Source organism: Bacillus sp. GW823-FHT06B01, assembly GCF_058952315.1.
In genome coordinates, this window is record NZ_JBXAHR010000001.1 from 229,778 (window position 1) to 287,448 (window position 57,671).

54 protein-coding genes and 1 other annotated feature (2 of these 55 running past the window's edge) are annotated in these 57,671 nt (G+C 33.6%); of the genes, 40 read left to right on the forward strand and 14 right to left on the reverse strand.

Annotated elements, in window-relative coordinates; genetic code table 11:
* From AC1Q8N_RS01245 to AC1Q8N_RS01285, 9 genes are all read left to right on the forward strand, one after another.
* Positions 1 to 216, forward strand: the end of a protein-coding gene (locus AC1Q8N_RS01245) for a hypothetical protein (RefSeq protein WP_098049178.1). It extends 249 nt beyond the left edge of the window; only the last 216 of its 465 coding nucleotides appear in the window; its start codon lies beyond the left edge, outside the window; the stop codon is at positions 214 to 216.
* Positions 217 to 426: 210 nt separating this feature from the next.
* Complete coding sequence (locus AC1Q8N_RS01250) at positions 427 to 1,359, forward strand: AAA family ATPase (RefSeq protein WP_070168918.1); 933 nt, start codon at positions 427 to 429, stop codon at positions 1,357 to 1,359.
* Complete coding sequence (locus tag AC1Q8N_RS01255; protein WP_098049177.1) at positions 1,356 to 2,465, forward strand: DUF58 domain-containing protein; 1,110 nt, start codon at positions 1,356 to 1,358, stop codon at positions 2,463 to 2,465. The genes AC1Q8N_RS01250 and AC1Q8N_RS01255 overlap by 4 nt, the downstream gene beginning before the upstream one ends.
* A gap of 15 nt (positions 2,466 to 2,480) precedes the next feature.
* Entirely contained in the window at positions 2,481 to 3,209 is a 729-nt protein-coding gene (locus AC1Q8N_RS01260; RefSeq protein WP_001284440.1) for a hypothetical protein, read from the forward strand.
* Positions 3,210 to 3,467: 258 nt separating this feature from the next.
* A complete protein-coding gene (locus tag AC1Q8N_RS01265) occupies positions 3,468 to 3,974 on the forward strand; it encodes a DUF3902 family protein (RefSeq protein ID WP_000805747.1) in 507 nt (168 codons plus the stop codon).
* A gap of 230 nt (positions 3,975 to 4,204) precedes the next feature.
* A complete protein-coding gene (locus tag AC1Q8N_RS01270) occupies positions 4,205 to 5,371 on the forward strand; it encodes a serine hydrolase domain-containing protein (RefSeq protein ID WP_000750389.1) in 1,167 nt (388 codons plus the stop codon).
* A gap of 736 nt (positions 5,372 to 6,107) precedes the next feature.
* Positions 6,108 to 6,584, forward strand: a complete 477-nt coding sequence (locus tag AC1Q8N_RS01275; RefSeq protein ID WP_493521010.1) for a YbaK/EbsC family protein — start codon at positions 6,108 to 6,110, stop codon at positions 6,582 to 6,584.
* A 23-nt stretch (positions 6,585 to 6,607) separates the two neighbouring features.
* Positions 6,608 to 7,369 (forward strand): YqcI/YcgG family protein, encoded by a 762-nt coding sequence (locus tag AC1Q8N_RS01280; RefSeq protein ID WP_001143353.1) that lies wholly within the window; start codon positions 6,608 to 6,610, stop codon positions 7,367 to 7,369.
* Positions 7,362 to 8,000: a LysE family translocator gene (locus AC1Q8N_RS01285; RefSeq protein ID WP_000624898.1), complete on the forward strand. Its 639-nt coding sequence runs from the start codon at positions 7,362 to 7,364 to the stop codon at positions 7,998 to 8,000. The genes AC1Q8N_RS01280 and AC1Q8N_RS01285 overlap by 8 nt, the downstream gene beginning before the upstream one ends.
* 287 nt (positions 8,001 to 8,287) lie before the next feature.
* Here the strand turns inward: AC1Q8N_RS01285 and AC1Q8N_RS01290 are convergent, their stop codons facing one another.
* A complete protein-coding gene (locus AC1Q8N_RS01290) occupies positions 8,288 to 8,863 on the reverse strand; it encodes a sugar O-acetyltransferase (protein WP_001056074.1) in 576 nt (191 codons plus the stop codon).
* Positions 8,864 to 8,987: 124 nt separating this feature from the next.
* Here AC1Q8N_RS01290 and AC1Q8N_RS01295 point away from each other — a divergent pair, with 124 nt between their 5' ends.
* The 3 genes from AC1Q8N_RS01295 to AC1Q8N_RS01305 all read left to right on the forward strand — a co-directional run bounded on the left by AC1Q8N_RS01295 (position 8,988) and on the right by AC1Q8N_RS01305 (position 12,551).
* Entirely contained in the window at positions 8,988 to 9,866 is an 879-nt protein-coding gene (locus AC1Q8N_RS01295) for a LysR family transcriptional regulator (protein ID WP_404519881.1), read from the forward strand.
* Between the two features lie 290 nt (positions 9,867 to 10,156).
* Positions 10,157 to 11,911: an adenine deaminase C-terminal domain-containing protein gene (locus AC1Q8N_RS01300; protein ID WP_493521011.1), complete on the forward strand. Its 1,755-nt coding sequence runs from the start codon at positions 10,157 to 10,159 to the stop codon at positions 11,909 to 11,911.
* Between the two features lie 112 nt (positions 11,912 to 12,023).
* Positions 12,024 to 12,551, forward strand: a complete 528-nt coding sequence (locus AC1Q8N_RS01305) for a hypothetical protein (RefSeq protein ID WP_493521012.1) — start codon at positions 12,024 to 12,026, stop codon at positions 12,549 to 12,551.
* A gap of 77 nt (positions 12,552 to 12,628) precedes the next feature.
* Here the strand turns inward: AC1Q8N_RS01305 and AC1Q8N_RS01310 are convergent, their stop codons facing one another.
* The gene (locus AC1Q8N_RS01310; RefSeq protein ID WP_493521013.1) at positions 12,629 to 14,008 is read right to left on the reverse strand and encodes a catalase; all 1,380 of its coding nucleotides are present in this window, start codon (positions 14,006 to 14,008) and stop codon (positions 12,629 to 12,631) included.
* Positions 14,009 to 14,279: 271 nt separating this feature from the next.
* On the opposite strand from AC1Q8N_RS01310, the gene AC1Q8N_RS01315 reads away from it, so the two are divergent.
* From AC1Q8N_RS01315 to AC1Q8N_RS01335, 5 genes are all read left to right on the forward strand, one after another.
* Positions 14,280 to 15,497 carry an aspartate aminotransferase family protein gene (locus AC1Q8N_RS01315; RefSeq protein WP_048547692.1) on the forward strand — a complete coding sequence of 406 codons (1,218 nt, stop codon included), beginning with the start codon at positions 14,280 to 14,282 and terminating at the stop codon, positions 15,495 to 15,497.
* A gap of 296 nt (positions 15,498 to 15,793) precedes the next feature.
* A complete protein-coding gene (locus AC1Q8N_RS01320; protein ID WP_098080306.1) occupies positions 15,794 to 16,816 on the forward strand; it encodes a hypothetical protein in 1,023 nt (340 codons plus the stop codon).
* Positions 16,817 to 17,191: 375 nt separating this feature from the next.
* Positions 17,192 to 18,709, forward strand: coding sequence for a glycosyltransferase family 2 protein (locus tag AC1Q8N_RS01325; RefSeq protein WP_048547689.1), 1,518 nt, complete (start codon positions 17,192 to 17,194; stop codon positions 18,707 to 18,709).
* Between the two features lie 52 nt (positions 18,710 to 18,761).
* Positions 18,762 to 21,083: a bifunctional glycosyltransferase/dipeptidyl aminopeptidase/acylaminoacyl peptidase gene (locus tag AC1Q8N_RS01330; protein ID WP_141497591.1), complete on the forward strand. Its 2,322-nt coding sequence runs from the start codon at positions 18,762 to 18,764 to the stop codon at positions 21,081 to 21,083.
* Positions 21,084 to 21,638: 555 nt separating this feature from the next.
* Positions 21,639 to 21,881 (forward strand): hypothetical protein, encoded by a 243-nt coding sequence (locus AC1Q8N_RS01335; protein WP_000752473.1) that lies wholly within the window; start codon positions 21,639 to 21,641, stop codon positions 21,879 to 21,881.
* 143 nt (positions 21,882 to 22,024) lie between these two features.
* Here the strand turns inward: AC1Q8N_RS01335 and AC1Q8N_RS01340 are convergent, their stop codons facing one another.
* Entirely contained in the window at positions 22,025 to 23,512 is a 1,488-nt protein-coding gene (locus AC1Q8N_RS01340; RefSeq protein WP_493521014.1) for a glycosyltransferase, read from the reverse strand.
* An 87-nt stretch (positions 23,513 to 23,599) separates the two neighbouring features.
* A complete protein-coding gene (locus AC1Q8N_RS01345; protein ID WP_048547684.1) occupies positions 23,600 to 23,860 on the reverse strand; it encodes a hypothetical protein in 261 nt (86 codons plus the stop codon).
* Between the two features lie 403 nt (positions 23,861 to 24,263).
* Here AC1Q8N_RS01345 and AC1Q8N_RS01350 point away from each other — a divergent pair, with 403 nt between their 5' ends.
* The gene (locus AC1Q8N_RS01350) at positions 24,264 to 25,721 is read left to right on the forward strand and encodes an MFS transporter (RefSeq protein WP_048547682.1); all 1,458 of its coding nucleotides are present in this window, start codon (positions 24,264 to 24,266) and stop codon (positions 25,719 to 25,721) included.
* Between the two features lie 58 nt (positions 25,722 to 25,779).
* Here the strand turns inward: AC1Q8N_RS01350 and AC1Q8N_RS01355 are convergent, their stop codons facing one another.
* From AC1Q8N_RS01355 to AC1Q8N_RS01365, 3 genes are read right to left on the reverse strand one after another with little or no spacing between them, the layout of a single operon-like run.
* Entirely contained in the window at positions 25,780 to 26,889 is a 1,110-nt protein-coding gene (locus AC1Q8N_RS01355; protein WP_098080314.1) for a DUF4018 domain-containing protein, read from the reverse strand.
* Positions 26,864 to 28,027: a DUF58 domain-containing protein gene (locus tag AC1Q8N_RS01360; RefSeq protein WP_493521015.1), complete on the reverse strand. Its 1,164-nt coding sequence runs from the start codon at positions 28,025 to 28,027 to the stop codon at positions 26,864 to 26,866. The genes AC1Q8N_RS01355 and AC1Q8N_RS01360 overlap by 26 nt, the downstream gene beginning before the upstream one ends.
* The gene (locus AC1Q8N_RS01365) at positions 28,024 to 28,953 is read right to left on the reverse strand and encodes an AAA family ATPase (protein WP_048547675.1); all 930 of its coding nucleotides are present in this window, start codon (positions 28,951 to 28,953) and stop codon (positions 28,024 to 28,026) included. Before AC1Q8N_RS01365 ends, AC1Q8N_RS01360 begins: the two co-directional genes overlap by 4 nt.
* A 203-nt stretch (positions 28,954 to 29,156) precedes the next feature.
* Between AC1Q8N_RS01365 and AC1Q8N_RS01370 the strand changes: the two genes are divergently transcribed.
* Both AC1Q8N_RS01370 and AC1Q8N_RS01375 read left to right on the forward strand, forming a co-directional pair.
* The gene (locus tag AC1Q8N_RS01370) at positions 29,157 to 29,474 is read left to right on the forward strand and encodes a PadR family transcriptional regulator (RefSeq protein ID WP_048547673.1); all 318 of its coding nucleotides are present in this window, start codon (positions 29,157 to 29,159) and stop codon (positions 29,472 to 29,474) included.
* Positions 29,475 to 29,481: 7 nt separating this feature from the next.
* Complete coding sequence (locus tag AC1Q8N_RS01375) at positions 29,482 to 30,018, forward strand: DUF2812 domain-containing protein (protein WP_048547671.1); 537 nt, start codon at positions 29,482 to 29,484, stop codon at positions 30,016 to 30,018.
* Positions 30,019 to 30,345: 327 nt separating this feature from the next.
* Here AC1Q8N_RS01375 and AC1Q8N_RS01380 read toward each other — a convergent pair whose 3' ends face one another.
* A complete protein-coding gene (locus AC1Q8N_RS01380; protein WP_048547666.1) occupies positions 30,346 to 30,594 on the reverse strand; it encodes a hypothetical protein in 249 nt (82 codons plus the stop codon).
* 283 nt (positions 30,595 to 30,877) lie between these two features.
* On the opposite strand from AC1Q8N_RS01380, the gene AC1Q8N_RS01385 reads away from it, so the two are divergent.
* The 9 genes from AC1Q8N_RS01385 to AC1Q8N_RS01425 all read left to right on the forward strand — a co-directional run bounded on the left by AC1Q8N_RS01385 (position 30,878) and on the right by AC1Q8N_RS01425 (position 36,813).
* A complete protein-coding gene (locus AC1Q8N_RS01385; protein ID WP_493521016.1) occupies positions 30,878 to 31,261 on the forward strand; it encodes a VOC family protein in 384 nt (127 codons plus the stop codon).
* Positions 31,262 to 31,275: 14 nt separating this feature from the next.
* The gene (locus AC1Q8N_RS01390) at positions 31,276 to 31,818 is read left to right on the forward strand and encodes a GNAT family N-acetyltransferase (RefSeq protein ID WP_048547663.1); all 543 of its coding nucleotides are present in this window, start codon (positions 31,276 to 31,278) and stop codon (positions 31,816 to 31,818) included.
* A complete protein-coding gene (locus tag AC1Q8N_RS01395; protein WP_048547661.1) occupies positions 31,818 to 32,396 on the forward strand; it encodes a kinase in 579 nt (192 codons plus the stop codon). The genes AC1Q8N_RS01390 and AC1Q8N_RS01395 overlap by 1 nt, the downstream gene beginning before the upstream one ends.
* 27 nt (positions 32,397 to 32,423) lie before the next feature.
* Positions 32,424 to 33,002: an HAD-IA family hydrolase gene (locus tag AC1Q8N_RS01400; RefSeq protein ID WP_048547660.1), complete on the forward strand. Its 579-nt coding sequence runs from the start codon at positions 32,424 to 32,426 to the stop codon at positions 33,000 to 33,002.
* Between the two features lie 178 nt (positions 33,003 to 33,180).
* On the forward strand, positions 33,181 to 33,915 hold the full coding sequence (locus AC1Q8N_RS01405; protein WP_048547658.1) for a LytR/AlgR family response regulator transcription factor: 735 nt from the start codon (positions 33,181 to 33,183) through the stop codon (positions 33,913 to 33,915).
* Positions 33,915 to 35,231, forward strand: a complete 1,317-nt coding sequence (locus AC1Q8N_RS01410) for a GHKL domain-containing protein (protein WP_493521017.1) — start codon at positions 33,915 to 33,917, stop codon at positions 35,229 to 35,231. Before AC1Q8N_RS01405 ends, AC1Q8N_RS01410 begins: the two co-directional genes overlap by 1 nt.
* Before the next feature lie 89 nt (positions 35,232 to 35,320).
* Positions 35,321 to 35,998 carry a YhfC family glutamic-type intramembrane protease gene (locus tag AC1Q8N_RS01415; RefSeq protein ID WP_493521018.1) on the forward strand — a complete coding sequence of 226 codons (678 nt, stop codon included), beginning with the start codon at positions 35,321 to 35,323 and terminating at the stop codon, positions 35,996 to 35,998.
* Positions 35,999 to 36,000: 2 nt separating this feature from the next.
* A complete protein-coding gene (locus AC1Q8N_RS01420) occupies positions 36,001 to 36,387 on the forward strand; it encodes a DUF3887 domain-containing protein (RefSeq protein WP_048547653.1) in 387 nt (128 codons plus the stop codon).
* 114 nt (positions 36,388 to 36,501) lie between these two features.
* Positions 36,502 to 36,813 carry a hypothetical protein gene (locus AC1Q8N_RS01425; RefSeq protein ID WP_048547651.1) on the forward strand — a complete coding sequence of 104 codons (312 nt, stop codon included), beginning with the start codon at positions 36,502 to 36,504 and terminating at the stop codon, positions 36,811 to 36,813.
* A 40-nt stretch (positions 36,814 to 36,853) separates the two neighbouring features.
* Here the strand turns inward: AC1Q8N_RS01425 and AC1Q8N_RS01430 are convergent, their stop codons facing one another.
* On the reverse strand, positions 36,854 to 37,069 hold the full coding sequence (locus AC1Q8N_RS01430; protein WP_064475642.1) for a helix-turn-helix domain-containing protein: 216 nt from the start codon (positions 37,067 to 37,069) through the stop codon (positions 36,854 to 36,856).
* A 10-nt stretch (positions 37,070 to 37,079) separates the two neighbouring features.
* A complete protein-coding gene (locus tag AC1Q8N_RS01435) occupies positions 37,080 to 37,562 on the reverse strand; it encodes a DUF2975 domain-containing protein (RefSeq protein ID WP_493521019.1) in 483 nt (160 codons plus the stop codon).
* Positions 37,563 to 37,885: 323 nt separating this feature from the next.
* On the opposite strand from AC1Q8N_RS01435, the gene AC1Q8N_RS01440 reads away from it, so the two are divergent.
* The 5 genes from AC1Q8N_RS01440 (at position 37,886) to AC1Q8N_RS01460 (ending at position 45,064) form a co-directional block, all read left to right on the forward strand.
* Positions 37,886 to 39,547, forward strand: a complete 1,662-nt coding sequence (locus tag AC1Q8N_RS01440; RefSeq protein WP_493521020.1) for an alkaline phosphatase — start codon at positions 37,886 to 37,888, stop codon at positions 39,545 to 39,547.
* A gap of 257 nt (positions 39,548 to 39,804) precedes the next feature.
* Positions 39,805 to 42,189: an immune inhibitor A domain-containing protein gene (locus AC1Q8N_RS01445; RefSeq protein WP_098080519.1), complete on the forward strand. Its 2,385-nt coding sequence runs from the start codon at positions 39,805 to 39,807 to the stop codon at positions 42,187 to 42,189.
* 375 nt (positions 42,190 to 42,564) lie between these two features.
* Positions 42,565 to 43,596 carry a Delta(5) desaturase DesA gene (gene desA, locus AC1Q8N_RS01450; RefSeq protein ID WP_000171508.1) on the forward strand — a complete coding sequence of 344 codons (1,032 nt, stop codon included), beginning with the start codon at positions 42,565 to 42,567 and terminating at the stop codon, positions 43,594 to 43,596.
* Positions 43,597 to 43,875: 279 nt separating this feature from the next.
* Positions 43,876 to 44,124, forward strand: a complete 249-nt coding sequence (locus AC1Q8N_RS01455; protein WP_493521021.1) for a hypothetical protein — start codon at positions 43,876 to 43,878, stop codon at positions 44,122 to 44,124.
* On the forward strand, positions 44,105 to 45,064 hold the full coding sequence (locus AC1Q8N_RS01460) for an RtcB family protein (protein WP_493521022.1): 960 nt from the start codon (positions 44,105 to 44,107) through the stop codon (positions 45,062 to 45,064). Before AC1Q8N_RS01455 ends, AC1Q8N_RS01460 begins: the two co-directional genes overlap by 20 nt.
* A 198-nt stretch (positions 45,065 to 45,262) precedes the next feature.
* Here AC1Q8N_RS01460 and AC1Q8N_RS01465 read toward each other — a convergent pair whose 3' ends face one another.
* Complete coding sequence (locus tag AC1Q8N_RS01465; protein ID WP_048547641.1) at positions 45,263 to 45,610, reverse strand: VOC family protein; 348 nt, start codon at positions 45,608 to 45,610, stop codon at positions 45,263 to 45,265.
* Positions 45,611 to 45,913: 303 nt separating this feature from the next.
* Positions 45,914 to 47,338 (reverse strand): amino acid permease, encoded by a 1,425-nt coding sequence (locus AC1Q8N_RS01470; RefSeq protein ID WP_048547639.1) that lies wholly within the window; start codon positions 47,336 to 47,338, stop codon positions 45,914 to 45,916.
* Positions 47,339 to 47,608: 270 nt separating this feature from the next.
* On the opposite strand from AC1Q8N_RS01470, the gene AC1Q8N_RS01475 reads away from it, so the two are divergent.
* Both AC1Q8N_RS01475 and AC1Q8N_RS01480 read left to right on the forward strand, forming a co-directional pair.
* Positions 47,609 to 48,358 (forward strand): IclR family transcriptional regulator, encoded by a 750-nt coding sequence (locus AC1Q8N_RS01475; protein WP_098049140.1) that lies wholly within the window; start codon positions 47,609 to 47,611, stop codon positions 48,356 to 48,358.
* A 75-nt stretch (positions 48,359 to 48,433) separates the two neighbouring features.
* Positions 48,434 to 50,074 (forward strand): M20/M25/M40 family metallo-hydrolase, encoded by a 1,641-nt coding sequence (locus AC1Q8N_RS01480; RefSeq protein WP_493521023.1) that lies wholly within the window; start codon positions 48,434 to 48,436, stop codon positions 50,072 to 50,074.
* A 191-nt stretch (positions 50,075 to 50,265) separates the two neighbouring features.
* Here AC1Q8N_RS01480 and proC read toward each other — a convergent pair whose 3' ends face one another.
* Complete coding sequence (gene proC / locus AC1Q8N_RS01485) at positions 50,266 to 51,084, reverse strand: pyrroline-5-carboxylate reductase (protein WP_431097289.1); 819 nt, start codon at positions 51,082 to 51,084, stop codon at positions 50,266 to 50,268.
* A 339-nt stretch (positions 51,085 to 51,423) separates the two neighbouring features.
* Positions 51,424 to 51,634: a binding site (T-box leader), on the forward strand.
* Between the two features lie 144 nt (positions 51,635 to 51,778).
* Between proC and proB the strand changes: the two genes are divergently transcribed.
* Positions 51,779 to 52,882 carry a glutamate 5-kinase gene (gene proB / locus AC1Q8N_RS01490; RefSeq protein ID WP_048547630.1) on the forward strand — a complete coding sequence of 368 codons (1,104 nt, stop codon included), beginning with the start codon at positions 51,779 to 51,781 and terminating at the stop codon, positions 52,880 to 52,882.
* Positions 52,883 to 52,913: 31 nt separating this feature from the next.
* Positions 52,914 to 54,161: a glutamate-5-semialdehyde dehydrogenase gene (locus AC1Q8N_RS01495; protein ID WP_493521024.1), complete on the forward strand. Its 1,248-nt coding sequence runs from the start codon at positions 52,914 to 52,916 to the stop codon at positions 54,159 to 54,161.
* A gap of 51 nt (positions 54,162 to 54,212) precedes the next feature.
* On the opposite strand, the gene AC1Q8N_RS01500 is transcribed toward AC1Q8N_RS01495, so the two are convergent.
* Positions 54,213 to 55,406, reverse strand: coding sequence for a NupC/NupG family nucleoside CNT transporter (locus tag AC1Q8N_RS01500; RefSeq protein ID WP_000273601.1), 1,194 nt, complete (start codon positions 55,404 to 55,406; stop codon positions 54,213 to 54,215).
* 163 nt (positions 55,407 to 55,569) lie between these two features.
* Between AC1Q8N_RS01500 and AC1Q8N_RS01505 the strand changes: the two genes are divergently transcribed.
* Positions 55,570 to 56,613 carry an ArsR/SmtB family transcription factor gene (locus AC1Q8N_RS01505; RefSeq protein ID WP_431097293.1) on the forward strand — a complete coding sequence of 348 codons (1,044 nt, stop codon included), beginning with the start codon at positions 55,570 to 55,572 and terminating at the stop codon, positions 56,611 to 56,613.
* Positions 56,614 to 56,670: 57 nt separating this feature from the next.
* Positions 56,671 to 57,671 carry the 5' portion of an MFS transporter gene (locus AC1Q8N_RS01510; protein ID WP_141520080.1) on the forward strand. Its footprint extends 214 nt past the window's final position, so 1,001 of the gene's 1,215 nt are visible here — the first part of the coding sequence; the start codon lies at positions 56,671 to 56,673; its stop codon lies off the right edge, out of view.

The window sequence follows — 57,671 nt, forward strand, 5'->3', positions numbered from 1 at the left end:
AGAACAGCTATGTATTGGGAATATAATGATACGAATGAAAAAGAAAAAACTAGCATGATTTTCAATTTCCACGAAAATGGTTATACAGTAATGGAAAAGGTGGATGTGAATAGAGGGTTAGTTGAGGAACGAGAGAATTATGATGATCCTGAAAATAAATGGGATGTGTTTCCTGATTTTGGTCATTATATTCATTTGTGCAGAGAGGAAAGATAATGTATTTATATAAGGTGTCAAATGCCCAATATGAAAATCACGTGAGTTAAGCACTTCATTGTCAACAGAGGACAATAGGTGCTTTTTTTACGTGAAGTAAAGTAAAAATATAAGTTTGCTTGTTGCTCTGTTTCAACTTTGTGCTATATGTTATAATTTGGAAGTATATATTCTTAATTTTTAGAAAATTTAAAGGTGGTAGGTTAATATATGAGTACATTAAAGAAAATTACTAACAATATTTCGAAGGTTATTATAGGTAAGGATGAAGCGATTGAACTTGCAGCTATAGCTCTTATAGCAAGAGGGCACATTTTATTAGAGGATGTACCTGGGACGGGGAAAACAACATTAGCGAAAAGTTTGGCTAAAAGTGTAGACGCTAAATTTCAAAGAATTCAATTCACAGCGGATACTTTGCCGGGCGATGTTATTGGTCTTGAATATTTTGATGTGAAGGAATCGGAATTTAAAACGAGGTTAGGTCCTATTTTTGCAAATATAGTAGTAGTGGATGAAATTAATCGTGCTGTACCGAGAACGCAATCTTCGTTATTGGAAGTGATGGAAGAACGTACTGTTACGATTGCGAAACAGACACATTCATTACCAGAACCTTTTTTAGTAATTGCAACGCAAAATCCTCTTGAATCGGCCGGTACATTTCCTTTACCTGATGCTCAACTAGACCGTTTTTTACTAACTATACGTCAAGGCTATCCTACGAGGGAAGCAGAAAAGGAGATGATGAATCGTTTTCAAATGAATGATCCGTTAGAAACGTTACATTCAATTATTTCAACTGAAGAAATTATTACAGTGCAAAAACGAGCAAGAGAAGTGTTAGTAGGGAATGATGTGCAAGATTATCTACTTGAAATTATTGAGGCAACGCGTAAACATGAGTTAATTGAAATTGGTGTAAGTCCGCGGGGGACGTTGGCATTTATGAGAGCGATTCAAGCACGAGCAATATTAAATGAAAGAGACTATTGTACGCCAGATGATATAAAGACGCTCGCAGCATCTGTTTGCGCTCATCGTTTAACGTTAACGATTGAGGGGGAGATGAAAACAACGAGAGAACAAATCATGAAAGAAATTCTTCATACGATTAATGTGCCAGTGGAGAATGTACAATGAATCAACAACTTGTGTATACACCTTTAGCGGAGCCTTTCGTAATGGGAGTTATGTCAGTTGTAGCCGTTATTTTATGTGTATTTTCAAGTAATCTATTGTTTTTATCTCTCGTATTTTTGTATGTAATTTTAATAGGTGCGATGCATGTATACATACGTAAAGTATCTCGTGTTGAATGGGAATACAGTCAAGGGAATTCAAACGTTTTTATAGGTGAAGCGAATGTGTGCAAAATGAAAATTTCAAACAAGTCGTTATTCCCTATTTTCAATATCGTATTTCGATTTAAATGTGAAAATAAGTTAACTTGGAATCATGATGAAATAAACAAAAATACGAATACAGGTTCAAATTATTATATGAATTTACATTTAAAAGGAAGAGAGTCAGTTTCATTTGATTTACAAGCTGTAGCTGTAAAAAGAGGACTTGCGAAATGGGAAGAAGTAGAAATTGTCATTACTGATCCCTTTGGATTCATAACGAACCATATAACATATAAACAAGTTGAAACGCCATCCTATTTAGTTTTACCAGCTGTTCCGAAAATGCAAGTACCTGAATTACAAGAATGGTCACGAGGATTTCGAAAAGCGATGTCATCACCCTTATATGACGAAACGAAAGTAATGGGAGTGAAGTCGTATGAAAATGAAGATTTTCGTTCTATCCACTGGAGTGCGACAGCGAAAACAGGGACGATAACTGCGAAAAAGTACGAGCGAACACAATCAGATAAATATGCGATATATCTCAACTTGCAAAATAAAAGCGGTATTTCTTTGCGAAATGATACAGAGGAACTAATTGAATTAACAGCAGGCATATGTAAACAACTGCTTATGCAAAACTGTTCATTTGAAGTTTGGATCAATAGCGTAAAAGACAATGGATTGTTGCATATAAAGAACGGTCATAACCGGAAACATTTGCAAAATGTATTAAAAGTACTTGCCTCAATATCGGACCAAGATACTCCTGTATCTTCCACTTATTTTTACACAGCAGGTTTTCGTCGAAAAGAATTGGATGCAGTTCCTTTAATTCTGGGTACTTCTCCAAGGAAATACACCAGAACGAATAAATGGGTTGTAATTAAAGAATAAGAAGGGGTTTATGTCATGGCTAATAAAGAGCGACATATGAAGGTGAAGATTTGGAGTATTAGAGTTTTCATGATACTTTTCTTTACGGTTAGTGCGATAACGTTATCACAAGGTGTTGTGCATCTACAAGACATAGTAAAAGGGCTTTTTTCTAGTAAGACGGAGACAATATCGGAAAGAAATTATGATTTTACTAGTTTAGACGAACAGTTTGATGAACCTGAAAGAATTATAGATGAAGAAACAGGAGTTGTAGATACAAGAACAAAAATAGATAGGAAAATTCCACTTTTTGTACGAAAAAATTCATGGACTGATGTGTTTTCTGTTCTTTCAAATGCATGGATTAGTGTCGTTTTTTATGTAATTATTGCAGTGGTCATTCTATTTGCTTTTTATAAATTAATGAGGAGAAAGGTAACGAAATTAGAAATAGAACAGGATAAACAATCGATAACAAAAGAAAATATGGATAGAACCGAAAAGAACAAGAAAGTGAAGCATCAGTTAGAACAGCCGTTACTTAAAGATAAGATAAGGCAAACTTTAGTGGAATGGGAAAGAACATTACCGTTTCATGAACAGAGAAGGTCATATGAAACGATGCAACAATGGTTAAGCAGAATTTGTAGAACGCGAGATATTATTCCGATATATGAGTCTGTCCGATATGGAGAAAAGACGTATACGGAGTTAGATGTAGAGAAGACTGTTCGATGGATAGAGCGAGACGGGAAGGCGTGACATTAATATAAGTAAATGAAATTAACTGTAAATTAATTTCATTTACTTATATTTAATTACATGGTAATGTATACTTACTTTTTTATATCTCTACCAATGGAAAAAGGTAGCCTTTGTAGAGTATTGCTCGTTGAATTTTTTTTGAGGTTATCTTCACTTCATCAATATAGAATGAAAAAGTGATGAATCCATTACGGGTATCATGTAAATAAAAAAATATAATTTATATTTAAATTTTTGTAAGGGTGTGAAAATAGAATGAAACCGGTATTGAAAAACATACTCCTTTCCTTTGTTTTTTCTGCAGCAGGGATGTGTTGGTTTCTGTTTATGTTAGTTAGAGGAGGTGGAGACTGGTTATTGTCTTGGGTAGGTGTATTCATGGCCTTTTTATCTTTATACACGTTAATAGATTTATATTGTAAGTATACATACGATAAAAAATTAAGTAAATTGTTTATCAAAGCAACAATTACTACCTTTAGTTTTGCAGTATTGGGAATCACCTTTGGTATTGTACACGAGCTATTACAGCCATGGAGTCTCAGTTTAATGGTTTGGTATTGGTTGTTAGTGTTACTTTTGTTTGTAACGACCATAATATTGTTAGTTTTTGTAGTATTTGTTAATCGTAAAAATCACCATATTCCTGGGGGATATAGAATACTTATACTGCTAAATTTATTTCTTACGTTAGCACCAGTGCTGTGGCCAGTACTACTTACTATTATCGGAAATGGCATGAACGCTAGTGCAGGGTGGTAAAAGTGAATGAAATAAAAAGTTGGTATAGGGTTTAAGTATGTAAGAGAACGTGTTTTCATAAATTGAAAACACGTTCTTTTTTATTTTCATACATTACTTTTTCCCATCTGGTCGTCAAATTTTGAACGTAAGTATTTCGTAAGGAATGGATAAGAAAAAAGAGAGGTTTATCATATAGGATGAAAGTATAGCTTGAATCAATACGATATGAATAGAGGAGAGAAAGTCTTATGAAAAAAAGTTATTCCATTAAGTTAGCAAGTTTGGCAGTTTTATTAGCGGGTACTACTTTATTCACACCAGGTTTTACTGTAAAAGCAGAGTCTACTCAAAATATTTCTAATCCGTCAGAAGCACATGATCAAAAGAATCGGAATGGTTGGAAAAGAGTCATGCAGGAAACAATCCAAATTGGAGCGCCGGGGGTATTAGCTAAGACGTATAATAACGGGAAAATTAGTAGTTATAATGCTGGCGTCGCGGATTTAAGTACAAAGAAATCGATGAAATCAGATTATCGTTTTCGGATTGGAAGTGTGACGAAGACTTTTACTGCTACGACTGTTCTTCAATTAGTAGGAGAAAATCGCGTGCAACTTGACGATTCTATTGAAAAGTGGCTACCTGGCCTCATTCAAGGAAATGGATATGATGGCAATCAAATTACGATACGTCAACTTTTGAACCATACAAGTGGTATAGCTGAATATTTAAAGTCAAAAGAAGCTGACATTATGAATTCGAAAAAAACGTATACAGCAGAAGAAATAGTGAAAATAGGACTTGCTCTACCTCCAGATTTTTCGCCAGGTAAAGGTTGGTCGTATTCAAACACAGGATACGTAATACTAGGAATGCTTATTGAAAAAATAACTGGTAATAGTTATGCGGAAGAAATTGAAAAGCGAATTATTGAACCTTTGGACTTGTCAAATACGTTTTTACCAGGTAATTCACCAGTCATACCAGGAAAGAATCATGCTCGAGGGTATATGAAAATTGATGAAACAAGTGAATTGAAAGACATGACGTATTATAATCCGAGTTTAGCTAATTCAGCGGGAGATATGATTTCAGATGCGGACGATTTAAATAAGTTCTTTTCATCTTTGCTCGGTGGTAATTTATTGAAAGAACGCGAGCTAAAAGAAATGCTTACTACAGTTCCTATAGAAGGAAAAGGTCTTGGTGATGGATATGGCCTTGGGATCTATGAGACGAAACTTCCAAATGGTGTCTCAGTTTGGGGGCACGGAGGATCAATTCCTGGGTTTATGACTTTTGTTGGTGGAGTAATTGGAGGCAAGCATACATTTGCTGTCAATGTTAACTCTTTAGGTCCGGTTGATATTCTTACACAGTTTAATAAAATGATGCAAATTGAATTTAAGAAATAATAGATGAAAAGAGTTCTACTATAGAGGTATATAAGGACTTGTATGCGATTTAATTGTTATTAAAATATAGTCTTAAAAAACCCCGAATCATGAGCAATTTACTGCCCATGATTCGGGGTTTTTACGTGCTGTTACAAGAAAAGTAATGATGTATTTAAATTTTTTCATTTTACTATAAATCTATTATATTTATTTGATATTTCTTATTTATAGTGACTTTTACATTTTTAAAATATTGGAACATACAAAGGTAAGTAGTTCTAGATTTTAGAGTTAATAATAAGTAAATTCTGATTTTTGTTGAAAAATATTCGAATGTATTTCCTTAATTTACATAATAATGTACTTTTATCGTATGAATTAATATCTTAAAGCGTATAAATGTTGACGCATTTCCGAAGGATAAAACAAAACATTTTTGGAAGATGAAAAATAGAACACATATACAAGTCCTTTTTTAAAAGAAACAATATGTATGAATTAATAACAAATAGAATTAAGTATACAAAAATAGATAATTATGATTTGCGTCTAAATGATTGACTATTATGAAATTAATGATTAATATAGGTTTTATATTTTGATTCCATTTATATTACAAATATGTATTTTATTTCAATTTTAATTGTTTCGTAAACTATAATTGAATATATTGTGAAAAAGAATAGGGAGGGGGAACAGCAATAGAAAAGGCTATCTTTTCAAATTGTGTAATGAAATCAAAGGGAGGATAAATATGTATAAACAAGTAGTAGAACTGTTAGAAGAAGCGGCTATATCGTATAAACAATATACACATGAACCAATATTAGATTATGAAACAGATAGAAAAATTAGAGAAAGGTTTAAATTAGAAGGTGTACCCAGTAAAAGTTTATTTTTAAAAGATAAATCAAATAACTATTACATATTTGTAACTGTTGAAGGAGAAAAATTAGATTCAAAACTTATGAAAGAGTTGGTTGGAAAAAGGATTTCTATTTGTTCAGCCGAGGAGTTAATAGAAAAAACTTCTTGTGTTCCAGGATGTGTATCTCCATTTGGCTATTCAAATGAAATCACACTTATTATAGATCAAAAAATTTATAACTATAATAAATTTTTGTTATCTCCCGGTATACCTGAGATAACAATTGAAATACCTACAAAAAGTATAAATGAAATTTTAAATATTGTTGAGAATGATATTTTACTATATGAGAAAAAATCATAAATATATTAGGGGGGATTTTAATAATGCCAACTACAAAAATGTATTTATACAATCAAAAGAGAATAATTGAAGAACAAAATAAAGGGATTTTAGATGAGTGGAAAACTGTATCTTTCAATAATTTTCACGATAGCATTTTAGATCAATCTAAACCATTTCCGTGTTATTTTGCAGTGGATTCTGAGAAACATGGTTGGTCTAGATATATATTTTCCGAATCGGCTTATGATGAAAATGAATTGTTCAAACTAAGAGATGGGATTTATGAATATATTAAAACATATCAACAAATTGCAAAGAGAACTACTTTAGTAATATTTTTTAAACCCTCTAATAAACAATTACTGGCTGAAGAATACAAAAAACAATTTTGGAATGTATTACAATTTTTAATGAGAAATGATCCGGAGCCATGGAATGCAGAAATTCCAATAGATCCTTATAACGCTAAATGGGAATTTTGTTTTGGTGGTGAACCTATATTTGTCGTTTGTAGGGCTCCAATATATTCTGAAAGAAAAAGTAGATATACAGGAACCGGCCTTGAAATTACGTTACAACCTCGAGGTACTCTGGATGATATTACAGGTGATACAAAACAAGGGAAACAAGTGCGGAAAGTGATTAGAAAACGTTTGTTAGCATATGATGATATTCCAATGCATCCAGATATAGGGGATTACGGAATAAAAGAAACCTTTGAATGGAAACAATATATGTTACCAGAAACAAATGAAGAAAGTGTAATGAGATGTCCTATTACGGGGTTGAAGAAAAATGATTAGCATGATATTCAGTTATATATTATTAGGGATTTCATTGTCTGCACCAGTCGGTCCGATTAATGTTGCTCAAATAAATAAAGGAATAAAAAATGGTTTTTTGAGTGCATGGTTAGTAGGAGTCGGGGCAATGTCAGCAGATGTTGTAATGATGTTTTTAATTTACTTTGGTATTTCGACTTATTTAACAACTCCAGTTGCTCAACTTTGCATTTGGATTTTTGGTTTTGTAACGATGATTTATTTGGGTTATGAAAGTATGAAAGAAGCTACTAAACAAGTTCAATATATTTCATCAGGTGAAAAAGAACATCCTTTAAAATCTTTTCTATCGGGGTTTGCTATCGCAATTTCTAATCCATTAAATATTATTTTTTGGATAGGGATATATGGATCAGTTCTAACTAGTGCTATGAATACTATTGGAAAAGAACAAGCTTTATGGTATAGTGCAGCCATTTTTGCTGGGATTATGCTTTGGGATATATTTATGGCTACATCTATTCATTTTGGTAGAAGATTTATTAATCATACAGTAATGAAATGGATTTCTATAGTAGCAGGCATTGTTTTAATTCTGTTTGGAATATATTTTGGCTACGAGGCAGTAAAAGGAACTGCTCAACTATTGTGAACTTTTTGATGACTAGAGAGAATAGTGATTTATTAGAAATTTATTTATCGCGAATCTTTTGGTTTTTGAATTTGTTAATCGATGGGTATAGGTTAATTCCTTATAGTAAAAGACTTATAGAATCATTCTATAAGTCTTTTTATTGCGGTATAGAAAAATATATAGGTACATTCTCTTCTCACAAAGAGAAATAAAATTCTTAACAAGAGCGATAAAATAAATATATAAGCAGTAAAGCAAATTTCAATCAAAGTAGCTTGTTTGCATTTCAAAAATCTAGAATATTTTTAATTGCTATGAATGACTTTCACACTTTTTGCAGGCACCCCTGCAACGACGGTGTTTGCAGGTACATCTTTTGTAACAACTGAACCTGCAGCAACAATTGAATTGTTCCCAATTGTAACACCAGGAAGTATTGTTGCGCTAGAACCAATCCATACATTTTCACCAATTATAACAGGGGAAGCGTATGTCGTATTTCTTGTTTCTAAAGTTAGCCCGTGATTAAGTGTGGCAATTGTAACATTCATACCGATCATACAATTGTCTCCTATATGAATTCCGCCTCTATCTTGAAAGGAACATCCAGTGTTAAAAAATACGTTTTTTCCAATTGTAATATTTTTACCGAAGTCTGTATGAAACGGTGGAAAACACATAAAAGATGGATCAATGTTGTTATCTGTTAATTCACTAAATATCGCTACAATCTCTTCTTTAGAATGATAAGATGTATTTAATTTCATTGTTATCTTCTGGGCTTCATAGCTACATTGAACTAGTAGATCATGTAATTCTTTATCCTCGCCTGAAATAGGCTTGCCGGCCTTACAAAAATTTATAAAATCTTTCATATTCATTGTTATACTCCCCTCTAAAACGCTAATCTTTTCAATACAATCATAAAATGATACGATTCCAATATCAAATACCTATATTAAATACATTCATATGCTTATTAGCTATATGTAAAAGGAGACTATCGTGGAAATTCGAGTTTTACGCTATTTTATTGCTGTAGCAAATGAAGAAAGTATTTCAGCAGCTGCAAAACAATTACATTTGTCACAGCCAACATTATCAAGGCAACTGAAAGATTTAGAAATGGAATTAGAAACAGATTTATTTATAAGAGGAAATAGGAAAATCTCATTAACAGAAGAGGGGAAATACTTATTTAAAAAGGCGAAGGAGATTGTTGATTTAGCAGATAAAACGGAAGCGAACTTAAAAGATTCAAAAGAAATGATAAGCGGGGAAGTTTACATTGGTGCCGGTGAAACTGAAGCGATGCATCTTATTGCGAAAACATTAAAAGTATTAATAAAAGACTATCCAAATATTCGATTTCATTTGTACAGCGGAAATGCTGATGACATTAAGAGTAAATTAGATAGTGGATTATTAGATTTTGGTGTCGTTATAGAGCCAACTGATAAACAAAAATATGAATATGCACAATTGCCAGCTAAAGACACTTGGGGTGTATTAATGTGTAAAGATAGTCCTTTATCGGATAAACAAGTTATTAGCCCAGTGGATTTAATAGATAAACCATTATTCATTTCACGACAATCTACTGTTAGTAATGAATTAACAGGATGGTTTGGAGAAAGTATAGATAATTTAAACATCGTCGCAACCTATAATTTGCTTTATAATGCAGCACTTATGGTTGAAGAAGGTATTGGATATGCATTATGTATAGATAAGATAATTAACACGTCAGGAAATAGTAAACTTTGTTTTAAACCATTACAACCTAAATTAGAAGCGAACTTAAATATTATTTGGAAAAAGAATCAAGTTTTTTCAAATGCAGCCCATGCCTTTACAAATCAGCTCCGAAATAGTATGAACTAATCATAATTTGAAATGCAAAGTAAAAAACGTGCCATCTTATTAAGGTGACACGTTTTTTACTTTACGAAATAGTTGTTATTCTTTCGAAGATTTAAGTAAAACAACTGCACAGAAATGTTTATGTTCAAAAGGAGAAGTAGTGAACAATAAAAACGATTATTATTCTGAAAATTGTTATTTATATGATTATTAAATATAATAGGGGTATGTATTGCGGGGCTTGAATAGAAAATAGTTTAGTTGATTAATTATTTTCAAATGTAACTAATATAGCATTGGAGTTGAATACAGTGGAACAAAAGTATTTCAGGTGGAGTAACAAGCAATTAAGAGAACATGTTGAAGTAATAGATGGTAAAAGAAGTCCGCATATTTTATTTAAGAATGCAACTTATTTAAATTCCTATATGCGCGAGTGGATGCAAGCAAATATTTGGATCTATGATGATCGCATTATTTATGTAGGAGAAAAACTGCCAGCGCAACTACATAAATGTGAAGTCATTGATTGTGATGGAAAGTATATAGTTCCAAGTTACATAGAACCGCATGCACATCCATATCAATTATATAATCCAGAAACGTTAGCAAATTATGCGATGCAGTTTGGGACGACGACTTTTATTAATGATAATTTAACTTTATTTTTCACATTACAACGTGAAGAAGCATTTCGTTTATTAGATGAATTTGAAAAGATTCCAGCAAGTATGTATTGGTGGTGTCGTTTTGATGGACAAACTGAATTGCAAAACGGGGAATCTTTATTTAATCGTGAAGACATAATAGAGTGGCTTAAGCATAAAGCAGTTCTTCAAGGTGGCGAGCTAACAGCGTGGCCAAAGTTATTACATGGCGATGATGAAATGTTACATTGGTTGCAGGAAACGAAACGATTACATAAAAAAGTGGAAGGACATTTTCCAGGAGCATCTGAAACGACTTTAGCGAAGTTAAAACTGTTAGGTACAGATTGTGATCATGAAGCGATGACAGGGCAGGAAGCTTTCACTCGTCTTATGCAAGGTTACACGGTTTCCCTAAGAAATTCTTCAATACGCCCAGATTTAGAAGTGTTACTGAAAGAATTGTTGGAACTAGGAGTAAAGCAGTTTGATAGATTTATTCTTACTACAGACGGCTCACATCCTTCGTTTTATGAAAATGGAATGACAAACGTAATGATAGCTACCGCGATAAAACAAGGAGTGCCAATAATAGATGCTTATCATATGGCAAGTTATAATATCGCTCGTTATTACAATATGGAACATGTACATGGATCGATTGCGACAGGTAGAATAGCTAATATTAATATTTTGGAAAGTAAAGAAAATCCGGTTCCAATAAGTGTAATTGTAAAAGGAAAATGGGTGAAGCGTGACGGAATAAACAATAATGAATCAGTACGAATAGAATGGAGTCAATTCAAAGTAACTCCATTATTATTAAACTGGTCTATAGAAAAAGAGGATATGATTTTTTCTCAAAAAGTGGGTATACAATTATTAAATAACGTTATAACTAAACCATACACGACTGAAATTGATTTAAACCGTGATGAACTTTCTCTAGATCATGATGAGTGTTTTCTTATGATGATTGCTCGTGATGGTACTTGGCGAGTGAATACAGTTGTAAAGGGGTTTGCGAAAGAACTAGGTGGTCTTGCTAGCTCTTATTCTGGTACCGGTGACATCATTCTTATTGGAAAGAATAAAGAAGATATGCTTACAGCTTTTCATAGAGTGAAAGAGATTGGGGGAGGAATGGTAATAGCTGAAAAGAATGAAGTATTACACGAAATCGCATTACCATTACTCGGGATTATGTCTAATTTGAAAATGAATAAATTAATACAGGAAGAGAAACAGATGGTGAAACTACTCCAAGAGCGTGGTTACGCGTATGACGATCCGGCATTTACCATTTTGTTCTTTTCTGCGACGCACTTACCTTTTATACGGGTAACTCCTATAGGATTATATGATGTGAAAAATAGTAAGGTAATGGCTTCACCGGTGAATTTGATAAAACAATGTTAATATGAAAGGCTCTATAAAAGTCCAATTTATAGGGCCTTTCACATTGTTAGCATAAGAATATTGTGAGCCTCAAATAATATAGTATCTAAATTACTTGAGGTGAAACGTAAGTATGAAAAAAATATTGTATATATTAAGTGTATTTATATTAAGTGTATCTATTCAACAAGTTGTACATTCTCAAACGGATGCACCAGAGCTATCTTCTGATTGTCTTGAAAAAAGGGAAATTCGAGATGAAAAGTATGTGAAGAATATAATACAAGACATTAAATCCACATTTAATTTAAATATGGATGAACATAGTTTTTGGGAAGTAAGTAAAAGAGATCTAGAGGCTGCCCATTTGATGTATGGTGGAAAGGAAAATGATTCTTATTATAATTCGCTAACTAAAATTTATGATAGTGGTGGATTTAGCGAGCAACCCAGCTTATTTGTGAGGGCGCAAGAAGCATTTTTACTTTATAAAGAAAAAGATAATATTAATGTAATGAAACGCCTTAAACTAGACGTTGAAAAAGGGGAATGGCTCGTTATAAAAACGAAAAAGAAGAAAGGGAAAAAAGTGGAATTCAAGCCGTTGCAATGTGAAAAAGATTATTTGAAAAAGAGAAATGAGTACCATAATGTAAAATGAAGCGGTAGAAATTACTAGTAATTTCACCATAAAAAAAACGTCATTTTTTATTTTTAAAATGACGTTTTTTTATATACTTAAAGCTTTTGCATTGCACTTTCAATCTTCTTTACCAAATCAGCAGACACTTTATGAAAATATCCTAAAATGACCTTTCTAATATCATCAGAGATAACTTTCAAATCACTAGCTAAGTTTTTAGCAAGATGTTCTTTTTCAATCGGTTTTAACTTCGTATAAAATTCAGTAGGCTGCGTAAAGTCATCCTGTTTCGTAATAGAAGTTCTTTCAAGTTTACCTTCAACGTATCTTCCGTCACCGCTCGTTATTTGATTAGCAGGCGTCCAATTTTGCTGTTTGTTAATTGCCAATTTGCGAAATTCGGAACCAATTCTTCTTCTTTGAGAATCACTGTAAATGTTAGCACGCCCTTGCAGCATTTTATCATCTGATAGTTCTGCACCGTCTAGTAAATTAGAAGGGGAGAAGGCGACTTTTTCTACTTGCTCCATATAATTTTCAGGATTTTTATTTAATACCATTTTGCCTACTGGTATAAGAGGATACTTCTTTTCATCCCATACTTTTGTATCATCTAAAGGGTCATAAGAAAGATGTGCTTCATCTTTCGGATCCATGAGCTGGACATATAAACCGTATTCTACTGGTTTACCATTTGCAATTGCATCATATAAATCTTTCCCGCTATAATCAGGGTTTTCAGCAGCCAGTTTATTCGCTTCCTCACTAGTAATGTATTGAACACCTTCAAAGGGGTACCAATAATACTTTACATACTTTCGATGACCTTCTGCATTTCTCCATACATATGTATTAACACTATGTCCTGGGATGTGGCGAAGACTTTTGGCCGTACCAGCATCAGAATATAAATGGACAACGAAATGAATGGATTCAGGCGCTCTAGCGACAAAGCTCCAAAATCTATTAGGATCTATTAAGTTATTTATAGGTGAAGGTAACAACGCTTGAATCGTTTCAGGGAAACGAATCGGATCACGAACGGAAAAGACAGGGATGTGATTACATAAAAGATCGAAAATGCCTTCTTCTGTATAAAACTTTGTAGAAAAACCGCGTACATTTCTAGAAGTGTCAGGTGTTCCTTTCGTACTAACGGCTAATGAAAATCGCACCATAACAGGAACTCTCGCATTAGAATTTTGTAAAAAACGTAGTTTAGTATGTTCAGACATTGGATAGATCGTTTGAAAATAACCGAACGCACCAAATCCTTTTACATGAACAGGTCTTTCTAAAATTTTTTCGTGAATAAATTCTTGTAGCGTCTCGTGAAGTACACTATCTTGCTTTAGAACAGGTCCACGTGAACCAACTGTTTGTGAGTGAAGTATAGCTTGTTCATTACGTTCTCTATTTTCATTAAAGTCATTCCCTAGTAAAGATTGCCTCTGTTTATCATAGTTTTCATTCATCGTTATTGCCTCCAAATCTTTTTTGTCCATTGTTACTAAATATGATTTTATAGCCTTGATTATGTATGACAAGCACAGTCCAAAATGGTAACAGACCGCTAGATGAAAAAAATGCACATGTAGTGGACCTGTTGAAATAGAAGAAATTATGGAAAAATGAATATCGGGAAGAAAATTACTATGAAAATTTCAATCTAAAAAATGAATTTATACATGACTTTATAGAGAATGAACATAAATAAACAGGGAAAATAACTAGGAGGAATTTAAAATGTCGGATTGGTTTCAATTAGATAAAGAATATATGATGTCTACGTATTGTCGTACGAAGGTTGCGATAGAAAGAGGAGAAGGTTGCAAACTATACGATGTGGATGGTAAAGAATATGTAGATTTATTTTCTGGTGTCGGAGTGAATGTATTAGGATACAATCACCCGAAAATCGTGCAAATGACAATGGAACAAGTTACGAAATCGTTGCATCTTCCATTTCATTTTTTAAATCCAGTTGCGATTGAGTATGCAAAGAAATTAGTTGACTGCTCTTTAAAAAACGGAAAGGTCTTTTTTACAAACTCTGGTACGGAAGCGACAGAAACGACATTAAAATTAATTGATAAATATAGAACTAATACGGGAGAGGAACGTGAAGGAATCGTAGTGCTGAAGAATAGTTTCCATGGGCGTACGTTAGGAGCACTTCATTTTACGAGACAAGAAAGCGTATATCAAAATTTCCCTAAAACATCGATTCCGGTATATGAAGTAGAGCGTGAGAATATAGAGCAATTAGAAGAAACAATCGTTAAAGAAAATCCAATTGCGATTATGCTAGAGCCTGTATTAGGAAGCGGGGGGATATACCCTTTATCAAGTGAATATTTAAATGGTGTTCAAAACTTATGTGATAAATATAATGTCATTCTTATCGTTGATGAAGTTCAAAGTGGTATGGGGAGAACTGGTAAACTATTTGCTTATCAAAATTTCAATATTACTCCGGATATTATTCAAATTGGTAAGGGAGCAGGAGGCGGGATACCGCTTGGCGGAATTATTGTAGGTGAAAAGTTATGTGATGTATTTGCACCAGGAGATCACGGCACAACGTTTGCTCATTCTTCAATGGGAACCGCTTTAGGGTTAACGGTATTAAACACATTGATTGACGATGGTTTAATGCAAGAAGCGTATGAAACGTCACACTATCTAAATGATAAATTGCAAGAAATTCAGAAAGAAAATTCTTATTATATTCAGGAAGTACGCCATGCTGGTATGATGTTTGGAATTAGTTTGAATGATACGAATGAAAATGTAAAGAAATTACAGGTGGAGCTAATGGAGAAAGGGATGTTAGTTGATGTTACACAAGGGAACATCATCCGTTTACTTCCTCCATATATAATTAAAAAAGAAGAAATTGATGCATTTATTACTCAATTTATTTCTTGTATGGATAAAGTTGCTGCTGTAGTAAGTGCTTAAAAGTTAAAAGCTAAATTTTATATAAAGTGCACTCTAATTGTTAAAAATAGTTTTACAATTGGGGTGCATTTTTTATAGTTGAATTTTGTAAAATACAGTTGTTGGTAAATGATAACGAAAAAAATAGAAGGAATTTCATTATATTTGATACATGATTGAATGATATTTTACTGTTGAAGAAAAGAGAAAGTAAATATAAAGATAGTAGATAAAACGAGTGGTACTAACAACGAGTGATAGAACGTTTTGAAAATAATAGCATACGAATATATAAATAATAAGAATGAGGTGATATATTGGAAAATAATGATATTCAATTTACTTCTTTACAAATGAGAACGGATAAATATGGTTGGGCTAGTATTCAATATGCAAATAAAAAGCAAGCCATCTTATATACTCGAAACGGAGGAGTAGAATGGGATGTTGTTAATCCTCTAAAATCAATTGTATTATTTGCATATCCAATAAACGCTCGAAGCTCTTGGGCATATGGTTTAACAAAAACGAATGACGATCTATTGCCAGCTATATTTTATACAGTTAATAGAGGGGAAAGATGGAGTGAGTTTATTTTACCGGTTGAAGAAGAATGGGAGAAATCGACTGATGTTCAAGTGCAATTGCATGCTACGAATATGGATAGTATATGGATTGTATTATCTAGAAAGCTTGCATCAAATAAATTTGAACATAATTTATACTATTTGAAAACGAAAGCGAAAGCTTGGAAAGTAATAAAAAATATAAGTATTAGTGATAGTATTTCAGGGATAACATTTATTAACGATTTAGTCGGATTTATTTCATTACAAACACATTATGAAACATCAACGGTATTTAAAACAATAAATGGTGGGGAAAGTTGGCAAGCTATAAAAGATATTCCAAGTCTTGAAGGAATTAATAATGGGACTGCTATGGCTTATAAAGCAATTTATAAAAATAACCTATTAGTAATACCAACTAAAATGAATGATGATAAATTTTTAATGAATTACTCATTTGATAAGGGGAATTCGTGGCATATTTCAAATAAAACAATAAATACTAGTAAAGTGGCTGTTTCGTTTTTTAGTTCCTATTATGGCTGGGTTATAAATAGTGAAAATGGAAGTGTATATCAAATAATAAAAAAAGGATCAAAATGGATAAAAGTATCAAGTAATCCATTGTTAAAAAATGTATTTTGTTTGCATTTTTTTAATCGGCGTAAAGGTTGGGCGTGTAATAAAAAAGAAATATTTACTACAACAGATCGCGGTATAACATGGAAAAAGGTATTATATAAAATTAATAATATTGATAAATTTATTTAAAAGAGTCCTAAAGAAATTAGGGCTTTTTTGTTTTTAAATGGTGAGAGTTGTAACAAACAATGATAAGAGGAAGGAGGTAAATGCAGAACTTATATTTTCAAAAATAGACGGTTGTTTTTACACAGTATAATTCACTTTTGAATATGTTAATAAAGTAGCAAATTCATAGGAAATGGTAATACTTAATATTTTATCCCGCTTTAATGGGCAGTAAGACCCCCACCTCAAAATTCAGCGAAAGTAAAGAAGTTAGGAGGGGGTCGGGCTGCCCATAAAAGTCCGATTGGTGAGGGCTAATAATCAGTGGGGGATGAAGAAAACCCCCACTGATTAAAGTTTCACTTTATGTCACATGATGTGTAAAGGGGGCGCGTAATGAAATCGTTAACGGTTATTATTTTGTATAGTGAAAGAGAGCAAATATTAGAAGAGTCAATTCAATCTATATGGAAGCTAAATCCTCTTGAAATTATAATTTTCGTTCCTAACGATAGAAGTAATTTGTATGAAATAGCAAAGAAACATAAATGTCATATTGTTTTGATGGATAAATATAGTACGTATTATGATGGATATGAAGCTTCTGTAAAGGCAGCTAAAGGAGATGTATTATTATTTGTAGATAGTAATTTTTTATTATCTTCAAATGAAATGAAGAATTTTATTGAGCCAGTTGTTACAAATCAGGCTGATGTAGCATTAAACAAGATAGATAAATTTATAGAAGTTGGTAAATGTCCAAATACGGATATTGTTTGGAGAAAAATGTTAAATGAAATTTTAAGTCGACCAGATTTAAAAAGCAATTCAATACTTTCATTACCATATGCACTTACGAAAGAAGTAGTGGTAAATATCGGCTTTGATTATATAAAAGATATCGTTCTAGCTCATATGAACATAGTTAATCAAGGCTGGCGCATTAACGATCAATATGCAATAAAAACGTTATCTAGAGATGAAACGTTAGAAGAGGAAGGTTATTTAGTTAAAAAAGAATTGTCAGAAAATGAAAAGGAGAAAGTGGGAAAATATTTAATCGGTATTTCTAAATGGATAGAGAAAAAGGGAAAAAGAGTAGGGTTTACTGATGCAGGAAAAAGAAGAGATATTATTCAAAAGTTAGGTGAATGCAAGCGATATCCTTCTTATCATCGAGGATGGGGTATGAATTCATCAATTTATGACGGGAAGCAACTTTCTGTCATTATACCAGTGCAAAATGAAGAAGAAACTATAGAACAAGTAATACTTGAGGCAAGAAAAATAGAACCGCTAGAAATAATTGTCGTTGTAAATGGTTCGACAGATCAAACGGCCAATATCGCTAAAAGACTTGGTGCTACTATTATTAAATATAACGAACGGCTTGGTCATAATGTTGGACGTGCTATTGGAGCGTTTGAAGCTACAGGAGATATTCTCTTATTTATTGATGGTGATTTTAGTGTTTCAGGAAGTAATTTGCATCACTTTACAAAAGCAGTTTCAGCTGGCGTAGACATAGCATTAAATGATTTGAATCCGATGTTACATCCTCCGTTTTATGTTGTAGACATCGTAAAGTATATGCTTAATTTAGCATATAATCGTCCAGAATTAAGTAATGGCTCATTAGTAGCAATTCCACATGCTATGAGTAGATCATGTTTAGATGCAATAGGCTGGGAAAGCTTACTATGCCCTAGTCTTGCACAAGTAAAAGCTATATTACAAGGGTGTAGAGTAGAATGTGTACATTACGTTGATGTTGTAAAACCGAATAGAATTCGTTTAATGGAGAATGTAAGTCATAATGGACATCCTCCAGCGGTATTAAGAATAATTGGTGATCACGTTGAAGCTCTCTCTTACTTAATAGAAAATCTTGAAATAGATGGAAAGGGTGATTAAACTGTTAGACCAGTACAAAAAAATTAACATTTCATATGAAGAATTATGGCAAATGGATTTTCAAACTACAGAACCATTTATACTCAAGGTTGATTGGGGCAAAGTAACGTATGAATTTTTAATTCGTATTAAGCCGGGTGCTTCTAACACTATTGTTTTTGGATCTGGAGCAGGTGGATTTCAAGAACAGCCAATTGGTCCACCTATTTTTCATAGACATTCTTGGATGGAAGAGTTTGAAGATACTGTTATATATTATAATGATCCTACATTATATCTTGGAAAATTATCTTTAGGTTGGGGACAAGGGGAGTTAGATAGATTTTACTTACAAGATATAGCAAATATTTTAGAAATATTATTTACAAAGTTAAAAGTTGATACGAAAAATGTGTTGTTTTATGGCAGTTCCGGGGGAGGATTTATGTCTTTAATTTTAGCTGGATTTGTTAAAGGTTCCACAGCTTTAATTAATAATCCTCAAACAAATTTATTAAAATGGATACCTGTACCAATAAATCTAGTTTTTGATTTGTCTTATCCAGGTTTATCAAGAGAAGAAGTTGAGGAGAAATTTGGCGAAAGAATTAATGTTGTGAAATTTTTTAATCACATTAAATATGTACCGAATATTTATTTTTTGCAAAATTTCGCGTGTGAATTTGATGTGCAAAATCATTTAATACCATTCATTTCTGAATTAGAACAACTGGATAAAGATACAGAAGTAAATCAAATTGTAATAGACTTATATTTCGATAAAAAAGCAGGGCATGCAGCGGTAGGTAAGAGTGAAACAATTGAATATATAAAAAAAGTAAAGCCTAATCAGACTGTAAAAAAAGAACAAAAAGAAGTGGCACTGTCAGTCGTTATAGTTTTAGGAGAAGAAAAATCAAAATTGAATCAAATTTTAAACAAAGTGCACCATATAAAACCATTAGAAATTATCATTGTGGCTGATGATAGAATGAGTGCGATACAATCTATACCTACATTTGTTGAAAGTAACGTTGTTGTTATTGAAGAGAAAAATAAATGGAAAGCACCAGTTCATGGGGCGAAAATCGCTAATGGAGATGTAATTTTATTTTTAAATGGAGAAGATGTTATTTTTTCGGTAGAATTAGAACGATTTATAGAACCACTACTAAAAAAGGAACAGGATGTAATCTTGAATAACATAGACTCTGTATGTTTTGAAAAGATGAGAGTAGAATGGCCAAGCATTGCTATGGTGTATAGAAAAATAGTAAACGATGTATTGGGGCGTATGGATTTAAAATATGATTCGATGTTATCTATGCCATATGCTATTACTAAAAAAGCAATTGAAGACATTGGATATGATATCTTGCAGAACCCTATTCTGTCCCAAGTAACTCTTATTGAGAAAGGGTGGCGACTACAATCCTCTTCAGCCATCACTAACACCTCCTTGAATAATATACCCGCAAACAAAACCTCTTTCTATAAAAATGAATTAACTAAATTAGAAGTATGTGAGATTAAAGAGAATGTAAAAGCTTTGGAAAGTTGGTTACAACGAAAAGATGATAGAGGTAACTATACAGATGGAGGAAGAAAAAGAGAAATTATAGAGCAGCTAAAAAAACAAAAGAATTATTCGCGTTTCCATAAAGGGTGGGGTATGAATTCATCAATTTATAATGGAAAACAGTTATCAATTATTATACCGGCACAAAATGAAGAAGCGACGATTAAAGAAGTTATTCTTGAGGCAAGAAAAGTTGAACCGAAAGAAATAATTGTTGTCATTAATGGGTCAACAGATCAGACAGAAGTAATCGCTAAGCAATTAGGAGCAACCGTAATTGTTTATGAAGAAACATTAGGGCATGATGTAGGACGGGCAATTGGTGCACAAGAAGCCACAGGGGATATACTTCTCTTTATTGATGCTGATTTTGCTATTCCAGCAAAAGACCTTCATCCGTTAACGCAAGCTGTTGCGGATGGTGTTGATATGGTTTTAAATGATTTAAATTTAAATCTTAGATTTCCTCTATATATTGTAAGTTTATATAAATATATGTTGAATATTGCTTGTAACCGTAAAGATTTAGGGGTAGGATCTACAATTGCTGTTCCCCATGCTATTAGTAGAAAATGTTTAGAGGGAATCGGGTGGGACACTCTTCACACAGCGTGTGTTGCACAAGTAAAGGCAATATTAGAAGGGTATAAAGTCGAATGTGTCCATTTTGTAGATGTAATGAAACCAAATCGTATTCGTCCAAATGAACACTTTGCAAAAGTAGGACATCCACCAGCTGTATTGAGAATTACCGGCGATCATGTAGAAGGGCTTTCTTATTTACTGAAGAATAGGGATTTTAAAGATTTATTTTAATTTGGAAGCTACTTTACTAATAAGGGTGAAATAGCAACGGATAGAGTGTAAGTTGAATATTGGAATGAAAACAAAATTTTAAAAAAGTTACTCTTTTGGTTCAGGTGTAAGTGAAAACTTCTTCAAATACATGAAGAGGTTTTTACTTTTTTTATTTCAATTTATTTTAAGTATATAAAGTAAAGAGTAAATAAAGCAGTAACGAAATTAACTTAATATTAGATGCAAGAAAGGAGAGAATACCTTTTCTTACATCAATAAAAGGTGTTTTAATATGTATTTAGAAATTAAGGTCTATCCAAATGTTGGGGAAGAAATATCTCTAAGGTGCAATTATGAATTTTCATCTGATTTTAATGTAATACCATTTACCGCATGTATTTCTATTTCAGTAAAAGATGATCTGAATTTATAAATTAATTTATCTAGTTTAATAATAAATTAAATATATATAAAACTGATAAGAAAATAGCAGCTAATTTATAAAATTTAGTAGGAGAGTCGTGTCTAAATTCGATAAACTGCATATATTGTTAAAAGAAAGGAGGGAGAGTTATGGCATGTACTACGAATAATGTTTGTTTAGATGTGTGTCTTAAAATTACAATTACCCCTGGTAGTGGAATTGATGCAGAAGTGGATTGTGGGGGCACATGTGGGACAAGTCCTACAATTGTAATTAGTCCTAGTGGATCAATTGTTATTACTTTACCATTAGTTGCATGTTTCTCAATTGCACTAAAAGATGATTTAAGTGTTGAATCTTCATTAACAAGCCTCTCTTTTCAAACTTCTTAAGAAAGATACAGAAATGAAAAGCCTGCCTTCTACTTTTCTTTTGAGCTGATGTAAAAATAAAAAAGATGGTTACAAACCATCTTTTTTATTCTGTCATATGTTAAAAATGAGATAATATATTATTTAGTAGGCAGGATGTATAATTAAAAGTACTCTTTTTGTTCGATGAGGTAAGAAATTGCTTCTATATGATCACCAATGATTTGTTGTGTTGCTAATGAAAGGCAACCTTCCTCAGAGAAGTGTTTTTCAGGTCGAACACGATTCATTTTATCGACGTCGACAGAATGGACATTTTGCACATGAAAGCCTGCTAAAATTGTTTTAACTTGACTTAAGGTTGGTGAAAGAAGTGAATCAAACCCAATTGTATGAATGCATTTTCGACTAAAAGCATGAGGGATAGCAATTGTGGATCCCATACCTAAATCTTTCCGATTACACGCTAAGTTGATAGCATATTTACATGCAGTGACGATAGAATACGGTAGACGATACATATAGTAGTACTCTAGTTTATTTAAAGCTAAGTCCGTGCCGTTTTGAATAGATTGTACAAACGGTAATAAATCATAACTAGAAATTAAGAAATCACCATCTATAAATAATAGTATGTCACCTTTTGCAAAAAAGGCACCAACAGCACGTCCCGTATCATTTCCAAGCGCTTCTTCGTAATTTATAACTGTTGCACCGCAACCCTTCGCCAATTCTTCTGTTTTATCTGTTGATCCATTAACAATAACGATAATTTCAAAAGGTTTTAATTTCTGTACCTCAAAAATGACAGATTCTATCGTTTTTTCTTCATTTTGAACAGGGATGATAACTGATAATTGTTTATCTCCATAAGTATTCGAATAAAACTCTTTACCTGTACTTATTTTTGGGATGTATTTTTGTTCCCCGTTTTGAAGTCCTAAAATAATATCACGCTTTCGTTTATTATCGGTATAGTTTCCTCTTAGATTTTGCATTTTACTTATCCAATTTGCAATGGCTTCAAGATGATAATAAATGAGTTGAGTTGAAGGAAAAGAGGGGAATTGAGGGATAGAAATGTTGAATTGATCGCAAATACGAAATTTATGTTCAATAATTTTCATTTGTGCCAATATTGGATTTGATAAACTATCTGGAGTAATTACCCCAAGCAATTCTTTTGTCATTGCATAGGGAGGAAATAATAAGGAGTTAACATGTAAATCTGGACGATGAAAAAAATGATTTGTAACTTGTTGCCAAATCATTGCTATATTTGGCTGTTGTTTTTGATAAAAAAATTCATCTAAATTATTTAATACGACGTCAGCCAATCCATTTCGTAATGGTTGAAGAAATAGTATAAGTGAGGAGGGTTCAATAATGTAATTTTCATCTAAAAATAAGAGGTACTCCCCCTTTGCTTTTTTTGCGCCAATTACATAAAGATTAGTAGGTTCTATCGGTTCTTCTAGTGTAAGAATTTCATAATTGTAGGAATCTGCACTCTCAATTGAATCCTGAGTATATCCGTTAATAGTAAGGATAATTTCTAAAGGCTGTAGTTGTTTACATGCTTCCAAAATTTTAGGTAAATTTTTTGTTTTATGTTGTATGGGGATAATAATAGAAATTGAATGTTTACACATAAGCAGTCTCCTTTTTAATCAGAGGTAGTTGTTAATAAGATTAGATAAAATAGGAGATATATTTTCTTTTTGGTATAAGCATAACAATCATTTAGTTTTATCAGACTCACAATTTTCTTTACTTGTATTAGAACCTTTATTTATTCCAGAAGCGAGTAAATTATTGAGAACGCTAAGGTCTAATTGCAAAGGGATGGAGTTTTCGGGGGAAGTTTTCTCATTTTCTTTTTTTGTAGTTAATATAGTCTTTATATTTTTAATTTCTTTATATTGTTTTAAGATAATGAAAAATCCAGAAATAATTAAGAGAAAAGAAACAGTAGCAACTACAAGTATTATTTCCAACATAAAATAGCCTCCTTTAAAACTATAATAATATTATAGTTGAATGTAATAAAACAGAAGTCGAGCCAATGAGTTCACTTTTTAAATATATGCAAATCTTAAGTAAAAGTTACTGGTTTCTAAGTTATAGGAAACAATTATAGGAACGTTATACATATAAATAAATGAAAGGTTCATTTGTAGTGTAAAGGTATATATTATATAGCCTAAACTTCATTTTATGAAAAGTTAAATAGGGTGTAAATTTATACAAAAAGAGCATTTAATTGGACAAATAATTAATTATGTGAAATAATAATAACAGAAAAGGAGACGTTGCTTTTCCTTAAGTGCTTCGAATTAATTTTATTCAATAAGAGAAGGTGTGCTTAAAGAAGTTAAATTAAAAAAGGAGCTGTTTTATTATATGCAACAAAATAATGATTTAAATTTTGAACCTCAAGACGTTAATATTGTCAATCCTAAACAAGCCAGGAAAGCAGTAGTTGCTACTGGTATAGGGAATGCAATGGAGTGGTTTGACTTCGGATTATACGCGTATTTAGCGGTTATCTTAAGTCAATTATTCTTCTCAGGTGTTGATAATAGTGGATTGCAACTTGTACTTACATTCGGTACATTTGCAGCAGCCTTTCTCGTTCGACCAATCGGAGGTGTATTCTTTGGTAGAATAGGAGATAAGTACGGCCGAAAAATCGTGTTAAGTACTACTATTATTTTAATGGCACTTTCTACATTATTCATCGCATTACTACCAACCTATGAACAAATTGGTGTATGGGCACCAATACTACTTTTAGTTGCCCGAATGATTCAAGGCTTCTCTACAGGCGGCGAATATTCAGGTGCAATGGTTTATATCGCAGAATCTTCTCCAGATAAAAAGCGTGGTATACTCGGTAGTGGTCTTGAAATTGGAACACTCTCAGGTTACATTGCTGCATCGGTAATTGTTACCATTTTGACGTTATTGTTAACAGATGAACAAATGCTCAGCTGGGGCTGGCGTATTCCTTTCTTAGTAGCTGCACCAATTGGCTTGGTCGGTTTATATTTACGCCGTCATTTAGATGAATCTCCCATCTTTGAAGAGATGGAAAAAGCACAAGAGGAATCTGAAGACAATGAACAATTTTCATTTATGGATATTATGAAATATCACAAAAAAGACTTCTTATTAAGCACAGTAATTGTCGCCTTCTTTAATATTACGAATTATATGATTCTTTCGTATATTCCTTCTTATCTAACTCAAGTACTTAAAGTCGAAGAAACAACTGGCTTATTAATTATTTCTGTTACGATGGCACTTATGATTCCACTAGCACTATATTTCGGTAAATTAAGTGATAAAATTGGTAATAAACGCGTCGTGCAAATTGGTTTACTCGGTTTAACTATATTTGCAATCCCAGCATTTTTACTAATAGGTAACGGGCATATTGCAGCTATATTTGCAGGTATTTTCGTATTAGGATTCTTCCTAAGTGTATATGAAGGAACATTACCTTCATTATTACCATCACTCTTTTTCACCGATGTACGTTATCGAGCACTTTCGATCTCATTTAATATTTCTGTATCTATATTCGGTGGAACAACGCCGCTCGTATGTTCATACTTAGTTCATGCGACTGGTAACCCGCTAGCACCGGCATTTTATTTAGCGGGTGTAAGTATTATTGGATTAGTCGTATTTAGTGTATTATTCGTTACAACATCAGGACGTGCGCTAAAAGGTTCATATCCTACAGTAGAAACGAAAAAAGAAGCACACCAAATTGCGAAAGAAGACCCTGAAGAAACACTTTGGTGGCATGAAGAGTCGTTAGAAATTGAAGCAGGGAAGAATGCTTCAATTTAACAAGTAACGTAGAAGTATAAAAAGACTCCTATGAAAAAATAGGAGTCTTTTTGTTGTGTTATTTCTTTCTTTTTTTCAAACGCTTCTGATATGCATAGAGTTTTTGAATCTCTTCCTTAAATTCATGTAACAGTACGGTGTTTTCCTCATTTGAATAACGCACTGTATTATAAGCAACTATAACAATATGACTCTCAATATTTACATCTTCCCCACTATTTATTCGTCCTAACCATGCTTCAACAGTTTCTCCTCGTTTTCTATTTAAAGGAGGAGTTAACTTACTTTCAAGTTTGAAAATTTCTTTTCGAATTTCGTTATGTGGCGGTTTGTTTTGTTTCAAACGTTTTTGGCTCATACCTTCTTTATCAGTAATGATAGTAGATTCGAAGGCAGGCATATTTGGTAAACTGAATTGTTTTCGTTTTTTTATTATTTTCCAAACGACGTAAATAGCAATGGTTGTACAAACTATTATTGTAATGCTATTTATAAGTGTTGGATCAAAAGCACGATGTCCAAATTCATCTTTAATTTGAGGATCTTTTAAATTCCCTTTATTCGACCAAAAATCGTCAGTTTCTTTTGATTCAGCTGCCGAAAATAACGGATTAATGGCGTATCCAAATCCTAAAGCAACTACTTGTACGACATAAGAAAAAAGAAGCCGAATGTATGGGAAAATAGAAATAAGGAAAGCACTAATTATTCCAATTGTAATAAGAGAAGCGAAACGTAATAACTGTTGATTACGGTTTATCCCGGTTAACCAAAATGTAATCATAATGTGTAAAACTAAAAGTAATAGTTTCCACAAAGGTGGAAAGGGCGCATAAAATATGGCTGAAATACTAAACCATACAATACCACCTAATGACTTTTGAACTGGATATCCGGGTCCAACTACATGTACGATAAAGAAGAAAAGCGGTAACATAATTGTGCCAAACAGAGAGAAAGGGAGAAAGATAGAACAACCAATTATTTGAGTCATTAACAGTATGACAAAACCTGTTGTTTTTTTCTTCATTAGTTTATGGATAAGAAATACTCCAATATAGCCTGTTGCTAAAAATATAGCAATGCCGATGAGTTCATCTCTTTCCGTTAATAACGAAAGGAGGAGCAGCAGAATAAAGTCATTAACGTGATAAAGCCAAGTTTTCAAGCTTTTCCACCATCCCTTCGTTATTAATGAGAAACGTAGGCTGAGAGAGAAGAGGGAGTTCATTTCTCTGTAAACCAATGTATATCATTGTAGACGATCGTTCTCTTTTTCTCGTTACATAATGAAGAAATCCTTGTTTCGGAAGTAAAGTACTATCATCTGAAATACGCGCTAATTCCTCTAAAGATATTCCGTAATGTGTTTGCCCTTCGTTTAATGGTAAGTGCAGAGGACCACCTTCAGCTAATACACTAATAAATAGTTCAAACGGTATTTGATGCTGCGTTGCGTATTGACAAATGTATGTTGCAAATGAAATAAGGTCTTCTATATTATCTTTCCAACCAAACCCGCGATCAGCAGCTAATGAAAGACAAATCGTCCAACTATAATTTTTTACAGGTTCATATTGCTTCGCCTGTAATTCTTGCATTTTAGCAGATGCTTTCCAATGAATAGAACGGAAAGACTCACGTTCATATCGTTTAACACCGATAATAGATGTTTCATCATTGTAAAAAGAAAAATTCGTTCGATAAGATCCGGTTAAAAGTTGCTGTAGTTCTTGTAAGCCTGCTACTTCTTTAGGAGAAGGGTACACAATAATTTCAGTCCGTAATTTATCAACAATGGGCAAATGTACAGTTAAAAGATGAAAAGGATCTTTCAAGACACATTCGAACTGTTCAATTTGAAACACACCACGTTTCGTTGCGGTTAATGTTAAATCCCACTTTTGCGCCGAATGAGCAGGTTGTGAAAACGGGAAAGAGAATAGTGTTTTTGATATTTGTTCAATTCCTTGATCTTTTTGTGGTAGTAGTGACGGATTTAAATGAAAATAACAAACACCGTTAACGAGCGGTATATTTGCTCCATTTTTTAAATGAATAAAAAACTGCCCAGATTCATTAGGAAAAAGCCGAGTAGTTTGTTTCTCATTTACGACTTCAAATGTTTTCTCTATGTAAGCGACATATTTATAAATGAAAATAGCAAATAAATAATAGAAGAAAAAGAGAAACATAATGATTCGTTGTGGCATAAAAAATGTAAATAGTATAGCGCCTGGGACAGTTAGTTGAATAATATGGAGTTGGAAAAATAAAGGTACAGTTACAACACGCTGTCCATTCATGTTTGCTCAATCTCCACTGGTACGTCAACTTCTTTTAAAATCCTTTGCATAATTTCATTTTTTGTCGTACGTAATGCGCCTTCCATTGATAAGACGATGCGGTGATTCCAAACAGAAGGAACTAACAATTGTATATCTTCTGGCGTGCAATATTCTCTGTCACGTAAAAAGGCTAGTGCTTGAACTGCGCGTACTAAAGCTAATGTGGCACGCGGGCTTACACCATTAGCGATGTAATCATGATTTCTTGTAGCGTGAGCAAGTTTAATAATGTAATGTTCTAACGGTTCTGATACGAAAATTTCTTTTACTCGTTTCTGTGCTTCTAAAATATCATCTAAAGAAATAACAGATGTGACACTTTCTAGTGGTACATCGCTACGAAAACGTCGCATCATTTGTAGTTCATCTTCTGGAGATGGATAACCAATTGAAATTGTCATTAAAAAACGATCAAGCTGTGCATCTGGTAGAGGAAACGTTCCTTGTGATTCAATTGGATTTTGCGTCGCAATAACAAAGAACGGTTTCGGAAGAGGAGTAGATTGCTTTTCAAGCGTTACTTGTCGTTCTTCCATCGATTCTAATAAACTAGACTGTGTTCTAGGCATAGCGCGGTTAATTTCATCCGCAAGCAAAATATTGGTCATAACTGGTCCAAGTCTTAATTCGAATTCACTCGTTTTCGGATTGAAATATTCAATACCTGTTACATCACTCGGAAGTACATCAGGTGTAAATTGGACACGAGAAAAATTACCACCAATACTTTTAGAAAGTGTTTTCGCAAGTAACGTTTTCCCCGTACCAGGCACATCCTCAAGCAGTACATGTCCATCAGCAAGCAATGAAACGAGTAATAGATCAATAACATTTTCTTTACCTACAAAAACCAATCCTATGTTTTCTTTCAAATTATTTATCATATGTATCATTCCTTTCAAAATATAAACGGATATTTCTATATTTTAACAAATTATTCAGAAAATTGATATGATTTTTTAATTTAAATAAATAGATATTAAGTTATAAAATTACCTTGCATATTTTGGAATATGATTATACAATATCGATATACGATGTATCGTTAGTCGATATATCAGATAACGATGTATCGGAGGTGGTTATAATGAATACGAAAGCGAAAAAATATATTCCGTTAACAGAGGCGACATATTACATATTGTTGTCACTTGTGAAGCCGATGCATGGTTACGGAATTATGCAAATGGTAGAAGAGATGACAAATGGAGAAGTAAAGCTCGGTCCTGGAACTTTATACGGGAATACGACGAAGTTACTAAAAGAGATGTTAATAGTTGAAGTTGCCTCTACAGATAGAAAGAAATGCTATGAGTTAACGTCACTTGGTAGAGAAGTATTAGAGCTAGAGTATAACAGGTTACAGAGATCTGTAAGGAATGGAAATAGTATATTAGGAGGGTGAATGGAAGATGGAGACAAAAAGGGTATTTAAGTTTTTTACGGCATGGAATTTAGAAAAAGAAGAAGCCTTTTTACGAAAGATGCATCAACAAGGTTGGGCATTACAAAAATACAATTTAATGTATCAGTTTAAGAAAACTGAGCCAAAAGATGTAATATATAAAGCTGATTTTAGATTGGTTTATAGAGATTCGAAAGAACAACAACAAGAGTATTTCGAAATATACGAAATGTCAGGTTGGAAACGCGTAACGAGTTTTACAAGATGGAATTATTTTTGTAAGGAAGTAGAAGAGGTAAATGAATTACCTGACATATACTCAGAAAAGGAGACGAGGATACAAAAACTAAATGAGTTATTGCTATTCCTTGTTATTATATCAGCAAGTATATTACCATCAATGTACAATCTATTTATAAGCCCGATGGAATCAAGAGTGCCAATTTGGGCGAAAGCTATGACGGGTCTTACAGGTTGTATGTGGATGTACTTCTTCATAAGACTCACTTGGAAAATTAAGAAATTAAAAAGTGAAATATTATAATGAAAAGTAGAATTAAAAAGAAGTTGATTTTGTAGGGAGAAATATCGGTATCAACTTCTTTTGGTTTTATATAATTGCATTTTTGTTCGCTCTTTTTTATATAATAAAACTCTATATAAAGGTAAGGGATTAATAGTTGCAAAGATTAAACCGCAATATCCCGAAAATAATAAATGAAGAAAAAACGATTCATATTGAGGATCAAAAAATAAAAGATGACAAAGAAGGTATGAGGTGTAATTTATAATAAGGAAGAAAAATGTTTTTTCATTAACATATGAAACAAAAAACCCCCTATAGAAAAGTGGTAGGGGGTAATAAAAATGTTTAAGAAAAAGACTGATTTTGCGCAGGTTTAATAAATTGTTCTGGGTTTTCAACAAGTCCGCATACAGCACATTGGACTCTATATGTTGGTCCTTGATAGGACATATGAAAAGCATTCATCGTTTCATTTGTGTATTCTTCTTCTACTTGACCAGTTTGTGGATTTAACTTGACTGGTTTTACTTGTTGCTCAAGAATATTAAAGCGAGTACGGTTCGTTTTACAGCTTGGACATAGCATTGGTTCCATATGTATACACCTCCATTTGTAGCATTTCTTAAACTCATTAATTTTATGCAAGCAAAAAAACTTTCTCAATATAAATGGGTGTTCAAAGTATTCAAAATTCAGAAAAAATAAAATATAATAAGAGTACGAACTGGTTATGTCCAAACCAAATCTCCTGTTTTATGCCAATAAGCTGGGGGGCCGAGAAATCGGCCTCATTTTTTTTTGCTCGTTGCTATAAGGAACAAGGTTTTTATGAGACATTTGTCGAAATTTTAGGGATGGATATAAAGGAGGATGTAAAATGAATTTAAAAATGAAGTATATCATTTTATATGTAGAAAATTTTGAAGAATGTTTAAGATTTTATAAAGATATTTTACAGTTACCTATAAAAGCAGAGCATGGTACATATATTGAATTTAATACTGGTTCTACAATTTTAGCGATGAACACAAGGCAAGATGTGAAAGAATTAACAGGTTTACCACTTACAGAAAGCGAGTTACAATCTTCTCATTTTGAATTGGGATTCGTTGTTAATCATGTACAAGAAACAATCGAACAATTTAGAGAGCAAGGAATTAAGATCTTAGTTGAACCAATTGTGAAACCGTGGGGACAAACAATTGCATACATTGCCGATCCAGATGGGAATTATATTGAAATTTGCAGTTCATTAGAATAGAAGGAGAAAAAGAGATGGGGTTTCCGAAACTAGAAACAGAACGTTTACAATTAAGAGAACTAACACTGTTAGATGCAGAAACGATGTTCCATTATTTTTCAAAAGAATCTGTTATACGTTATTTTGGAATGGATTCTTTCGAAAATATTGAGCAAGCGAAAACGACTATTCAAACGTTTAAAAATCGTTATGAAGAAGGAACTGTATTTCGCTGGGGAATTGAGAAAAAGGGTACGGGCCAATTAATCGGAACGTGCGGATTTCATTTAATAAACAAGCATCATAAGCGAGCTGAAATTGGTTATGAATTGGACGATACATATTGGGGACAAGGGTATGCAACGGAAGCGTTACAGGCGATTTTAACTTACGGGTTTGAAACGTTACAACTTATAAGAATTGCAGCTGTTGTATATGTAGAAAATAAAGCTTCTCAAAAATTATTAAGTAAAGCAGGGTTTCAAGAAGAAGGATTACTTCGAAAACATATGATTCAAAATGAAGTTGCTCATGATACGATATTATATTCTTTATTAAAAGAAGAGTGGAAGAAGTAATGTGTACAAATGAGCTTATAAATGTTATGAAGAAGCATAAAGAAAATAGATTTATTTTAGGTATAGATGGTTTAAGTCGATCGGGAAAGACAACATTTGTAACAAACTTAAAGGAAAATATGAAACAAGAAAGCATCCCGTTCCATATTTTTCATATTGATGATCATATAGTAGAGCGTAATAAACGATATCATACTGGCTATGAAGAATGGTATGAGTATTATTATTTGCAATGGGATATTGAGTCGCTTCGACAGAAGTTTTTTCAGAAGTTACAAAATGAAACAAAACTGAAATTACCGTTCTATAATAATGAGACAGACTCAAGTGAGATGAAAAAAGTACAGATACCCATAGTAGGTGTAATTGTAATTGAAGGTGTTTTTCTACAGCGAAAAGAGTGGAGAGATTTCTTTCATTATATGGTGTATTTAGATTGTCCAAGAGAGACACGGTTTCTACGTGAGAGTGAAGAAACGCAGAAAAACCTTTCAAAGTTTGAAAATAGGTATTGGAAAGCAGAGGATTATTATTTAGAAAGTGAAACACCACAGAAGAGAGCGAACTTAGTTATATAATGATTAGAAAATAGAAAGGTGAACAGAATGAATATTTTATGGGATTTTGATGGGACGTTATTTGATACGTATCCAGTTTATACAAAAATTCTTGCTCAAGTTTTAGGGAAGGAAATAAGTGAAGAAGAAATCTATACAAAGTTAAAGGTTTCATTTTCACACGCAGTTGATTATTATGAAATAACTAAAAAACAATTGAGTGAAATTGATGTATTAGAGAGTCGCATTATGATAGAAGATATAAAACCATTTGAAAAAGTGGAAGAAGTTTTAAAGTTTGCCGATAAAAATGTGATTATGACTCATAAAGATAGAGAAGGGGTGTTATCTATATTAAAACATTACGGCTGGGAAAAATACTTCGTAGACATGGTTACAATTGACGATGGTTTCCCCCGAAAACCGAACGCTTTATCTTATGATCATTTGCATAAAAAGCACAATATTAATTTAGCTATTGGTGATAGAGAATTAGATTTATTACCTGCAAAAGAATTAGGTATTTCAACATGTATGTTTCAAGGGAACTGTGATGTAGCGGATTATTCTTTAGCACATTACTCGGAATTTTTTAAGGTAGTGATTGATAGAGAGGTTATGTTATAAATATTTTAAATAAAACCTCTACTTTTTGCTTGAAAGTAGAGGTTATTTTCTATGCTTTATAAAAACTATAGAAAATTAATACTTCCAAGAATTTAGAAGGAGATTGGTATAACGATTTGAATTATATAGTTATAGATAAATCTATAGATGGAAAGATTTCAATAAAGCGAGTGATTACATGAGTATTTTTATTTTAGAAGATGATGTCATACAAGCGCAGCAAATGAAGCGGCTAGTTGAAGAGATTTGTGAGGAGTATATGTTGCCTTTTGATTTTATAGAGGTAACTAGTAAAAGTGAAAACATTATTACAAACATTCCTAAGGCGAAGTATATCCCAATCTATTTTTTAGATATAGAGATAAAAAGAGAAGAGCGTAAAGGGTTACAAGTGGCACAAGAGATACGAAAGTATGATACGCAAGGAATTATTGTGTTTGTAACGACGCATTCTGAATTTGCACCTATTTCATATCAATATATGGTATCAGCTTTAACTTTTATTGATAAAGGGTTGCCATACGAGGAGAGGCGTAACGTTTTTGAACAATGTTTACTACAGTATGAAGCGCGTAATAAGCAAATTATTCCGTCCGATGACTTTATCGTTGAAAATAGTAATGCGACTGTACGGGTTCCGTTTCATGAAGTTGAATATGTTATGACTGATGAACCGCACCGTTTAGCATTAGTGACGTTAGATCGAATCGTTTATTTTTACGGGACTTTAAAAGAAATTGAATTAGTAGATGAACGTTTATTTCGTTGTCATCAATCATATATCGTGAATACGAAGCAACTGTCTTCTTATGATGCGAAGCAAAAAATGATAGTTTTAAAAAGCGGGAAACGTATTCCAGTATCACGTCGTTTATTCAGTAAAGTACGTAACATATTAAAGGGTGAGATGTAATGTATATTTATGATTTATTTGCAATACTGCTTACTAGTATAAGCCATACGTTTTTATACATTCAATTAATTCGGTACAATAGATTGTCATATAGAATGTTAATAGCTTTAAGTGCGATATTCATTATTTTACTTGCTATTGTCGTAACAGTAACGAGATATCCAGAATTGAATAGTACGATGGTGTTATTTTTAATAAGTTTAGGATTAATGCAAAATGAATTGAAATTTAAGCATAATGTATATTTTGCACTAGTGAGTATGGTAATTATAACGTTAGTGAAAATGTTGCTATTTGATTTAGGAATGAAAACCTTTATGTTAACGCCATTCAATTTATATTTATGGACAGGTAGCATGATTCATCTTATCGTATCGACACTTACTTTTATCAGTATTTTAGTAGCTCGGAAAAGAATTCAAAAAATTGCTCAATATATAGTAGGTAGTCGGCTATACTATGTAACTTATATATTATTAATTGCCGGATTTATTATTGAACTAATTTTAACTCGGCCATCTTCTGCGTTTTTAGCAAAGTTAAATCAACAATACAGTGATGTAAGTTATATTTCAGCGATTATTGTATTTTTATTATTAGTCATCATAGTACTTATAAGTTCACATTTATCGAAAGCAAAGTTACAAGAAGAGCATGAAAAACGTTTGGATAAAGAGTTATTAGATTATGTGGAGAAATTAGAGGATATGCATGACGAGCTTGCTAGTTTCCGTCACGATTATATGAATGTATTACTATCGTTAGAAGAGGGAATACGTACGAAAAATGTGATAGAAATTGAGCAAGTGTACTATGACGTTATAGCTCCTACGTTAAAAACAATAAATGATCATGAACTTGATATTGCGAAATTATCTCGTATACATATTCCTGAAGTGAGAAGTGTATTAAGGGCGAAAGTTGGCACTGCCCAGCAGCATCAAATAAAAGTAATGCTTGATATACCGGAGAGCATTGAAAGTGTTTCGATGACGATCATTTCATTTATTCGCATCATTTCAGTTTTAGTAGACAATGCAATTGAAGAGGCAGTACATAGTGAGGAAAAGATATTGCAAATCGCATTTTTTGAATTGGATTCACGACAATATTTTATCGTACGTAATAGTTCAAAGAGTGAAGCGATTGATTTGCAAAAAATTTATGAGAAAAACCATTCAAGTAAAGCAGGAGCGAGAGGATACGGGTTATTTTCGTTAAAACGGATTATGAATAAAACAAATAACGCGACGTTAGAAACAACTTATGTAAGTCCTTATTTCACGCAAACATTCCTATTAACAGAGATGAAATGACCATCTATGATGAAAATGAAACCGAATAGGAAAGAACTACATACTTCTTTCACTCGTTTATATACACTTTAAGTAAGAGGTGAAGCGAGATGAATGGTCTTATTTTTACATCAATGATTAGCATTGGTTTACCGCTTGTATCACTATTATATGCTGTTTGGAAGAAACGCTATATTCCTTATATGTTAGGTGTATTGGCTTTTGTTGTATCACAAATATTGATCCGCATACCAATACTGAATTATGTAAATGGAACTAGCACAGATTTTCAAATGTTTTCAGTAATGCAGCCTGTATTATTTGTAATTTTGCTTAGTTTATCAGCTGGAATTTTTGAAGAGATAGCTCGTTTTATTGCAATGCGTTATTTTATGAAGCAACGAGATTGGCAGTCTGGTTTTTTATTTGGAGCAGGGCATGGTGGTATTGAGGCAGTGTTGATAGTTGGTATCCCGGTAATATCTCTATTATTGTCACAAGCAGTCATTCAAAATGGTGACAGTTACTATTTCGGCGGTATTGAGCGCATCTTCGCGATGATATTGCATATTGGACTTTCCTTCATTGTATTACAAGCTGTCGTCCAAAAGAAATTCCGTTATGTTGTATATGCAATTCTCATCCATGGGACCGCAAATGCATTAGCTGGCATTATATCGCTATATGTACCAGGGAAAAACGGGATCATTATGTCAGAAGTTTCAATAGCAATTTGTACTTTAGTCGTTTTTAGCTATAGTTTTATTTTAAAAAGAAAGGGTGTATGAAAATGAGAAGAATGTTACTTATTATTATAAGTGCTATCGCGGCGTTCGCACTTGCAGCATGTACCGGTAATAAAGTAGATCAAAGTACATCAAAAAACTTTATTCCGAAGGCGGAAGAAATTGTATCATTATTAAATGAAGCAAAGTATAAAGAAGTACATGAAAAATTTGATAGTAAAATGAAATCAGCTTTATCAGAAGAGCAAATGAAAGAACTTACTCCTATAATTGAAAAAGCTGGTACATTCGAAAAAATTGAGAAAAAATCGATTGAAGAAAAAGATGGTTTATATACTGTTATTCTTGTAGCAAAGTATAGTAAAGAACAACGTACCTTTATCGTAACTTATAACGATAAAGAAGAAATAGCTGGGTTAGTAATTAGGTAGAAATGTAATGGCAGATAAGGTGGTTGTGTCCACTTTATCTGTTTTTTGTTTTAACTAAATTATGGTTATTCATGCTAATATAAACACATAGCTATAGAGAAGGGGTGGGTTAGTATGAAAACTGAAATAGTTCCTAAAAAGAAGTACAGCATAATAAGCTATATATCTTTACTCATCGGTATTTTATGTTTTCTGTTCGTTTTTGTAACTCCGACAAGGATAGCGAATGCAGGTAATATAGTGGGAGATTATATTACAGTTGCCCTCACTGTTGCAGGTATCATACTTTCTGTCATTACGATGACGAAAAAAACAGAGAAGAAGGGAATTGCTATTCTTTCATTAATACTGTCCTTATCCTTCTTTATATTTTGGATTATCGCGATTATTTTAGTTTTGACTGGTCGAGTTAGTTTTGCGCCATAATACCGAATAAAAAGAGTCCTTCATACGAGAAGGACTCTTTTTATTCACTTTCTTCTGGTTGATATTCTAAAATATCCCCTGGTTGGCATTCTAACGCTTTACAAATAGCATCTAAAGTTGTAATTCTAATTGCTTTTGCTTTTCCATTTTTTAATATAGAAAGGTTAGCCATTGTAATTCCAACCTTCTCCGAAAGTTCAGTTACACTCATTTTTCGTTTCGCTAACATTACATCAACATTAATTATTATTGCCATGTTATTCACCTCAGACCGTTAAATCATTTTCTGATTTTATATCTATCGCATCTTTTAAAAGTCTTTGGAGAACGGCAGCAAAGACTGCGATTACCATTGAAGCAAAGATTAGGAGCATGCCTATTATAATAATACCTGGTGCGTCATCTCTCTCCGCTATGAGATAGAAGAGTGGCATACCTATTACATATAATACACTAATTGTAACAGCGCATTGTTTAATCTTCTTTAAAGCTCTAACAGATAATTTCGAGAAGGCGTTACCTTTGTCAATGTAGCTTACAAGTTTAAAGGCTTGATATAGAGCAAAATAAAAAGGTATCACCGTTGCATATAGATTAATTAAAATAAGATATTTTATATATGCAATATCCGGGTACAATTCCGCTGCATAATTCCCAATATTAGGAATTGAAAATATACACAAAGCAAAAACAGGAATACCGATAAGGATAATTGCTGTCTTTAAAAAGAGTGTTGATCCTTGTTTCATATAAAGCACCTCATTTTTAAATTATCATTTTAATTTAACATAAATTTTATCGTTTAACAATAAATTCTTATTCATTTCAATCGGATTTTTATTGAGAAACAAATTTTAGTGAAGAGAATGATAAGACGTTTTTATAAAAAAGGTGTGGTCTCTAGTTATTTGAAGATAAAAAGCTATGATATGTACCGTTCGTTGCTTTACTAATAAAAGAAAGTGAAGGTAATGATTGTTAGCTTCATGAAAATTGGGGACTAATAAAACATATATAGGTTGTGGAAATCTTTTTGTATATAAATGAATGTGAAACATACGGAGGAACAACAATGTCGAATTTGGGTTTATTGATGAAAAGGTTACTGTTAGTAGGAACAATCACACTAAGTATGTTATGTACGGAAAGCATGATGAATTATCATACGGTGGAAGCTAAGGTGAAACAAGTAGAATGGCAACCGAAAAATGTAATCATAATGGTTATGGACGGAACGAGTTCTTCAGCAACGACATTAGCTCGCTTGTATAAAGGGAAACCACTTGCACTAGATGAAATTGTAACAGGAGGAGTTCGTACCTATTCGGCGGAATCAGCTATAACAGACTCAGCCCCAGCAGCTACAGCTTTAGCGACGGGGAATAAATCGAATTCAGGATATGTAGGTATATTACCTTCTATTGTAAGTTCACCTGGCTTAAAATCAATAAAAGAAGAGGACAAGTTACGTCCAGTTGCCAATGTTTTAGAAGGTGCCAAACGCACTGGTCGCGCAACTGGAATAGTTGCTACAGCTGAAATTCAGCATGCTACTCCCGCTGGATTTTCTGCTCACCATATTAACCGTAAGCGTTTTGACGTAATTGCGGAGCAGCAAGTGTATCAAAATATAGATGTTGTATTAGGTGGGGGAAAAGAGGCACTGCTACCTATAAAAAGAAAAGATGGTGAAGATTTAGTAAAGGTGATTCAAGACAAAGGATACGACTTTGTTGAAACGAAAGATGCATTATTGAACTCTAAATCTAAGAAAATTTGGGGCTCTTTCTCACATAATGCTCTTGCGTTTGATATGGATCGTGAAGCAACAAATCCGGAGCAACCAACACTTTCTCAAATGACGGAAAAAGCAATTCAAACACTATCAAAAGAAAAAGATGGTTTCTTTTTATTTGTAGAGGGAAGTAAGCCAGACTGGGCAGCTCATGTGAACGATCCAATAGGGATGATTAGTGATGTATTAGCATTTGATAACGCAGTTGCAGAAGCATTGGAATTTGCAAAAAAAGATGGTAATACGATGTTAATAGCTGTAACTGATCATGGTAACAGCGGTATTTCTATTGGGAATGTGAATACGACAAAAGGCTATAATATTACGCCGGTCTCTGCATACATTGGTCCATTAAAAAAATCGAAAATGACACTTGAAGGTGCTACAAATAAACTGAAATCTGATTTATCAAATGTAGACGATGTAGCTAAATTATACGGTTTGGACAATTTAACTTATGATGAAAAAGAAAGAGTAAAAGCAGCAAAAAAGAAATCGGATGTAGGTCCAATACTTACTACATTATTGGCCAATCATGCGAACATAGGCTTCACAACAGGAGGCCATACAGGTGAGGATGTTTTTTTATATTCTTACGGTCCTCAAAAGCCAAAAGGTTTGATCCAAAACACAGACATTGCGAAGACGATGGCGAAAGCAATGGACTTTAACTTAGAAGAAGTAACAAACAAATTATTTGTAGAGAGTGACTTAGCCTTTAAACGAAAAGGTGCAACAGTAACAATAGATAATACTGATGCAGAAAACCCGGTGCTCATAGTAAAACGTAATAATGTAAAAGCTCAATTATTTGTAAATAAAAATATAATTCGTATTAAGAATAAAGAATATGAATTAGGTAGTGTCGTTGTAGAAAGCAATGGCAAGTTCTATATACCAGAAGAAGCAATCCATTTATTCATAAAATATTCTCATTAAAAAAAGCCAATTCCTTAGCTAGTACTTAGGAATTGGCTTTTTTGTGTAGATGAAATTTCATTCGAAAACAAGAGTAAAGAGAATCAAAAATTCTAAAGTGGACTTCTTGTAAATTTATTTATCATATGTTTTTCACCCTGAAAAATATTTCTCAACATTTTCGCCTTTTAAAAAGATTGAATATTCGTATTATAACGAATATTATGTTCCTATCGGCAAAAAAAACGATAATTTGCAGACACTGGGGAGGAAAAGCATTGAAAAAGAATAAGAAGTTAAAACCATTATCAGTTTTAGCAACAGCGGCAGTGTTAAGTAGTACGTTTGCTTTCGGAAGTCATGCAGCGTATGCTGATACGCCACCATCTCTACCAATTGATGAGCATTTAATACCAGATGAGCGTTTGGCAGAAGCGCTGAAACAAAGGGGAGTAATTGATCAATCTGCATCACAAGCTGAGACATCAAAGGCTGTCGAAAATTATGTTGAGAAAAAGAAAGGGGAAAACCTTGGGAAAGAAATCTTGACAGGAGATAGTCTTACGCAAGAAGCTTCTGATTTTATGAAAAAAGTAAAAGATACAAAAATGAAGGAAAATGAACAGGCGCAGCAACCTGAAGTAGGATCAGTAGCTGGGCAAGATGCAGGATTGAATTCTAGAAAACTAAATGGAAAAGTACCGACTACACCAGCGAAGCAAGAAGAGTACAATGGAGCTGTTCGAAAAGATAAAGTGCTTGTTTTACTCGTAGAATTTAGCGATTTTAAGCATAATAATATTGATCAAGAACCAGGTTATATGTATTCTAAGGACTTTAATCGTGAACATTATCAAAAAATGTTATTTGGTGATGAGCAATTTACGTTATTTGATGGATCGAAGATTAACACTTTTAAACAATATTATGAAGAGCAATCTGGCGGAAGCTACACAGTTGATGGCACTGTAACCGAATGGCTTACTGTTCCAGGAAAAGCTTCAGATTATGGTGCGGATGCGGGAACTGGTCATGATAATAAAGGTCCTTTAGGGCCACGCGATTTTGTGAAAGAAGCATTAAAAGCAGCTGTAGCAAAAGGCATTAATTTAGCTGATTATGATCAATTTGATCAATACGATCAAGATGGTGATGGAAATAAAAACGAACCAGATGGAATTATTGACCACCTAATGGTTGTACATGCGGGCGTAGGTCAAGAAGCTGGCGGTGGTAAATTGAAAGATGATGCGATTTGGTCTCATCGTTCAAAACTAGGATCAAAACCATATGCGATAGATGGTACGAAATCTTCTGTTTCAAATTGGGGCGGAAAGATGGCTGCATATGATTATACAATCGAGCCTGAAGACGGAGCAGTTGGTGTGTTTGCGCATGAGTATGGTCATGATTTAGGCTTACCAGATGAATATGATACAAAGTACTCTGGACAAGGTGAACCTGTTGAATCATGGTCCCTTATGAGCGGCGGTAGCTGGGCTGGAAAAATTGCGGGAACAGAGCCAACAAGTTTCTCACCGCAAAATAAAGAGTTTTTCCAAAAGAATATGAAGGGGAACTGGGCGAATATCGTCGAAGTAGATTATGATAAACTTCGCACGGGAATTGGTACCGCAACATATTTAGATCAAAGTGTTACAAAATCAAAACGACCAGGAATCGTTCGTGTTAACTTGCCAGACAAAGATATAAAAAATATCGAATCAGCATTTGGTAAGAAGTTTTATTACAGCACAAAAGGAAATGACATTCATACAACACTTGAGACACCAGTATTTGACTTAACGACTGCAACGGATGCTAAGTTTGATTATAAGGCATTTTATGAATTGGAAGCGAAGTATGATTTCCTTGACGTAAATGCGATTGCAGAAGATGGAACGAAGACACGTATTGATAGAATGGGCGAAAAAGATGTAAAAGGCGGCGTAGATACAACAGATGGTAAGTGGGTTGATAAATCATACGATTTAAGCCAATTTAAAGGAAAGAAAGTAAAATTGCAATTTGAGTATGTAACAGATATTGCAGTAGCTTATAAAGGATTTGCATTAGACAATGCAGCATTAACTGTAGATGGAAAAGTTGTTTTCTCTGATGATGCAGAAGGCCAACCAGCAATGACGCTAAAAGGATTTACTGTGTCTAACGGATTTGAACAGAAAAAACATAACTACTATATCGAGTGGCGAAATTACGCTGGGTCTGACACGGCGCTACAACATGCACGTGGTCCAGTATTTAATACAGGAATGGTTGTATGGTATGCGGATCAAAGCTTTACAGATAACTGGGTAGGTGTTCATCCAGGCGAAGGATTCCTTGGGGTAGTAGATTCTCATCCAGAGGCAATCGTAGGAACATTAAATGGACAACCAACTGTGAAGAGCAGTACGCGTTATCAAATTGCCGATGCGGCATTCTCATTTGATCAAACGCCAGCATGGAAAGTAAATTCGCCAACCCGCGGTATCTTTGATTATAAAGGATTGCCAGGCGTTGCAAAATTTGATGATTCTAAGCAATACATCAACAGTGTTATTCCAGATGCCGGACGTAAGTTGCCGAAACTTGGATTGAAGTTTGAAGTAGTAGGTCAAGCTGAAGACAAGTCTGCAGGGGCAGTTTGGATCCATCGCTAAAATAAAATGAAAAGGAGCTGCCATAAGTCGGTGAAACCTGACTTATGGCAGCTCTTTTCTTCTTGTGAGAAAAAACTGTTACATAAATACAAATCGAAAAAAATTACCATTTAAAAAAATGAAAAGATGTGCAGAAGTGAAAAATTCCTCTGCTTTTATATATATTTATTGGAAAAAATAGATGTTTTTTTTATAATTGAAATGCTCCATCAGTCCGATTATATAAGGTTTTTTGACCGTAAGTAATTTGTAAGTAATGAGTAAGAAAAAAGAGATTTTTATATTATATAATATTTATTACAGCTACTTTTAACACCTGATACTAATAGTATGCTATAATGTGAATTAGCAACATAAAGGAAAGGAATTAGACCAATGACATTAGAAAATACTAAAAATTTAAAAAAACAAGTTGCTCCGTATGAAAAATCAACGATTAAAAAAAGTGTGTGGCAACTTATTAACACAATTGTGCCGTTCATTATTTTATGGTACCTTGCTTATAAAAGTTTGTCCGTTTCTTATTGGTTATCGTTAGTTCCATCTCTGTTAGCCGCTGGTTTTATGACACGGATTTTCATTATTTTTCATGATTGTACCCATTATTCATTCTTTAAAAGTCGACCTGCAAATAGAATCGTAGGGACATGTATGGGTGTGTTAACTTTATTCCCGTTTGATCAATGGGGACATGAGCATTCTATTCATCACGCTACAAGTGGTAATTTGGATAAGAGAGGTACAGGAGATATTTGGACACTTACAGTTGATGAATATGTAGCTGCGCCATTTAGACTTCGTTTAGCATATCGCTTATATCGCAATCCATTCGTTATGTTTGGATTAGGTCCGATTTATGTTTTCTTACTTAAAAATAGATTTAACCGAAAAGGTGCTAGACAGAAAGAACGTATGAATACGTATTTGACGAATATTATAATCGTTGCTTTAATAGCTATACTTTGCTGGGCAATTGGGTGGCAATCGTTTCTGTTAGTGCATGGTACGATATTCTTAATAGCAGGTTCAGTAGGAATTTGGCTGTTTTACGTACAGCACACATTCGAAGATTCTTATTTTGAAGAGGATAAAGATTGGGAATATGTGAAAGCGGCAGTGGAAGGAAGTTCATTTTATAAACTTCCAAAAATCTTGCAATTTCTAACTGGTAATATTGGATTCCATCATGTTCACCATTTAAGTCCAAGAGTACCTAACTATAAACTAGAAGAGGCACACAATAATACGCTTCCGTTAAAAAATGTACCAACGATTACACTTGCTACAAGCTTACGATCACTCCGTTTTCGTCTTTGGGATGAGAAAAGTAACAATTTTGTTACCTTTAAAGAATTCAAAAAAATAATTAAAAACAATGTTTCTGTTCGAGTGAAATCTGAACTATAATTTCATCGTATATAAAAAACTCTCCTTAATCATTTTCGATTTGAGGGGAGTTTTTGTTTAATTATTATATAATCGATATTGAGGAGGAATGCTTATGTGTAGGTATAAATATAAAGAGACAGTAATTATATTATGTAAACAAAATAAATCATTATAATTTTTTTATAGTGAAGGATATATTATATATATATATTGGAAAGTAGAAGGTGGATGATAGTAATTATAAGAACACATACAACGTAATAAAATAATTCTTTCAAAAGGAAGGGGACATGAAAGATGTTGAAATTACAAGGAAAATACAATGAAGCAAAAGTATTTACGAATAACGTTGATGAGACTGCAACTGGGCAGATTATTGATCTTTGTAACCAAGAATTCGTAAAGGATAGTCAAATTCGTATTATGCCAGATACACATGCAGGAGCAGGTTGCACGATTGGGACAACGATGACAATACAAGATAAAATTGTTCCTAATCTTGTAGGGGGTAGACATTGGTTGTGGTATGGAAGTTGTTGTGATTGATAAGAAAAAAGAAGAAATTAATTTCGATTACTTAGACGAAACGATTCGTAAATTTGTTCCAAGTGGTTTTCGTATCCGAGATAAAGAACATCGATTCTCAAAAATGATTGATTTTGATGGTGTGAAGGCCCCATATACATTACAACGAGCTCAAAAAAGTATAGGTACTCTTGGAGGAGGAAATCATTTCATTGAATTAAATGAAGATGATAAAGGAAATGTATATATTGTCATTCATAGTGGTTCTCGTAATTTAGGTAAACAAATAGCAGAGTATTACCAGAACTTCGCGTATGAACAACTAATTCATGTTACTTCAATGAAGGATGAGATTATTAAGAGATTAACTAAAGAGGGGAGAGAAAAAGAAATACAAGAAACTTTACGTGGAATTAAGAAGCCACAGATTCGTAAAGAACTAGCTTATTTAGAAGGAGAAGGATTCAAAGATTATATGAATGACATGAATATTGCCCAAAAGTATGCCGCGTTAAATCGTAAAGCAATGATTGATGAAATTGTTACGAAAATGGACTGGAAAATAACGGATCAATTTACTACAATACATAACTATATTGACATAGAAAATATGATTCTACGAAAAGGTGCTATTTCAGCTCAGAAAGATGAACGAGTAATTATTCCAATTAACATGAGAGATGGTTCAATTATTGCATTTGGTAAAGGTAATCCAGGCTGGAACTTTTCTGGTCCGCATGGGGCAGGACGTATCATGAGTCGTAAGAAGGCTAAAGAATTATTGAGTATAGAGGACTTCCAAAATACGATGAAAGAGGTGTGGACTACATCGGTAGTAGAGAGCACAATTGATGAAGCACCAATGGTATACAAGCCAATGGATGAAATTATAGAAAATACAAAAGAAACGATAGATATAAAGCACATTATTAAGCCATTATATAATTTTAAAGCGAATTAGAAGGGATAAATAAGCAGCCAGAAAAAACTATTTTTCGTATTTTTTGTTTGGAAACAATCTAATCAAAGGAAGTAGTTTCATTTTATGGTGGATGTGATAGAAAAAAGTCGATTTCCAGTGGAGTAAAGAAATCGACTTTTTTATTTATTTTGTTGAATGAAAGCAACCGTTAGCTTAATAGCAAAGGATTATAACCGTCTATTTCTCCCAAAGCTCAATTAGACGACCTTCAGGATCTTTAATCCAAATAAACTTTCCGAACTCACTAATTTCTTCTTTCTTTTCAAGCGGTACGCCAATATGTTCAAGATGCTGCATAGTCTCATTTAAATTATGTACTTCAAAATTTAACATCACTTGCTGTTCTATTGGAAAATAATTATCATTTTCGGTAAAGAAAGAAAAAATAGTCTCATTTCCTAATTGGGGTTTAATCACAGTCCCATTCCAATCTTCTATTTCAATTTTCAACACTTCACTGTACCATTTTTTTATAACATCAAGATTTTTAGTTCTCCAAAATATTCCCCCGAAACCTTTTATCATCGAATATAACTCCTGTCTATTTAAAAATTTTTAAGTATTATATATTCAATATATCAAAACAGTAAGTGTAAGGAAAATCAATAACGTATAAAAAGTGAAAAATTCCAATTACTAGTATTGTAGTATTTACCGCATTATGGAAATCGGTATCACTTTTCAAAGAACTTACAACCCAAGTAAAGGTATATAGTAATACTGACTCGTATGAGGTAATGAATGAAAAGGGAATAGAACAAATGCCAATGATAAAAGACCGCATATGAAATGAAAGCCATGTGCGGTCTTTTATATATAAGTATAGTATTACATAGTCTCGCTAATTTTAGTTTCACTTTGAGTGTTAGTAGCAATTCTTTTCTTAACTTTAAAGTGATAGTATGTGTAGCAAAAAACGATAAACGGTAAAGTGCAATAGATTCCAAGTCGTTGTTCTGGGATGAAAATAAGACTGATTAATATAATGCCATACAATCCAAAACCAAGAATTGGTACAAGTGGATAAAGTGGAGTTTTAAATTTTAAGTCTTCTAATTTTCCACCGTCTGCTAAATAATGTTTACGGAAAAAGAATTGAGAGACACAAATTGACATCCAAACAATGATTGTTATGACGCCAGAAATTGAAATTAACCATAAGTAAACTGTTTCAGCAGCTACGACGCTTGTTAAAAGAGAAAAAGCAGAAATAGAAATTGTCAAAATTAAAGCGTTTAAAGGTATTCCTCGTGAAGATAATTTCTTTAAAAAGGCCGGAGCCATTTCATTTTTTGATAATGACCAAAGCATGCGAGTTGCGGCGTACAGTCCAGAGTTTGCGACAGAAAGAACAGCAGTAAGAATAACAAAATTCATAATATCAGCTGCATATGGAATACCGATATTATCAAATACAGCAACGAATGGACTTTTGGTTAATCCAGCTTCTTCCCAAGGAATTAAAGCAACAAGAACAAAGATTGCTAAGACGAAGAAAAACATCGTGCGCCATATAATATTTCTAATAGAACGAGGTAAAGTTTTTGCTGGATCTTCACTTTCACCTGCTGCGATTCCGACAAGTTCTGTACCTTGGAAGGAATAATTGACTGTAACCATTGTTAATAGAATAGCTGCAAGTCCATTTGGGAATAAACCGCCATGATTTACGAAATTTGATAATAACGGGGCTGGTTCGTCGCCTTTTAAGTCAATAAAACCGAACATAGCGGCACCGCCAAGGATAATAAAAGCTATAATGGCAGATACTTTTATACTTGAAAACCAAAATTCTGTTTCTGCATAACTACGAGCAGATAATGCGTTAATAGTGAAGATAGTAACGCCAAATATTAAACACCAAACCCAAACGGGAATATCTGGAAACCAGCGCTGCATTGTAATGCCGGCAGTTGTAAATTCAAGACCGGTCGTATTCGCCCAGCTTAACCAATACAACCATCCGATTGTAAATCCAGTTGCAGGATTGATGAACTTAGTTGCATATTCCTGAAAAGAACCTGAAACAGGCATGGCTACAGCAAGTTCACCAAGACAAAGCATAACGAAATACATTAATAATCCACCAGCCATAAAGGCAAGTACGGATCCACCAGGTCCAGCTTGACTTATAATAAAACCAGATCCGTTAAATAATCCCGTTCCAATCACACCACCGAGTGCAATCATGAATAAGTGTCTACTTTTCATCGTACGTTTTAATTCATTGTTTGTATTACTTACTTGCGTCATTGTTTTCCTCACTTTCGTAGTTGATAGAATGAAGTTTGATGTTTTTCCGTATTGTGGAATGTATTCCGTGATGTGAAATCTTGTTATAATTTTCAGATAATTAAAAAGAAAAGTCAATATTTTTTTGTTCGCGCTTACAAATTGTTATCAGTGGCATATTTTTATTTTTAGAAAATTGAATAAATAGATTGATTTCATTTTAAATTTTTGTTAAATTGATAGGTAATTGAGCAAACTAGCATATTACAAGTCAGGCTGAGGTGAGTTATTATGGTGCAGTCCATTGATCGAGCGATAAGTATTATAAAGTTGTTAAATTCTACTAATGAAAAAGAGTATTGGGCTATTTCTGATATAGCGGACAGAACACATCTCCCAGTTAGTACAGTACATAGATTACTTAACTCTTTAATCGAGCATGGGTTAGTTACACAAATTTCAGAAACGAAACAGTACAAAATTGGGCCAATGTGGATGGAAATAGGATTACGTCAATTGGAGAAGGTAGACTACAGATCTGTAGCAAGAGAAGTGATGAAGCGGTTAGCTTCTGAGGTCGAAGAAAGTGTGTATTTGAACATTCCAAATGGAACACATTCTATTATCATTGAAAGAATGGATAGCCCTTTAAAAATTCGAGTTATTGATAACTTAGGGGAACAAATTCCACTTTCAATTGGTGCGGCAAATAAAACGATGCTTGCCAATATGAAAACGAATGAAATGGAACATATTATAGAACATTTACTTTCTTCATTACCAGAACAAAAGCACATTCTTTTAGATCAAATAAAGCAAATAAAAACTGAAGGATATGCGGTAAGTTATGGTGAAAAAACAGAAGGGACAGCTTCAGTAGCTGCACCTATTATCGGATTTAATCATAAAGTAGTAGGAGCATTAAGTGTTGGGTTAATTAGTCACCGCATTAATGATGATCGACTATCTTTTCTGATTAGTAAGGTAAAACAAGCAGCTCATGAAATATCAATAAAAATCGGCAGTACATCAGAGCTATAATTTTGATAACTGTCGTCATTTTTTATTCATATACTGGAATTCATTTTCATAATGTGGAAAAATAGGGGGATTTATATGTCAAAGTGGCAATCAAAAGAACAATTGATTCAATTATTAAGCAGTCTTGTTGAAATTCCTAGTATTACAGGTACAGAAGCTGAAGTGATATTGCCAGACTTTGTTGTGGAACAATTATCTGATTTACAGTACTTCAAAGAAAACCCGCATCATTTGCAAAAAAATCCGACGGGGGACGGACGATATTTTGTTACAGCCCTAGTGAAGAAAAGCGATAGTACAAAAAATACCGTAATTCTAGTTAGTCACTTTGATGTTGTAGATGTGCAAGATTACGGAGTTTGGAAAGAAGATGCATTTAATCCTAAAATGTTAACATCTATGTTTTATTCTCATAAAGATGAATTACCAGACCATGTGCGTGAAGATATAGAACAAGGAGATTGGCTGTTTGGCAGAGGAACAATGGATATGAAATGCGGCCTCACATTACAAATGGCAATGATTGAGCAAGCCTGTGAAGGAAGATTTGACGGGAATGTTCTTTTATTATCTGTTCCAGATGAAGAAGTAAACTCTGTAGGGATGAGGGCTGCTGTTCCAAGACTACTAGAGTTAGCAAGAGAACATAACTTGGATTATAAAACGGTATTAAATTCAGAGCCTATGTTTTCACGACATCCTGGTGACCAAAATAAGTATATTTATACTGGTTCTATTGGTAAAGTGTTACCTGGATTTCTTTGCTATGGTAAAGAAACACATGTAGGTGAACCATTTGCAGGTTTAAATGGGAGTTATATGGCTGCTTTATTAACGGCTGAATTAGAATTGAATACGGACCTTTGTGATGTTATAGAAGGAGAAGCAAGTCCTCCGCCAACTAACTTACTTCAACGGGACTTAAAGGAGGATTATTCTGTACAAATTCCGCATCGTGCAGTCACATTATTCAATTTGTTTTTACTAGAAAAAACGATGACAGATGTCGTTTCAATGTTACGTCAAAAAGTAACGAAAGTAGCAGAGAAAATAGAAGAATCATACGAGAAGCAAGCATATCGTTTTTCTAAATATAATCCGTTTATACCGCCTAATATGAAAGTAAATGTTTTAACGTATGAAGAGCTTATCGCTTATGCAATTGAACAACATGGGCAAGAGAAAATAGATGATATTCAATCTAGTATAATAAAAAATAGAGAAGATAAAGATGATCGTGCGGTAACAATTGATTTAGTAGATAAACTATCTATTTTATGTAAAGAAAAGGCGCCGATGATTGTACTTTTCTTTGCTCCACCATATTATCCAGCTGTAAGTTCACGCAACAATCCGTTAATTAAAGATGTAGTTGCAGAAATGGAAAAGTATGCTCACTACAATCATAACATTACATTTGAAAACCAAAACTATTTTGGGGGAATTTCAGATTTGAGCTATGTGGGCTTACAGAATCCACTACATTCAATGAGTTCACTTGTAGACAATATGCCATTATGGGATAAAGGTTATTCGATTCCACTTCAGGATCTAGAAGAGTTTGACGTTCCGGTATTAAATATGGGGCCGGTAGGAAAAGATGCACATCAATGGACAGAACGTTTAGATGTAAATTACGCATTTGAAACGCTATTAGATATGTTACCGAAATGCATTGAAAAATTATTAGTTTCTAATAAAATTACACAATCATAGTAGGGAATAAGGAAGGGATAAAACTGAAATTTCAAAAGAAGATACAAATAAAATTATTGTAGTATAATCAAAAAAACGGACAAACTCAAGTATCTATGAGTTTGTCCGTTTATCATTTAGTGCAAGCGAGAGAGTATGTAATCCACCGTTTTCTAACTAAATTCAAAGCTAACGTGATCTCTTTTATAATTTTACTTTTTCGTTTGCCCAGATAGTTCAACAGACTTTTGTGTACAGCGCTGCATTGCTGAAATAATTGCAGTTCGTAATCCTTTTTCCTCTAATGTTGCTACAGCTTCTATCGTTGTTCCGCCAGGAGAACAAACCATATCTTTCAATTCACCTGGATGTATGCCTGTTTCTAGTACCATTTTTGCAGAACCTAACACAGCTTGAGCAGCGAATTTATATGCTTGATTTCTAGGCATACCATCTAATACAGCTGCATCTGCCATCGCTTCTATAATCATATATACGTATGCTGGCGACGAACCACTTACAGATGTTACAACGTCCATTAATTTTTCGCTTACGATCTCTGTTTGACCAAAGCTATTGAAAATGTTTAGCACATCTTCTAAATCTGTTTCTGTCACCATTTCATTAGGGCATAATGCAGACATTCCTTCTCCAACAAGGGCAGGTGTATTAGGCATTACTCTTACAACCTTTAATTTTTTAGCAAAAGCTTCTTCAGTACTTTTAATGCTTTTCCCGGCAGCGATCGTTACGACGATAACATCGTTTTTGATTACTTCTTTTATTTCGTTAATGATTGATGCGTATAGGTCTGGTTTAATTGATAAAATTAAAATATCAGCATTTTTAGCTACTTTATTGTTGTCAGTAGTTGTAGTTAGCCCATATTTTTCACTAACATTTTTTAAATTCATAGTGTTTAAATCCGAACAAATAATATTATTTGCAGACACTATCTTTTTGTGTAGCATCCCACCAATCATAGCCATTCCCATATTTCCGCAACCGATGAATCCAATTTGTTTATCCATAATAACTCAATCTTGCTCCTTTTATAATAAATTATATCATTTCGAAATTGCTATCTTAAAATAACAATAACATCTTTATGTAATATAAAGAAACATTCTAAGAGAATATATTCCTTTTTGCAACACCAAAAGATAAAAATCAATTATATTCGACATTATGTAAATATATACACTTTAATTGTAGGTTTTATGTTGATGAATATGAGTTAAACTTATATCGATTTGTATTTTCATTCAGTACGGTAATAATTTCATACAAGTAACTTACCGCTCTATTTATTTTTTAAAATACTTCTTGACACCAAATCAAATTATATCGCATAATATAAAAAATTAAACCGAAAATCGTTGAAGGGAAATAGTACATATGTCTTCTTGCGAAAGAGAGTGGAATTCACCGGCTGAAAGATTCCTCGTATAGAATATATCGAACCTATCCCTGAGTCTTAAATGAAAGTTTAGGCGTTCGCCTGCGTTATAGGCGCCAAGTGGATATCTATGTATATCAATTAAGGTGGTACCGCGGAACAATGACCGTTTCGTCCTTTTTATTTTATTAAGGGCGAAGCGGTCATTTTTATTTTGCTCTTAAATAGGCTAGGCGCAGCATTGAAAAGAATAGAATCGCTGCAAGCTATATGAATAGAAGTGTAATTTATAAAAAACTTTGATTTTAGACTTGGGGGATAAAAAAGTGAAAAAACAACGAATTGTTGTAAAGATTGGGAGTAGTTCCTTGGCAGATAGTCACGGAGGCATTTCTAAAGAACAACTTTCAGATCACGTTGCCGCATTGGCTCGATTGAAAGAGGAAGGGCATGAAGTTTTGTTAATTACATCTGGGGCTGTCGCTGCAGGTTTTTCAGCTCTAGGGTATCCTAGTAGACCTGTGACAATTAAAGGAAAACAGGCAGCTGCAGCTGTCGGACAAAGTTTGTTAATGCAGGCGTACACGGAGGAATTTCGTAAATATGGTATCGTTACTGCGCAACTATTGCTGACGAGAAGTGATTTTTCTAGAAAAGAACAATACAGTAATGCTTACGCTACATTAGGAGAGTTACTAAACCGTTCTGCTCTTCCAATCATTAATGAAAATGATTCCATCTCTTTAGAAGAGCTAACGTTCGGTGATAATGATATGCTGTCAGCTTTAGTAAGCGGGCTTGTCTCGTCGGATATGCTAATGATTTTTACGGATGTGAACGGTTTATACGACAAAAATCCTCAGAAAAATGCGGATGCGAAAAAGTATTATTTCCTTCCTGAAGTTACGGAAGAAATCGCTTCTCTTGCAGGAGATGCTGGGTCCAAACTTGGGACTGGCGGTATGAAGTCAAAAATTGATGCTGCGAAGATAGCACTTTCTCTTGGCGTGAGTGTATTTATTGGAACAGGACGTGGACAAGAGAAATTTGTAGATGTTTTGAAGGGCAAAGGTGATGGAACGTATGTCGGAAATGCTCCTCAAAAAGAAATGAAAGTGAATAAGCAATGGATTGCCTTGCATTCGCTTGTTAGTGGACAAATTGAAGTAGACGCTGGAGCAGCTACTGCTATCATTCAGCATGGTAAGAGTCTTCTTCCTGCTGGCGTTACAAATGTTTCAGGATTTTTCCAAGTTGGCGATGTCGTAGAAGTAATGACGCAACAAGGGCACGTAATTGGAAAAGGACAATGCACATATAGCGCAGAGGAATTAAGAGAGATAAAAGGTATGCAAAGTCAACATATTCAAGCAAGAGGCGAAAGGCATAATTATGAAGTCATTCATAGAGATTATTGGGTGTCACTTTAAGAATAGTGATGTTAAAAAGGAGGAAATGAAGATGAATGAAGTGTTGGCAAAGGGAAGAAAAGCGAAAGAAATTGCTAGAGAACTTGCACTAAAATCTACAAGTCAAAAAAACGAAGCACTTGCTGCTATTGCTGAAAGGCTAATAGTAGAAACAGCTTATATTGTAGAGGAAAACAAACGTGATATCGAAGAAGGTAAGGCAAAAGGATTTTCTGATTCACTCCTTGATCGACTTATGCTAACTGAACAACGAATTGTTGATATGGCAGAGGGGATTAAGCAGTTAATCGAATTACGTGATCCAGTTGGAGAACGTGTAAGTGAATGGAAGCGACCAAATGGACTATCTATTCAGGAGATGCGTGTACCACTTGGTGTTGTTGGGATGATTTATGAGGCAAGGCCAAATGTAACAGTAGATGCTGCTACAATTTGCTTGAAAACAGGAAACGCAGTTATATTACGTGGTAGTTCTTCTGCTATTAATTCTAACAAAGCCATCGTTTCCGTTATTCACCGAGCGCTTAAAGAAACAAACTTGCCAGAAGAAAGTGTACAGCTTATAGAAGATACAACACGGGATAGCGCAAAGCAGTTGTTTACAATGAATGATTACTTAGACGTTCTTATTCCAAGAGGTGGCAAACAATTAATTGATACGGTAGTGAGAGAAGCGTCTGTTCCAGTACTTGAAACAGGTGCGGGAAATTGTCATATTTTCATTGATGAAACGGCAGATAAGCGAATGACAATTGATATTATTATAAATGCAAAAACGCAGCGTCCATCTGTATGTAATGCAATTGAAACGATTGTACTTCATGAGAAGTGGGCAGAGCAATATGGTAGCGAGTTGTTTTCTTCTTTGAAGGGAAGAGGCGTGGAGCTACGTGGTGATCAAAAAGCATTGGCATTGGATTCTTCAATTGTACTTGCTTCAGCAGAAGACTGGGGGACAGAATTTTTATCTCTCACGCTGGCAGTTAAAGTAGTTTCTTCTATAGAAGAAGCGATTCATCACATAAATACGTATGGATCTATGCATTCTGAAGCGATTATTTCAAAAAACGAGGAAAACGTCAGCAAATTTTTCACTTCTGTTGATGCGGCGGCACTTTATCATAATGCATCGACACGTTTTACTGATGGATCTGAATTCGGATTTGGAGCAGAAATTGGCATCAGTACACAAAAGCTACACGTAAGAGGACCAATGGGGCTTCCAGCATTAACTTCCACAAAATATGTGATTCGTGGTAATGGACAAATTCGAAAATAAAAATAAAAGACACTCAATTTTCGTTTGGGTGTCTTTTATTTTAAAAAGTATTTACCATACAAAAAGCCCAACGAGCATAGCGCTTAATAAGGAAACAGCCATTCCGCTTACAAGAAGCTTCCAAACATTTTTCCCGATGACTGATGATTTTTCGCCGCCAAATAATGAGTTGTAAGTTCCATAAATCATACCCACTGTACTAAAGTTAGCAAAAGAAGCAAGAAAGGTTGTTGCAACCGCAATCGTATGTGGTTGTAAAGACTTTAAGTTTGATTTTAAATCCATCATTGCAACAAATTCATTCGTCGTTATTTTGATCCCCATAAGTTCAGCTACATACATAGCATCACTGCCCGATAAACCGAGTAAAAAAGCGAAAGGACTAAAGATAATGGAGAAGATTTTTTGAATTGTTAAACCTGTTACAAAAAATCCTAAAATCCCATTTAAACATGCAGTTAATGCTACATAACCAATTACCATAGCCAAAATAACAATAACCATATTCATCCCGACTAACATACTGTTGGAAATAGTAGAAAAGAAATCCTTTTTTTCATGTTTGGAAGGTGTGTAAACAACATCTTCTTCTTTCGAAACTTCCACAGGATTTAATACATTAGCTAAAATTAATGCGTTAATACAATTTAATGGGATTGCGCTGAAAATATATGTTGCTGGAACCATTGATAAATAAGCACCAAGAATGGATCCGCTGACGCTACTCATACTCATAATTCCAAAAGTCAGCAAACGATTTTCTTTTAAAACAGATAATTGATCACGAACAACCGCAAGTGCTTCGGTGTTTCCTAAAAACATCATTTGAATCGAAAAGAAACTTTCTAACTTTGGTAAACGAGAAATCTTTGAAATAACTGCACCTACTTTATCAATAATCCAAGTTAAGATTCCAAAATAAGAAAGAATATCAAAGAACGTGATAACAAAAATGATAGGAAGTAACGCACTAAAGAAGAAATCAATGTGCTGACTTTCCATAGCTGAAGGAAAGGCAAATCGAATACCTTCATTCGCACATGCTAGTAGCCAACTGAAAAATGACGCTATTTTATTAATGATAATACTGCCTAGCTTTGTGCCTAACATAAACCACGTAATAAAAAGCTCCAATAGGATGAGAATTACAATTGGTCTCCATTTTATATGTTTTTTATTAGGCGAACATAGGAAAACAATTAATATGACAACGAAAATCCCTAACATATTTAATATGAAATACATGTCAACAACTCCTTGAAAGTTATTATTTGTATATAAAAAAGCTCCTATTCTTCTTAATTTAGAATGAATGTATTTCAGCTTAAATTTCATTAATTCTAAAAATATAGAAGGTGTAATTCGATAAAAATAGAATATAATATATAGTAAACAGGGAGGGGATAAAATGGAGGTCTATCACATAACGAGTAGAAAGAGGGAAACTTACCATGTTCAAGTGAAGTATTCGATACTTTTCGAATGCGCACTTGGCATTGCGGCAATCACTCATAAGAGGTTAATTGATACACTTGAAAAGAGTCAAAATGAATGGGAAGAAATTAAGGAATCATTAACAGAAGAAATGAGAGAGCACTTACAGTTTGTAGAAGAACATAATACGTGGAAAGCGTTACTTCAGTTGTTGTATAAAGAGGATTTTCAGGACTTAGCACAGTTTCATGCTAAAATCGATTCGCTTTCAGAAGTAGATTTGAAATATATATGCTTACCGTTTTTAGGCGAGAAGTATGAAAAGAAAAGACATTTAGCAGCAAGTGGGGACGTAACTGCAATATATGAACTAATGGAACTGACGCAGTATCATCAGTTTTTCTCCGCGTATATTCGTTTTATATGTAATATCGATGTGCAAAAACTAAAGGATCATTTAGTAGCCGTTATGACAGGTTGGTATGAGAGTGTTATTCAGAAAGAGGAAGAGAAAATACTTTCTATATTACAAAGAGACTATGAAGCGAAAAATGAGATGAATAAAAAGATGAAATCGGAAGAGTTCGTCGAGTGGGCGACTGGCGGTGTGAACTATATGCCAGAACCAAGTGTTCATAATGTACTTCTTATCCCGCAAATGACGTACAGACCGTGGAATATTGAGGCGGATATTGAAGATACGAAAGTATTTCATTACCCAGTCGCAAATGAAAGCATCCACCCTGAAAATCTATATGAACCGAATTATTTTTTAGTTCAAAAACATAAGGCACTTGGGGATGAAGCGAGATTACGCATTGTAAAAATTTTGTTCGAAAAAGAACGAACATTGCAGGAAATTACAGAAAGACTGCAACTCGGTAAATCGACTGTACACCATCATTTGAAATTGTTACGTGCAGCGAAGTTAGTGGATATACATGACGGGAAATATGTATTAAGAAAGAAAGCAGTACAGTCATTAGCGAAAGAATTAGATGCGTTTTTAAATAGATAATATGCAACTAGAATGCACATAAGGGGAGGAATTAAATAGAAAAGTTGGTGTATAAAATTGAAAAATGTGTTGAAAAATCGTTCGTTTTTTTTCATGTGGATTGGTAGCGCGATTTCAGAATTGGGCGGGGCTTTCGGAACGTTATGTAATTCAATTCTTGTTTACGAATTAACAGGGTCAAAAACAGCATTAAGTAGTATGTGGTTACTATACTTTATCCCATCGCTCATACTACAACTAATAAGTGGCCCATTTATTGATAAATGGAGCCGGAAGTGGATTATGATTTTTTCGCAATGGGTGCGGGCTTCGGTTTTCTTACTACCGTTAGTCATGTTACTTACTAGTAGTATAGAAGTTTGGCACATATATGTCGTACAAATAATAATTGGGCTTATTACGCCGCTGTATACACCTGCAAGTCAAGCCATTACACCGAGTATTGTAAATAAAGAACAGCTTCAAGACGCAAATGCGTATATTGATGGGATGGCTCGACTTATGATGTTTCTTGGACCAATATTAGGCGGAGTAGCTATTCATTTGATTGGAGTAGAACTTACACTATCTTTCGTATGTATTTGTCTATTTGTTAGTGGCGCTTTTTTACTTTATATAAAAGAAAAGAGAACAAAACAATCTATTCGGAAAACGTGGTTAGAACAGTTTCTTCACGGTTTTACATATTTTTTCACAAAACCAGTTATCGTTTGGCTCTGTATTTTTCTTACTTTCGTGCAATTTGGAGTTGGGGTTACGCTAGTTACAAATCTTCCTTATATAAAAGACGAGCTGTCAGCCGGGTATGCAGAGTTTGGTTATTTTATGGCCGGATTCCCATTTGGCTATGTAGTTGGATCTATACTAGTTGGAAAAGTAACATATAAAAGTCGGCGTATACTTATGCTTGGTGGATTGTTTATAGGAGGACTCACATATATTTCTCTAGCGTTCAATCACAGTATAGTAATTGCAGTGTTCATTGAAGTTGTTGCAGGCATTTGCATTGCCTTTTTCAATGTTCATAACACGACAATATGCCAACAAACAGTACCGAA

What these genes read in the sequence shown, in the direction of transcription:
- AC1Q8N_RS01250 (WP_070168918.1), top strand. Translation starts at nt 427, where the DNA reads ATGAGTACATTAAAGAAAATTACTAACAATATTTCGAAGGTTATTATA.
- AC1Q8N_RS01255 (WP_098049177.1), top strand. Translation starts at nt 1,356, where the DNA reads ATGAATCAACAACTTGTGTATACACCTTTAGCGGAGCCTTTCGTAATG.
- AC1Q8N_RS01260 (WP_001284440.1), top strand. Translation starts at nt 2,481, where the DNA reads ATGGCTAATAAAGAGCGACATATGAAGGTGAAGATTTGGAGTATTAGA.
- AC1Q8N_RS01265 (WP_000805747.1), top strand. Translation starts at nt 3,468, where the DNA reads ATGAAACCGGTATTGAAAAACATACTCCTTTCCTTTGTTTTTTCTGCA.
- AC1Q8N_RS01270 (WP_000750389.1), top strand. Translation starts at nt 4,205, where the DNA reads ATGAAAAAAAGTTATTCCATTAAGTTAGCAAGTTTGGCAGTTTTATTA.
- AC1Q8N_RS01275 (WP_493521010.1), top strand. Translation starts at nt 6,108, where the DNA reads ATGTATAAACAAGTAGTAGAACTGTTAGAAGAAGCGGCTATATCGTAT.
- AC1Q8N_RS01280 (WP_001143353.1), top strand. Translation starts at nt 6,608, where the DNA reads ATGCCAACTACAAAAATGTATTTATACAATCAAAAGAGAATAATTGAA.
- AC1Q8N_RS01285 (WP_000624898.1), top strand. Translation starts at nt 7,362, where the DNA reads ATGATTAGCATGATATTCAGTTATATATTATTAGGGATTTCATTGTCT.
- AC1Q8N_RS01290 (WP_001056074.1), bottom strand. Translation starts at nt 8,863, where the DNA reads ATGAATATGAAAGATTTTATAAATTTTTGTAAGGCCGGCAAGCCTATT.
- AC1Q8N_RS01305 (WP_493521012.1), top strand. Translation starts at nt 12,024, where the DNA reads ATGAAAAAAATATTGTATATATTAAGTGTATTTATATTAAGTGTATCT.
- AC1Q8N_RS01310 (WP_493521013.1), bottom strand. Translation starts at nt 14,008, where the DNA reads ATGAATGAAAACTATGATAAACAGAGGCAATCTTTACTAGGGAATGAC.
- AC1Q8N_RS01315 (WP_048547692.1), top strand. Translation starts at nt 14,280, where the DNA reads ATGTCGGATTGGTTTCAATTAGATAAAGAATATATGATGTCTACGTAT.
- AC1Q8N_RS01325 (WP_048547689.1), top strand. Translation starts at nt 17,192, where the DNA reads ATGAAATCGTTAACGGTTATTATTTTGTATAGTGAAAGAGAGCAAATA.
- AC1Q8N_RS01330 (WP_141497591.1), top strand. Translation starts at nt 18,762, where the DNA reads ATGGATTTTCAAACTACAGAACCATTTATACTCAAGGTTGATTGGGGC.
- AC1Q8N_RS01335 (WP_000752473.1), top strand. Translation starts at nt 21,639, where the DNA reads ATGGCATGTACTACGAATAATGTTTGTTTAGATGTGTGTCTTAAAATT.
- AC1Q8N_RS01340 (WP_493521014.1), bottom strand. Translation starts at nt 23,512, where the DNA reads ATGTGTAAACATTCAATTTCTATTATTATCCCCATACAACATAAAACA.
- AC1Q8N_RS01345 (WP_048547684.1), bottom strand. Translation starts at nt 23,860, where the DNA reads ATGTTGGAAATAATACTTGTAGTTGCTACTGTTTCTTTTCTCTTAATT.
- AC1Q8N_RS01350 (WP_048547682.1), top strand. Translation starts at nt 24,264, where the DNA reads ATGCAACAAAATAATGATTTAAATTTTGAACCTCAAGACGTTAATATT.
- AC1Q8N_RS01360 (WP_493521015.1), bottom strand. Translation starts at nt 28,027, where the DNA reads ATGAATGGACAGCGTGTTGTAACTGTACCTTTATTTTTCCAACTCCAT.
- AC1Q8N_RS01365 (WP_048547675.1), bottom strand. Translation starts at nt 28,953, where the DNA reads ATGATAAATAATTTGAAAGAAAACATAGGATTGGTTTTTGTAGGTAAA.
- AC1Q8N_RS01370 (WP_048547673.1), top strand. Translation starts at nt 29,157, where the DNA reads ATGAATACGAAAGCGAAAAAATATATTCCGTTAACAGAGGCGACATAT.
- AC1Q8N_RS01375 (WP_048547671.1), top strand. Translation starts at nt 29,482, where the DNA reads ATGGAGACAAAAAGGGTATTTAAGTTTTTTACGGCATGGAATTTAGAA.
- AC1Q8N_RS01380 (WP_048547666.1), bottom strand. Translation starts at nt 30,594, where the DNA reads ATGGAACCAATGCTATGTCCAAGCTGTAAAACGAACCGTACTCGCTTT.
- AC1Q8N_RS01385 (WP_493521016.1), top strand. Translation starts at nt 30,878, where the DNA reads ATGAATTTAAAAATGAAGTATATCATTTTATATGTAGAAAATTTTGAA.
- AC1Q8N_RS01390 (WP_048547663.1), top strand. Translation starts at nt 31,276, where the DNA reads ATGGGGTTTCCGAAACTAGAAACAGAACGTTTACAATTAAGAGAACTA.
- AC1Q8N_RS01395 (WP_048547661.1), top strand. Translation starts at nt 31,818, where the DNA reads ATGTGTACAAATGAGCTTATAAATGTTATGAAGAAGCATAAAGAAAAT.
- AC1Q8N_RS01400 (WP_048547660.1), top strand. Translation starts at nt 32,424, where the DNA reads ATGAATATTTTATGGGATTTTGATGGGACGTTATTTGATACGTATCCA.
- AC1Q8N_RS01405 (WP_048547658.1), top strand. Translation starts at nt 33,181, where the DNA reads ATGAGTATTTTTATTTTAGAAGATGATGTCATACAAGCGCAGCAAATG.
- AC1Q8N_RS01410 (WP_493521017.1), top strand. Translation starts at nt 33,915, where the DNA reads ATGTATATTTATGATTTATTTGCAATACTGCTTACTAGTATAAGCCAT.
- AC1Q8N_RS01415 (WP_493521018.1), top strand. Translation starts at nt 35,321, where the DNA reads ATGAATGGTCTTATTTTTACATCAATGATTAGCATTGGTTTACCGCTT.
- AC1Q8N_RS01420 (WP_048547653.1), top strand. Translation starts at nt 36,001, where the DNA reads ATGAGAAGAATGTTACTTATTATTATAAGTGCTATCGCGGCGTTCGCA.
- AC1Q8N_RS01425 (WP_048547651.1), top strand. Translation starts at nt 36,502, where the DNA reads ATGAAAACTGAAATAGTTCCTAAAAAGAAGTACAGCATAATAAGCTAT.
- AC1Q8N_RS01430 (WP_064475642.1), bottom strand. Translation starts at nt 37,069, where the DNA reads ATGGCAATAATAATTAATGTTGATGTAATGTTAGCGAAACGAAAAATG.
- AC1Q8N_RS01435 (WP_493521019.1), bottom strand. Translation starts at nt 37,562, where the DNA reads ATGAAACAAGGATCAACACTCTTTTTAAAGACAGCAATTATCCTTATC.
- AC1Q8N_RS01440 (WP_493521020.1), top strand. Translation starts at nt 37,886, where the DNA reads ATGTCGAATTTGGGTTTATTGATGAAAAGGTTACTGTTAGTAGGAACA.
- desA (WP_000171508.1), top strand. Translation starts at nt 42,565, where the DNA reads ATGACATTAGAAAATACTAAAAATTTAAAAAAACAAGTTGCTCCGTAT.
- AC1Q8N_RS01455 (WP_493521021.1), top strand. Translation starts at nt 43,876, where the DNA reads ATGTTGAAATTACAAGGAAAATACAATGAAGCAAAAGTATTTACGAAT.
- AC1Q8N_RS01460 (WP_493521022.1), top strand. Translation starts at nt 44,105, where the DNA reads ATGGAAGTTGTTGTGATTGATAAGAAAAAAGAAGAAATTAATTTCGAT.
- AC1Q8N_RS01465 (WP_048547641.1), bottom strand. Translation starts at nt 45,610, where the DNA reads ATGATAAAAGGTTTCGGGGGAATATTTTGGAGAACTAAAAATCTTGAT.
- AC1Q8N_RS01470 (WP_048547639.1), bottom strand. Translation starts at nt 47,338, where the DNA reads ATGACGCAAGTAAGTAATACAAACAATGAATTAAAACGTACGATGAAA.
- AC1Q8N_RS01475 (WP_098049140.1), top strand. Translation starts at nt 47,609, where the DNA reads ATGGTGCAGTCCATTGATCGAGCGATAAGTATTATAAAGTTGTTAAAT.
- AC1Q8N_RS01480 (WP_493521023.1), top strand. Translation starts at nt 48,434, where the DNA reads ATGTCAAAGTGGCAATCAAAAGAACAATTGATTCAATTATTAAGCAGT.
- proC (WP_431097289.1), bottom strand. Translation starts at nt 51,084, where the DNA reads ATGGATAAACAAATTGGATTCATCGGTTGCGGAAATATGGGAATGGCT.
- AC1Q8N_RS01495 (WP_493521024.1), top strand. Translation starts at nt 52,914, where the DNA reads ATGAATGAAGTGTTGGCAAAGGGAAGAAAAGCGAAAGAAATTGCTAGA.
- AC1Q8N_RS01500 (WP_000273601.1), bottom strand. Translation starts at nt 55,406, where the DNA reads ATGTATTTCATATTAAATATGTTAGGGATTTTCGTTGTCATATTAATT.
- AC1Q8N_RS01505 (WP_431097293.1), top strand. Translation starts at nt 55,570, where the DNA reads ATGGAGGTCTATCACATAACGAGTAGAAAGAGGGAAACTTACCATGTT.